At 27.6% G+C, this 57,671-nt stretch carries 57 protein-coding genes and 3 pseudogenes (1 of these 60 only partly in view); 39 read left to right on the top strand and 21 right to left on the bottom strand.

What is annotated here, in order from left to right:
* Positions 1–124, top strand: partial view of an AI-2E family transporter gene (locus I4V63_RS06700; protein WP_196000597.1) — the 3' portion only. It extends 239 nt beyond the left edge of the window; only the last 124 of its 363 coding nucleotides appear in the window; its start codon lies beyond the left edge, outside the window; its stop codon occupies positions 122–124.
* Between the two features lie 89 nt (positions 125–213).
* Here the strand turns inward: I4V63_RS06700 and I4V63_RS06695 are convergent, their stop codons facing one another.
* Genes I4V63_RS06695 through I4V63_RS06685 form a run of 3 tightly spaced genes read right to left on the bottom strand, consistent with a single transcriptional unit; the run spans position 214 to position 2,373 of the window.
* On the bottom strand, positions 214–345 hold the full coding sequence (locus tag I4V63_RS06695) for a FeoB-associated Cys-rich membrane protein (protein ID WP_207746518.1): 132 nt from the start codon (positions 343–345) through the stop codon (positions 214–216).
* Positions 346–373: 28 nt separating this feature from the next.
* Positions 374–2,131 carry a ferrous iron transport protein B gene (gene feoB / locus I4V63_RS06690; protein ID WP_196000522.1) on the bottom strand — a complete coding sequence of 586 codons (1,758 nt, stop codon included), beginning with the start codon at positions 2,129–2,131 and terminating at the stop codon, positions 374–376.
* Between the two features lie 20 nt (positions 2,132–2,151).
* Positions 2,152–2,373, bottom strand: a complete 222-nt coding sequence (locus I4V63_RS06685) for a ferrous iron transport protein A (RefSeq protein ID WP_196000521.1) — start codon at positions 2,371–2,373, stop codon at positions 2,152–2,154.
* 236 nt (positions 2,374–2,609) lie between these two features.
* On the opposite strand from I4V63_RS06685, the gene I4V63_RS06680 reads away from it, so the two are divergent.
* Positions 2,610–3,443 carry a ribonuclease H-like domain-containing protein gene (locus I4V63_RS06680; RefSeq protein ID WP_196000520.1) on the top strand — a complete coding sequence of 278 codons (834 nt, stop codon included), beginning with the start codon at positions 2,610–2,612 and terminating at the stop codon, positions 3,441–3,443.
* Between the two features lie 97 nt (positions 3,444–3,540).
* Here I4V63_RS06680 and I4V63_RS06675 read toward each other — a convergent pair whose 3' ends face one another.
* Entirely contained in the window at positions 3,541–4,404 is an 864-nt protein-coding gene (locus I4V63_RS06675) for a ComEC/Rec2 family competence protein (RefSeq protein ID WP_196000519.1), read from the bottom strand.
* Between the two features lie 177 nt (positions 4,405–4,581).
* Between I4V63_RS06675 and I4V63_RS06670 the strand changes: the two genes are divergently transcribed.
* Complete coding sequence (locus I4V63_RS06670; protein ID WP_196000518.1) at positions 4,582–6,324, top strand: phosphoenolpyruvate carboxykinase; 1,743 nt, start codon at positions 4,582–4,584, stop codon at positions 6,322–6,324.
* Between the two features lie 101 nt (positions 6,325–6,425).
* Here I4V63_RS06670 and I4V63_RS06665 read toward each other — a convergent pair whose 3' ends face one another.
* Positions 6,426–6,629, bottom strand: a complete 204-nt coding sequence (locus tag I4V63_RS06665; RefSeq protein WP_196000517.1) for a DUF378 domain-containing protein — start codon at positions 6,627–6,629, stop codon at positions 6,426–6,428.
* A gap of 91 nt (positions 6,630–6,720) precedes the next feature.
* Positions 6,721–7,188: an Lrp/AsnC ligand binding domain-containing protein gene (locus I4V63_RS06660; protein ID WP_196000516.1), complete on the bottom strand. Its 468-nt coding sequence runs from the start codon at positions 7,186–7,188 to the stop codon at positions 6,721–6,723.
* A 205-nt stretch (positions 7,189–7,393) separates the two neighbouring features.
* On the opposite strand from I4V63_RS06660, the gene I4V63_RS06655 reads away from it, so the two are divergent.
* Positions 7,394–7,750 (top strand): hypothetical protein, encoded by a 357-nt coding sequence (locus I4V63_RS06655; RefSeq protein WP_196000515.1) that lies wholly within the window; start codon positions 7,394–7,396, stop codon positions 7,748–7,750.
* A 32-nt stretch (positions 7,751–7,782) separates the two neighbouring features.
* On the opposite strand, the gene I4V63_RS06650 is transcribed toward I4V63_RS06655, so the two are convergent.
* Positions 7,783–8,811 carry a CehA/McbA family metallohydrolase gene (locus I4V63_RS06650; protein ID WP_196000514.1) on the bottom strand — a complete coding sequence of 343 codons (1,029 nt, stop codon included), beginning with the start codon at positions 8,809–8,811 and terminating at the stop codon, positions 7,783–7,785.
* Positions 8,812–8,944: 133 nt separating this feature from the next.
* On the opposite strand from I4V63_RS06650, the gene I4V63_RS06645 reads away from it, so the two are divergent.
* From I4V63_RS06645 to I4V63_RS06630, 4 genes are all read left to right on the top strand, one after another.
* Entirely contained in the window at positions 8,945–9,448 is a 504-nt protein-coding gene (locus tag I4V63_RS06645) for a gamma carbonic anhydrase family protein (RefSeq protein WP_196000513.1), read from the top strand.
* 8 nt (positions 9,449–9,456) lie between these two features.
* Positions 9,457–10,296 (top strand): S1-like domain-containing RNA-binding protein, encoded by an 840-nt coding sequence (locus I4V63_RS06640; protein ID WP_196000512.1) that lies wholly within the window; start codon positions 9,457–9,459, stop codon positions 10,294–10,296.
* Positions 10,297–10,877: 581 nt separating this feature from the next.
* Positions 10,878–12,179, top strand: a complete 1,302-nt coding sequence (locus I4V63_RS06635) for an ectonucleotide pyrophosphatase/phosphodiesterase (RefSeq protein ID WP_196000511.1) — start codon at positions 10,878–10,880, stop codon at positions 12,177–12,179.
* Positions 12,180–12,189: 10 nt separating this feature from the next.
* Positions 12,190–13,470 (top strand): MFS transporter, encoded by a 1,281-nt coding sequence (locus I4V63_RS06630; protein WP_196000510.1) that lies wholly within the window; start codon positions 12,190–12,192, stop codon positions 13,468–13,470.
* 145 nt (positions 13,471–13,615) lie between these two features.
* Here I4V63_RS06630 and I4V63_RS06625 read toward each other — a convergent pair whose 3' ends face one another.
* The 3 genes from I4V63_RS06625 to I4V63_RS06615 all read right to left on the bottom strand — a co-directional run bounded on the left by I4V63_RS06625 (position 13,616) and on the right by I4V63_RS06615 (position 15,743).
* Positions 13,616–14,344, bottom strand: coding sequence for an HAD family hydrolase (locus I4V63_RS06625; protein WP_196000509.1), 729 nt, complete (start codon positions 14,342–14,344; stop codon positions 13,616–13,618).
* A 312-nt stretch (positions 14,345–14,656) separates the two neighbouring features.
* Positions 14,657–15,169: a restriction endonuclease gene (locus I4V63_RS06620; protein WP_196000508.1), complete on the bottom strand. Its 513-nt coding sequence runs from the start codon at positions 15,167–15,169 to the stop codon at positions 14,657–14,659.
* A complete protein-coding gene (locus I4V63_RS06615; protein ID WP_196000507.1) occupies positions 15,147–15,743 on the bottom strand; it encodes a restriction endonuclease in 597 nt (198 codons plus the stop codon). Before I4V63_RS06615 ends, I4V63_RS06620 begins: the two co-directional genes overlap by 23 nt.
* 168 nt (positions 15,744–15,911) lie before the next feature.
* Between I4V63_RS06615 and I4V63_RS06610 the strand changes: the two genes are divergently transcribed.
* From I4V63_RS06610 to I4V63_RS06585, 6 genes are all read left to right on the top strand, one after another.
* Positions 15,912–16,286, top strand: a complete 375-nt coding sequence (locus tag I4V63_RS06610) for a DNA mismatch repair protein MutT (RefSeq protein WP_196000506.1) — start codon at positions 15,912–15,914, stop codon at positions 16,284–16,286.
* A 48-nt stretch (positions 16,287–16,334) separates the two neighbouring features.
* The gene (locus I4V63_RS06605) at positions 16,335–16,559 is read left to right on the top strand and encodes a hypothetical protein (protein ID WP_196000505.1); all 225 of its coding nucleotides are present in this window, start codon (positions 16,335–16,337) and stop codon (positions 16,557–16,559) included.
* A gap of 131 nt (positions 16,560–16,690) precedes the next feature.
* A complete protein-coding gene (locus tag I4V63_RS06600; RefSeq protein WP_196000504.1) occupies positions 16,691–18,400 on the top strand; it encodes an ABC transporter ATP-binding protein in 1,710 nt (569 codons plus the stop codon).
* Between the two features lie 140 nt (positions 18,401–18,540).
* Positions 18,541–18,855 (top strand): thioredoxin, encoded by a 315-nt coding sequence (trxA, locus tag I4V63_RS06595; protein WP_196000503.1) that lies wholly within the window; start codon positions 18,541–18,543, stop codon positions 18,853–18,855.
* 15 nt (positions 18,856–18,870) lie between these two features.
* A complete protein-coding gene (locus I4V63_RS06590; RefSeq protein WP_196000502.1) occupies positions 18,871–19,734 on the top strand; it encodes an NAD(P)/FAD-dependent oxidoreductase in 864 nt (287 codons plus the stop codon).
* A gap of 125 nt (positions 19,735–19,859) precedes the next feature.
* Positions 19,860–20,510, top strand: coding sequence for a deoxynucleoside kinase (locus I4V63_RS06585; RefSeq protein WP_196000501.1), 651 nt, complete (start codon positions 19,860–19,862; stop codon positions 20,508–20,510).
* Between the two features lie 45 nt (positions 20,511–20,555).
* Here the strand turns inward: I4V63_RS06585 and I4V63_RS06580 are convergent, their stop codons facing one another.
* Positions 20,556–22,463, bottom strand: a complete 1,908-nt coding sequence (locus I4V63_RS06580; RefSeq protein WP_196000500.1) for an NAD(+) synthase — start codon at positions 22,461–22,463, stop codon at positions 20,556–20,558.
* Between the two features lie 327 nt (positions 22,464–22,790).
* On the opposite strand from I4V63_RS06580, the gene I4V63_RS06575 reads away from it, so the two are divergent.
* Both I4V63_RS06575 and I4V63_RS06570 read left to right on the top strand, forming a co-directional pair.
* Positions 22,791–23,219, top strand: coding sequence for an NfeD family protein (locus tag I4V63_RS06575; RefSeq protein ID WP_196000499.1), 429 nt, complete (start codon positions 22,791–22,793; stop codon positions 23,217–23,219).
* Between the two features lies 1 nt (position 23,220).
* The gene (locus I4V63_RS06570) at positions 23,221–24,162 is read left to right on the top strand and encodes an SPFH domain-containing protein (protein WP_196000498.1); all 942 of its coding nucleotides are present in this window, start codon (positions 23,221–23,223) and stop codon (positions 24,160–24,162) included.
* Between the two features lie 130 nt (positions 24,163–24,292).
* Here the strand turns inward: I4V63_RS06570 and I4V63_RS06565 are convergent, their stop codons facing one another.
* Both I4V63_RS06565 and I4V63_RS06560 read right to left on the bottom strand, forming a co-directional pair.
* Complete coding sequence (locus I4V63_RS06565; protein ID WP_196000497.1) at positions 24,293–26,470, bottom strand: UvrD-helicase domain-containing protein; 2,178 nt, start codon at positions 26,468–26,470, stop codon at positions 24,293–24,295.
* A gap of 284 nt (positions 26,471–26,754) precedes the next feature.
* Positions 26,755–27,396: an undecaprenyl diphosphate synthase family protein gene (locus tag I4V63_RS06560; protein WP_196000496.1), complete on the bottom strand. Its 642-nt coding sequence runs from the start codon at positions 27,394–27,396 to the stop codon at positions 26,755–26,757.
* Positions 27,397–27,696: 300 nt separating this feature from the next.
* Here I4V63_RS06560 and I4V63_RS06555 point away from each other — a divergent pair, with 300 nt between their 5' ends.
* From I4V63_RS06555 to I4V63_RS06500, 12 genes and pseudogenes are all read left to right on the top strand, one after another.
* A complete protein-coding gene (locus I4V63_RS06555; RefSeq protein ID WP_196000495.1) occupies positions 27,697–31,443 on the top strand; it encodes a phosphoribosylformylglycinamidine synthase in 3,747 nt (1,248 codons plus the stop codon).
* 131 nt (positions 31,444–31,574) lie between these two features.
* Positions 31,575–32,054 (top strand): 5-(carboxyamino)imidazole ribonucleotide mutase, encoded by a 480-nt coding sequence (gene purE / locus I4V63_RS06550; RefSeq protein ID WP_196000494.1) that lies wholly within the window; start codon positions 31,575–31,577, stop codon positions 32,052–32,054.
* The gene (gene purC / locus I4V63_RS06545) at positions 32,054–32,758 is read left to right on the top strand and encodes a phosphoribosylaminoimidazolesuccinocarboxamide synthase (RefSeq protein ID WP_196000493.1); all 705 of its coding nucleotides are present in this window, start codon (positions 32,054–32,056) and stop codon (positions 32,756–32,758) included. Before purE ends, purC begins: the two co-directional genes overlap by 1 nt.
* 157 nt (positions 32,759–32,915) lie before the next feature.
* Positions 32,916–34,331, top strand: coding sequence for an amidophosphoribosyltransferase (purF, locus tag I4V63_RS06540; protein WP_196000492.1), 1,416 nt, complete (start codon positions 32,916–32,918; stop codon positions 34,329–34,331).
* A gap of 9 nt (positions 34,332–34,340) precedes the next feature.
* Complete coding sequence (purM, locus tag I4V63_RS06535) at positions 34,341–35,342, top strand: phosphoribosylformylglycinamidine cyclo-ligase (protein ID WP_196000491.1); 1,002 nt, start codon at positions 34,341–34,343, stop codon at positions 35,340–35,342.
* On the top strand, positions 35,330–35,932 hold the full coding sequence (gene purN, locus I4V63_RS06530; protein ID WP_196000490.1) for a phosphoribosylglycinamide formyltransferase: 603 nt from the start codon (positions 35,330–35,332) through the stop codon (positions 35,930–35,932). The genes purM and purN overlap by 13 nt, the downstream gene beginning before the upstream one ends.
* 13 nt (positions 35,933–35,945) lie before the next feature.
* Positions 35,946–37,451, top strand: coding sequence for a bifunctional phosphoribosylaminoimidazolecarboxamide formyltransferase/IMP cyclohydrolase (gene purH, locus I4V63_RS06525; RefSeq protein ID WP_196000489.1), 1,506 nt, complete (start codon positions 35,946–35,948; stop codon positions 37,449–37,451).
* A 357-nt stretch (positions 37,452–37,808) separates the two neighbouring features.
* On the top strand, positions 37,809–39,047 hold the full coding sequence (purD, locus tag I4V63_RS06520; RefSeq protein WP_196000488.1) for a phosphoribosylamine--glycine ligase: 1,239 nt from the start codon (positions 37,809–37,811) through the stop codon (positions 39,045–39,047).
* A gap of 132 nt (positions 39,048–39,179) precedes the next feature.
* A pseudogene (locus I4V63_RS06515) lies at positions 39,180–39,368 on the top strand (GyrI-like domain-containing protein); the annotation flags it as partial.
* 142 nt (positions 39,369–39,510) lie between these two features.
* Complete coding sequence (locus I4V63_RS06510; RefSeq protein ID WP_196000487.1) at positions 39,511–40,413, top strand: YafY family protein; 903 nt, start codon at positions 39,511–39,513, stop codon at positions 40,411–40,413.
* 66 nt (positions 40,414–40,479) lie between these two features.
* Positions 40,480–40,920: a GyrI-like domain-containing protein gene (locus I4V63_RS06505; RefSeq protein WP_196000486.1), complete on the top strand. Its 441-nt coding sequence runs from the start codon at positions 40,480–40,482 to the stop codon at positions 40,918–40,920.
* Between the two features lie 23 nt (positions 40,921–40,943).
* On the top strand, positions 40,944–41,816 hold the full coding sequence (locus I4V63_RS06500; protein ID WP_196000485.1) for a radical SAM protein: 873 nt from the start codon (positions 40,944–40,946) through the stop codon (positions 41,814–41,816).
* A gap of 146 nt (positions 41,817–41,962) precedes the next feature.
* Here I4V63_RS06500 and I4V63_RS06495 read toward each other — a convergent pair whose 3' ends face one another.
* Positions 41,963–42,334: a hypothetical protein gene (locus I4V63_RS06495; protein ID WP_196000484.1), complete on the bottom strand. Its 372-nt coding sequence runs from the start codon at positions 42,332–42,334 to the stop codon at positions 41,963–41,965.
* 240 nt (positions 42,335–42,574) lie between these two features.
* On the opposite strand from I4V63_RS06495, the gene I4V63_RS06490 reads away from it, so the two are divergent.
* Together I4V63_RS06490 and I4V63_RS06485 are read left to right on the top strand one after the other, a co-directional pair.
* Positions 42,575–43,000: a helix-turn-helix domain-containing protein gene (locus I4V63_RS06490; RefSeq protein ID WP_196000483.1), complete on the top strand. Its 426-nt coding sequence runs from the start codon at positions 42,575–42,577 to the stop codon at positions 42,998–43,000.
* 29 nt (positions 43,001–43,029) lie between these two features.
* Entirely contained in the window at positions 43,030–44,205 is a 1,176-nt protein-coding gene (locus I4V63_RS06485) for a macrolide family glycosyltransferase (RefSeq protein ID WP_196000482.1), read from the top strand.
* Between the two features lie 62 nt (positions 44,206–44,267).
* Here the strand turns inward: I4V63_RS06485 and I4V63_RS06480 are convergent, their stop codons facing one another.
* Entirely contained in the window at positions 44,268–44,960 is a 693-nt protein-coding gene (locus tag I4V63_RS06480) for a YoaK family protein (RefSeq protein WP_196000481.1), read from the bottom strand.
* Positions 44,961–45,126: 166 nt separating this feature from the next.
* On the opposite strand from I4V63_RS06480, the gene I4V63_RS06475 reads away from it, so the two are divergent.
* The 3 genes from I4V63_RS06475 (at position 45,127) to I4V63_RS06465 (ending at position 46,187) form a co-directional block, all read left to right on the top strand.
* Positions 45,127–45,390 (top strand): hypothetical protein, encoded by a 264-nt coding sequence (locus tag I4V63_RS06475; RefSeq protein ID WP_196000480.1) that lies wholly within the window; start codon positions 45,127–45,129, stop codon positions 45,388–45,390.
* 64 nt (positions 45,391–45,454) lie between these two features.
* A complete protein-coding gene (locus tag I4V63_RS06470) occupies positions 45,455–45,904 on the top strand; it encodes an NUDIX hydrolase (RefSeq protein WP_196000479.1) in 450 nt (149 codons plus the stop codon).
* A gap of 106 nt (positions 45,905–46,010) precedes the next feature.
* On the top strand, positions 46,011–46,187 hold the full coding sequence (locus I4V63_RS06465; protein WP_196000478.1) for a hypothetical protein: 177 nt from the start codon (positions 46,011–46,013) through the stop codon (positions 46,185–46,187).
* Between the two features lie 71 nt (positions 46,188–46,258).
* On the opposite strand, the gene I4V63_RS06460 is transcribed toward I4V63_RS06465, so the two are convergent.
* Positions 46,259–46,681 (bottom strand): cytidine deaminase, encoded by a 423-nt coding sequence (locus I4V63_RS06460; protein ID WP_196000477.1) that lies wholly within the window; start codon positions 46,679–46,681, stop codon positions 46,259–46,261.
* Positions 46,671–47,363, bottom strand: coding sequence for a Crp/Fnr family transcriptional regulator (locus tag I4V63_RS06455; protein ID WP_196000476.1), 693 nt, complete (start codon positions 47,361–47,363; stop codon positions 46,671–46,673). Before I4V63_RS06455 ends, I4V63_RS06460 begins: the two co-directional genes overlap by 11 nt.
* Positions 47,364–47,659: 296 nt before the next feature.
* On the opposite strand from I4V63_RS06455, the gene I4V63_RS06450 reads away from it, so the two are divergent.
* Positions 47,660–49,153, top strand: coding sequence for an NAD(P)H-hydrate dehydratase (locus I4V63_RS06450; protein WP_196000475.1), 1,494 nt, complete (start codon positions 47,660–47,662; stop codon positions 49,151–49,153).
* Between the two features lie 156 nt (positions 49,154–49,309).
* Here the strand turns inward: I4V63_RS06450 and I4V63_RS06445 are convergent, their stop codons facing one another.
* From I4V63_RS06445 to I4V63_RS06430, 4 genes are all read right to left on the bottom strand, one after another.
* Positions 49,310–49,624: a hypothetical protein gene (locus tag I4V63_RS06445; RefSeq protein ID WP_196000474.1), complete on the bottom strand. Its 315-nt coding sequence runs from the start codon at positions 49,622–49,624 to the stop codon at positions 49,310–49,312.
* A 185-nt stretch (positions 49,625–49,809) separates the two neighbouring features.
* On the bottom strand, positions 49,810–50,322 hold the full coding sequence (locus tag I4V63_RS06440) for a L,D-transpeptidase (protein ID WP_196000473.1): 513 nt from the start codon (positions 50,320–50,322) through the stop codon (positions 49,810–49,812).
* Positions 50,323–50,590: 268 nt separating this feature from the next.
* The gene (locus I4V63_RS06435) at positions 50,591–51,400 is read right to left on the bottom strand and encodes an EcsC family protein (RefSeq protein WP_196000472.1); all 810 of its coding nucleotides are present in this window, start codon (positions 51,398–51,400) and stop codon (positions 50,591–50,593) included.
* Between the two features lie 155 nt (positions 51,401–51,555).
* Complete coding sequence (locus I4V63_RS06430; protein WP_196000471.1) at positions 51,556–53,001, bottom strand: DUF4317 domain-containing protein; 1,446 nt, start codon at positions 52,999–53,001, stop codon at positions 51,556–51,558.
* Between the two features lie 133 nt (positions 53,002–53,134).
* Between I4V63_RS06430 and I4V63_RS06425 the strand changes: the two are divergent.
* From I4V63_RS06425 to I4V63_RS15635, 5 genes and pseudogenes are all read left to right on the top strand, one after another.
* A pseudogene (locus tag I4V63_RS06425) lies at positions 53,135–53,629 on the top strand (iron-containing alcohol dehydrogenase); the annotation flags it as partial.
* Between the two features lie 120 nt (positions 53,630–53,749).
* Positions 53,750–54,883 carry a DUF116 domain-containing protein gene (locus I4V63_RS06420; RefSeq protein WP_196000470.1) on the top strand — a complete coding sequence of 378 codons (1,134 nt, stop codon included), beginning with the start codon at positions 53,750–53,752 and terminating at the stop codon, positions 54,881–54,883.
* 20 nt (positions 54,884–54,903) lie between these two features.
* Complete coding sequence (locus tag I4V63_RS06415) at positions 54,904–56,007, top strand: metallophosphoesterase (protein WP_196000469.1); 1,104 nt, start codon at positions 54,904–54,906, stop codon at positions 56,005–56,007.
* A 3-nt stretch (positions 56,008–56,010) separates the two neighbouring features.
* Positions 56,011–57,351 (top strand): hypothetical protein, encoded by a 1,341-nt coding sequence (locus I4V63_RS06410; RefSeq protein ID WP_196000468.1) that lies wholly within the window; start codon positions 56,011–56,013, stop codon positions 57,349–57,351.
* 19 nt (positions 57,352–57,370) lie between these two features.
* A pseudogene (locus tag I4V63_RS15635) lies at positions 57,371–57,671 on the top strand (peptidase U32); the annotation flags it as partial.

Genomic DNA, 57,671 nt, shown 5'->3' with positions numbered 1-57,671 from the left:
TATATATTCAGTTGTTATAGGGGGAGGATTCTTTGGTCTGTTAGGAATGCTCTTGGCATCGACTACAGCAGCGACAATAAAAATATATTATGGAAAACTTTTGGGGAAAACAAAGAAATTATAGCGGAATTAGTTAACGATAAAAAGGTAAATTTTAAAAAAGAGAAATGTAAAAACACAAAGAAAGAAGAGTAGCGAAATTTATCGCTACTCTTACTTTTTACAATTAGAGCAATTAGATGAACAACTTCCGCAGTTACAATTACCCTTAGATGATTTTTTTATATTTTTAAAAATTATATATCCAGAAGCAATAACTAAAATTGCAGTTATTAATATTTCCAAATAAATTCACCTTCTTTATAGGATTGGTTTAGAAAATTAATGAACCAATATTAAATACTAAGAATGAAACGACCCAAGCTAAAATTAATTGATAAGCTACAGAAAATAATGTCATCTTAGTACCAAATTCTTTTTTCATAGTACCAACAACTGTTATACATGGTGTGTAAAGTAATACGAATACCATAAATGACAAAGCTGAAAGTGCTGTAAAATGAAGTGGAAGAAGCGTTTGAAGATTTCCACCAAATATTACACCCATAGAAGAAACAACTGTCTCTTTAGCAATTAAGCCTGTTAATAGTGATACTGAAGCTTGCCAGTTTCCAAAACCAAGTGGTTTAAATATTGGAGCAATAAATCCTCCAATTGCAGATAATATACTATTATTAACATCTGTCATTCCGGTAAAATTAAAGTTTGATAAGAACCATAAAACTATACTCATTGCAAATATTAATGTACCAGCTTTTATTATAAAGCTTTTACTCTTTTCATAAAGTTGATTAAGTAAATTCTTTGGTGATGGTAATTTATATTCAGGTAATTCAATAAGTAGAGGTTCTTCTTCATTTTTAAATATTGTATGTTTAAAAATAATACCAAGTATAAAGGCTAAAACAATACCTAAGAAGTATAGTGAAGCAACTACTAAGCCAACGTATTTAGGGAAAAATACAGCTGCAAATATACTATAAACAGGTAATCTTGCATTACAGCTCATAAGAGGTATTAATAATGCTGTTAATTTTCTATCCTTTTCACTTTCTAATGTTCTTGCTGTCATAATTGCAGGAACAGAACATCCAAATCCAACAATCATAGGAATAAAAGCCTTTCCTGATAAGCCCATCTTTCTCATAATTTTATCCATTATAAATGCAACTCTTGCCATATATCCACTATCTTCTAACACTGTTATACATGCAAATAAAGATAAAATAATAGGTAAAAGAACTAATATTCCTCCAACCCCACCAATTATACCGTCAATGATAAGTGATTGGAACCAGGGTGAAGTAGTATGAAGCAAGCCTTCGATTATTGGAACTAATGAATCATTTAATAATGAATCAAGTAAATCCGAAAGAGGTTGTCCTATCCAAGCAAATGTAACTTGAAATGTTAATGCCATTATTAAAAAGAATATAGGATAAGCAAGCCATGGGTTTAACATTATATTATCTAATTTTTCTTTAATAGGTTTATTAGAGGTATTAGATATTTTAGTACATTTACTTAATATGTTTTCTATGTAATCATAAGTTTCTTTTTCAGATGAAAAAGAATAGTTAATAGTATCAATTTTATTATAATTAATATTATTTAGAGCTGACTTAATATCATCTATTCCCATTTCTTTTGAAGCTTGAATAGGAACTACAATAACATTTAGCAATTCTCCAAGTTTTTTGTAATCTATATTTATACCTTTCTTTTCTGCTACGTCAATCATGTTAACTGCTAAAACAATAGGCTTTTTAAATTGTTTTAACTGCATAGTTAAGTATAAGTTTCTATCAATGTTAGAAGCATCAATAATGTTTAAAATTAAATCAACCTTTTCGTTTTCTAGAAATTCTTTTGATATTTTTTCTTCGTTAGAATAGGTATCCATAGCATATATACCAGGTAGGTCTACTATAGTAAAATCGCCAAAGAATCCTTCTTTTTTATCAACAGTAACACCAGCCCAGTTTCCAACTCTTTGATTAGAACCAGTTAAACTATTGAATAATGTAGTTTTACCTACATTAGGATTACCAAGTAAGGCTATATTCTTCATTCTGTCATCTCCCTTTATACTTAAGCTGTTAATAATATATTTTTAGCATCCTTTTTACGAATTGCTAAATCAAAGCCTCTCAAATTTACAATTAGTGGATCGCCTAAAGGAGCAACTCTTTTTAATTCAATTTCTGTTCCTTGAATTAATCCTAAAGCAGAAAGTCTTTTAGAAAGCTTATCATTTCCATTAATAGTATGGATTATTGCTTTTTCACCAAGTTTTAAATCACAAATGCACATAAAATTCACCTCAAATTGAAAATCATTCTCACGTTTTTATATATTTATAATAGCAAAAAAGGTATAGTGGGTCAAGCATAGGGGGAATGACAAAAGTAATTTCCAGTAAATTTTGAAAAAAGTATGAAGTTGAAATAGTATTCACTATAGCAATAACATGATATAATAAAGAGATATAAGCAATAGTAAAAAGTTTAATACGGGAGATAAATTTAGCAAGGAAAGAGTGATATTGTGTGATTATTCGAGAAAATATTGTGGATGTAGAAGAATATAGACTTGAAAAAATGTTAGAGAGTAAGGAGGGAACTTGCAAACCGGAAGAAAGTATTTATTTTGATTTAGAGCATTACGTATATAAAAAACCAAAATGTATAGGAGTCTTTGGAGCCTGTGTATACAATAAAGATGATAATAAAATTTATGTAACTCAATATATGATCGAAAATAAGAATGAAGTTGTAGAAATTTTATTACTTGCAAAAAGATATTTTATACGTATGAAAAAACTAGGGAAAAAAACTATAGTTACATTTTCTGGAAATAATGATTTTACTGTAATAAAATACTTATTTAATAAATATAATATTTATTTTGATTTTGAAAAAGAATTTAAGTCAGTTGATATTCAAAAAGAGTACGAAAAAGATATGAATACATCAATTGGATTAAAAAAATTAGAAAAACTATTTGAAATTTATAGAGAAGGCGATGTAATAAGCGGTTCAAATTTAGCTAAAACTTTTCATAAGGTTCTTAAAGATAAAGAATATATTGAAAGAATGCCTAAAGAAAAAATTGAAACTATATTACAGTATAATGAACAAGATGTAGTTAATTTATATAAAATATTTGTTAATTGGAAAAAGTATATAAATGTTCAATGTGAAGAAGAAGAAAATACTAATATAAAATTAGAAGAAAATGATATAGACAATGAGGAAAATGTTGATGAAGAAATAGTTGCTTTAAAAGATGATAATTGTATAGAAAAAGCAATTAAAAAGCAGGATATTGATACAGATATAGAAGAGAAAGAAGAAAGTTCTCAAGAAGAAAATATATTATAGATGAATAATATATTTTTATATTATTGATTTAAGGAAATAATCCTTAAATGATAGATGCTCCTAAGAAATTAGGAGCATCTATCATTTAGAGGAGAAATTACTTTTTTAAGGAGTCAATAGATATAGTATTACCATTTGAAGTAACTATTATTGTACCATTTAAATCTGTTCTGTAAGTTTTAATATTCATTAAGTTAAGATTTAATAAAGTATCCAAACTAGGATGACCATATTTATTATTTTCACCTACAGAAATTATTGCAAAGGATGGATTAACTTCATGTAAAAAGTTATAAGAAGTAGAAGTTTTAGAACCATGATGGCCTATTTTGATAATATCAGATTTTAAGTTTACATTATCAGAGAGAAGTTGATTTTCTGTATAAGCTTCTGAATCTCCTGTGAATAAAAAGGAATTATTATGAAATGTTATTTTAATAACTGGAGAATAATCATTATAATTTTCACTAATCATATTTCCTAAGGGAGAAAAAATTTCTATATTAGTATTTTCACCAAGGTCTATATCACTTTCACCTTTTTTTAAAACATTAATTTTTAAAGATTTATCTACTAATGCATTTACCATATTTTCAAAGCAAATAGAGGTATGAGTTACTTTAGGAGCATAAAATTTATCAGTATTAAATCTTTTTATAATTGTGTCCATATTGCCTATGTGGTCTTCGTGAGGATGTGTTGCAATAATGTAATCAAACTTTTTTATATTTAATTTACTTAAATAATCTAATAAATCATTTCTACTACTAGCGGGACCAGAATCAATCAATAGATTTTTTTCATTAACTTGAATTAATATGCAATCACCTTGACCAACATCTATATAATGAATAAGTATTTCATTATTTGAACATGATTTTGAGGATAGTTGAAAATAATTAAGAGAACAAATAATAAGAACTAGAAATAAATTTAAAATAAGTAATTTGCGCTTTTTCATTAAATTTCTCCAATAAAAAATATATTTGTTATTAATTATTGCCTAAAAAATAGAATTAATAACAGAGTTCATAAATAATTAAAAGTTTGAAGAATGGAATTTATGGTATTATATGTTATAATTGTATAATATATAAAATTGTTGGTAAAAATAAGAAAAATGATTAGGGGGAGAACTATGAAAAAAGAATTTTCAATAAGCAATGATAAGGTATTGATGAATTTCTCAGCTAGATATTGTAATAATTTTGAAAGCTTATTAGAGAGTGAAGGATTTAGAAGAGTTTTAAGTGTATATTTAAAAAAGGCAGAAAAGAAAAGAACATTATCTTACAGATATTTAATAAATTCATTAAATACTACGGATTTACCAAGAATAAGAGAGGATATCACTCAAGTATTTAAGTGGTTAACAATAATGGATGTAAAAGAAATAGTAGAGTTCAATCCAAAATATGAAGGTCTATTGGGGAATAAAGAAGAATTCATTAATGTAATTGAAGATTTTTATTTGTTTTGGAGAAGGTTAGAAAGATATACGATAATACAAAATGATAAAATTAGTCAAGGTCTTGCTGCTATGAATTTTACTGAAGCAAATTCATCTTTTGAAAAGCTAATATTAAAGTTTTACAGAAAAATTGAGCAAAATGTATTAGGAAGATATCCCTTAGTATTTAGACAAATTACAGTCGGTGGAAATTGTAGTATTATGATTAATAAATTATTATGGCCAATACCAAGGGGATATGAGATTTTAGAGGATATAAATTTTATTGATTGTATTTTACTTGAGCCACCATTTATTACTTATCCAAAGAAAAATACTAGAAATGGAATGTTTACAGAAGTACAAGAAAATCCATTAAAGTATACACATATAAATAAGGAACATTGGTTCTGTTGTCCTATTAAAGTAGGAGAATTAATAGCTTATGTTTATTTTCATAGAGATTATATGAATCATGGAATTACATTATGTAATTTATTCGAAATGGTAACTAGAGAAGAGTGTAGAGGTAGAAGACCAGATATTGTATATGTATTTGGCATAAATGATGGGGAAGAATTAAAAACTGTTTTTTATGATGATAATCAAAATAATATTATGTTAGGTTATGTTAATTATTCTGAAGAAATAGATTATTTTGGATATATGAAAAAAATGATTTTGACATTGCATAATTTAATAATGATTAAAAGAGGAAATTTACCTATCCATGGTGCTATGGTTAATATACAAATGAAAAATGGAAATCATGCAAATGTTGTAATCATGGGGGATAGTGGAGCAGGTAAATCGGAAAGTCTAGAAGCATTTAGAACAATGAGTGAAGAATATATAAGTAATATGACTGTTATTTTTGATGATATGGGAACATTTAAGGAAATTAATGGTGATATTTATGGATATGGTACTGAAATAGGAGCATTTGTTAGATTGGATGATTTAGCTCAAGGATATGCATTTAAAGAAATAGATAGAAGTATATTTATGAATCCAGATAAAATTAATGCAAGATTAGTAATGCCAGTTTCACCTTATAGTGAAATAGTGAAAGGATATAAAGTTGATTTATTCTTATACGCTAATAATTTTACCGATGTTTCAGAAGGAGAAAAATCCATAGATTATTTTGACAATGTAGAAGAGGCTATAAAACTATTTAAATCAGGACCAAGAATGGCTAAAGGAACAACAACTGAAGAAGGGCTTGTACAAAGCTATTTTGCAAATCCATTTGGACCAGCACAAAAGCAAGATGAAACTGATATATTGATAGATAAGTATTTTAATACTATGTTTAATGGTAGTGTAAAAGTTGGGCAAATAAAGACTTGCTTAGGTATTAAAGGAAGAGAACAACAAGGGCCAAGGGATGCAGCACTTGACTTATTCGAAATAATTAAAAATTTATAAGGAAATATATTGATTGTCATATGATTTAAAAAAGAACTGGATTATATTAATTTCTGAATATAATCCAGTTCTTTTTTTCTTTATTAAATATAGTAATTAATTCATTTTTTTATAAACCTATCTTTAGCAAAAAATGAAATAGAATATAATCCACAGATTCCTATTATTGAATAAATTATTCTACTAAACATAGTCATATCACCAAAAATAGCTGCTACAAGATCGAATTCGAAGAAACCTAATAATCCCCAATTAACAGCTCCAATTATAACGAGAGAAAGTACTATACTATCTAAAATTTTCAAAAAAACAACTCCTTTAGTTTTAATAACATAGTTATTTTTTCCAAAGAAGCTGTATATATGCATGAGAATATTGTATTAAGTTAAAATATTATTAAATAGAAATATTTCTATCAATAGGTTGATTTAAAGAAATGATAGTATCAGTTCTTTGAATTCCTGAAATTACATTAATCTTATTTAATAATATGTCTTGAAGATCACTTATATTTTTACAAATAACTTTAGCAAATACTGAATAATCTCCTGTTGTTAAATGTAATTCTACAACTTCTTTAATCTTAGACATTTCGTCAAAAACTTCAGAGAATGATGATGTTTTATCTACATAAATACCAACAAAACAACAAACATCATATCCAAGCTTAGGAAGATTTAAAAGAATTTTTGTACCTTTTATTATTCCAAGTTCCTCCATTTTTTTCATACGAACATGAATAGTTCCACCACTTACGTGACATAATCTGGCGATTTCTAAATATGGTGTTCTACAATCTTTTATTAATATATCTAAAATTTGAAGATCTAAGTCATCAAGTTGATAGGCTTGGTTTAAACCCATAATAACACCCCTTTATTAAATTTATAATATCTTTAATATATTTTATCAAATTTTACATAAAAAATGAAGCGTAAAAGTAATATTATTATAAAAAAGAATAATATTATTAATAAATTATAAATATATGGAAATAAAAGCGTCTTGAAAATATGTAAATTTGACAGTAATATATATAGTAGAAAGATAATAGGAAGGAGAACGATTAATGGGGAATTTTTTAGGAACATTATTATATTTTTTAGTTTTATTAGCTATAGTATTTGGTGTAATGTTTTTAGGTAGAAAATATGTATTTTCTAAAGTTAGAATAAATAAATATATACCACTAGGAATTGCAATAGCAGTATTTATTTTACAAATATTTATGCCTGTTATTTTAGGGAAAAATATTGTATGGGTATCATTTTTATTAACAATATTAACAGTTATTTTCTTTTTATGGTTTATGGATATTGTTACAACTGGTGGACCAAAGCAAAAAGAGAAAAAGATAGAAATAAGACCAAAAGCTAAGCCAAATAGAGTTAAGCATTTGAATAATGCACAAAATAATAAGAAATAATAAAAGCGCCATTTAAAGGCGCTTTATTATTTTTAAATATGATTAACATTTAAATGATTAATAAAGATAGGTGAGCTTACAGCAGTTTTATTGTCTTCTTGTAAGACTTTTATTACATACCAAGTTTCTTTTGGAGAATTTTGGTGTTCATAAATATATTTTATACTATTTAAATTTATATCATCTACCTTTTTTATTATAGTACCTCCGTTTGAAAGAATTTGTATTTCTTTAATTTTATATCGAATATCTTCAGTGAAAATAGAAAACTTTATTTTAGGTGAGGATATTGATATGGTTTCTCCCATAAATGTTTCATCAATTGTGAAATTAAGTTTTAAAAATCTTGATTCAGTAGAATATGTTCTATGGCTTCTAAAAGCATCAATTAATGAATTCTTTGATAAATCATTTGCAATATATGCTGTAAGATAATCTGCTTGATCAAAATTAATTCTATGATTATCCTGTCCATTAATAGCACCTAATTTCCAACCGTCATCAAGTAATTGGTAATAGTATTTTTCATGTTTTGTATATTTGCTTGCGGGATTACCATTATATACTTCTATAGATGTTATTATTTTATTAAAGAATTCACTATATCTAAGTTTTCCAACTTCCTTATGTGGATGATTGATTATTATAAAAGCTTGATTGTTATTTAACATCCATAATGTTAATAGTCTTAGGTCTTTTATACTACCTGTAAAATAATTAGAAGGATTTATTATATTAAAATCACCATAAGGAATGGTTTTACATTCAAATCCAACAATAGGAAGAAAATAATCCTCGCTTTTTTTAATTTTATTAGCATAGTAATTCGTAGCATTCCATCTTGTTAAAGTATTATCCTTTACGGAGGTTTTGTTTGATAGAAAATCATTATGGTCAGTTACAAATAGGAAGTCTAATTTACATTTGATTGCAAATTGATATAAATCTAATGGTGTACCCTTCCCAGTTGAATAGCTTGAATGGCAGTGAGGAATGCCATAATAATATTTTAATTTATTTTGATCAAAATTAACTTTGTTTTTATGTTTACTTTTACCCACAAATTCGCCTCAAAAATTATTACTTACTTATATATAGTATTATATACATTAAAATAATGACAATAATTATAAAGGGTGATAAAATAAAGTGAAACTTTATGGTAAATTTCAAAGATAAGGGAGTTTGAATAATATGATTATTGATTTTGAAGGAGTTACTCCTAGAATAAATGAAAATACATACATTTCTGAAAATGTTGATATAATAGGAAAAGTTAATATTGAAGAAAATGTTAATATATGGTTTGGGACTAGGCTTAGAGGTGATATGAATAATATTGTTATTGGTGAAAATACTAATATTCAAGAAAATTCAGTAGTACATGTAGATGTGAACTCACCATGTATTATAGGAAAGAATGTAACAATAGGTCATGGAACAATTATTCATGGATGTAATATAGCTGATAATGTACTTGTAGGAATGGGGTCAATAATATTAAATAATGCTAAAATTGGAAAGAATACTATTATAGGAGCAGGGAGCTTAGTTACTCAAGGAAAAGATTTTCCAGATGGTGTTCTTATCTTAGGAAATCCAGCAAAGGTTATAAGACAATTAACAGAAGCAGAAGTTGAAAGTATCCAACGCTCTGCTGATAATTATGTTAGTTTAAGTAAAAAATATAAAAAATAGGAGGATATATGTTAAGAATAGGTGAATACAATACGTTAATAGTAGATAGAGAAAAGGACTTTGGTTTTTATTTAATTGATAAACAAAGCAAGGAAGATGTTTTACTTCCAAAGTCTTTAGCAGAAGGAATGGGGGTAGAAGTTGGTAAAGAAGTTACTGTATTTATATATAGAGATTCTAAAGATAGACCAATAGCTACTTTTAAAAAGCCTTTAGCAACAGTAGGAGATGTAGCATACTTAAAAGTAGTACATCAAGGGGAATTTGGTGCATTTATTGATTTTGGATTAGATAGAGATATATTTGTACCTTTAAAAGAGCAAAGATATAAATTACATACAGGAAAAAAATATTTATTTTACATATATGTAGATAAAACTGGAAGACTTGCAGCTACAACAGAAGTTGAACCTTATATTGAAGTTGCAGAAGAAGGAACATTTAAAGTTGGAGATGAAGTTACTGCAATGGTATTTTCAAAGACTCCATCAGGAACTTTAAATGTTGCAATTGATGCAAAGTATAGAGGACTAGTTTTACCTAATGAGTATTATGATGAAGTACATCCTGGATATGAAATGAAATTAAGAGTTAAAAGACTTTATGAAGATGGAGTAATTGGATTAACTCCAAGAAAGACTAGATTAAGTGAAAGAGATGAACTTCAAGAAAAGATAGTTGCATATATGAGAAAGAATGGTGGATTTATGGAATTTAATGATAAATCAAATCCAGATGATATAAGGGTAACTTTTGGAACTAGTAAGAATTACTTTAAGATGGCTTTAGGTGGCCTTATGAAGGCTGGAAAGCTTACTCAAGATAAAGAAGGAAGCAGACTTATTTAGTGACAAGTTTCAAGTAATATGTAGTACATTTAGTTTAAGTAATAAAGGTTATAAGCAAATTTGAAATATTTAAGTTTGCGTTCTTAAGGAGAGCACTGTAAATACAGTGCTCTTTTTGATATTGAATATAAGATATTTTTGATACGTAACAATTTGGCAATAAGTAAATTATATTATGTAAAAAATATAAGGTATTATTAAAGTATAAAGTTAATTGAAGTATCTAATGAAATTTATGAGATAACAGAAAAAATAAAAGATAATTTATTTGATCCATTTGTTAAGCATAGTAATGATATTGTTCTGCAGAAGGAATGAATAACAAGCTCTGGTTTAATATTATATATTTTTAATAAACTAGCTGAAGATAATAATTTTAAATTAGAATATGCAATAGAGGAAAATATAATAAGCTTTAAATTAATAATCTCTAAAAGCAATTAATTGTTGTTTTTAGGGATTATTTTTTATATATAAAAAAAGTGAGAATAATACTTGTAAAGGAAAAAATTTACAAATAATTAACTTTATAATAAAATGAATATAACAATAATGAAGTAGATTTATATTAGGAGGGCATAATGGGAAATAGGTATGTAATTGTTATATCTTTTGATGCAGTATCAAAAGAAGATTTAGATTTTTTAAGTAAGCTGCCAAATTTCTCAAAATTAATAAAGGAGGGATCATTAATTAAAAATGTGGAAAGTATATATCCATCTTTAACATATCCAGCGCATGCAACAATAGTAACTGGTAAGTATCCTAAGAATCATGGGGTCATAAATAATACGGTCTTAGATTTTAAAAGTTATAATCCGGATTGGTATTGGTACAGAAAATATATCAAGGGTGATACAATTTTTGATTTAGCAGAACAAAATGGGATGAGGACTTGTTCTATTTTATGGCCTGTAACTGGAAGAAGTAAAATTACTTATAATATGCCAGAGATATGCTGTACTAAAAAATATGATAATCAAGCAATAAAGTCAGCTTTAGCAGGAAGTATATTTTATCAGTTAGATATGAATAAAAGGTTTGGATACTTAAGAAGAGGAATAGACCAACCGTATTTAGATAATTTTGCAATGGAAGTTGCAAAGAAAACAATTAGAGAATTAAAACCTAATTTATTATTACTTCATTTAGTAGATGTTGATAGTCAAAAACATAAGTATGGTGTTAAAAGTCAACAAACCATTGAAGCATTGAGACGACATGATGATAGGTTAGGAGAAATAGTTGAAGTATTAAAAGTTACTGGAATATATAATGATTCAACAATAATTGCTCTAGGAGATCATAGTCAAATAGATGTTAGCAGTGTAATTAGATTAAATTCAATATTAGTGGAAAATAATCTTATAGAAGTAAAAAAGAATAAAGTTAAAAGTTATAAGGCTATAGCAAAAAGTTGTGATGGTAGTAGTTATATTTATTTAAATAATAAAAATGATAAAGATACTATAAATAAATTAAAAGAAATATTAAATGATTTAAAAAATCAAAAAGATAGTCCTATAGAAGAAATTTATAGTAATGACTCAATAAGTAATTTGGGAGGAGATAGAAATGCTATTTTTATGGTTGAAGCTAGAGAGGGTTATTATTTTATAGATGATTTATTTGGTGAAATTATTGAAGAATTAAGTGAGGACAAGTCTTTTAAGATAAAACATAAAATAATGGCATCACATGGATATTTACCTACTAAGGATAATTATAAAACATTTTTTATTGCTTCAGGTAAAGGAATAAAAAGTGGAGTAGTATTAGAAAATGGAAAGTTGATAAATCATGGACCAACAATTGCTAAAATTTTGGGCATTGATTTAAAAGATGCAGATGGTATGGCAGAAGAAAAAATATTAGATATTTAGGGGGAAGAGAATGAGTAAAGTAAACAAAGAGGAAAAAAGCTGGATTTTATATGACTGGGCAAACTCGGCATATTCTATGACAATTACATCTACAATATTACCAATTTATTTTAAATTAGTAGCAGAACAAGGTGGAATGAGTTCTGCAACATCTACAGCATTATGGGGTTATACTATATCAATAGGAACCTTTATTGTAGCAATGATTGCACCAATATTGGGTAATATAGCTGATTATAAAGGAAATAAAAAGAAATTATTTAATTTGTTTTTTATCATTGGATTAATATCAACAGTATTTTTAGTTTTTGTACCAGAAAATAACCCAATTGCTTTATTAGTTGTTTATACATTAAGTACGGTAGGATTTTGTGGTGCAAATGTATTTTATGATGCTTTTTTAGTTGATGTTACAACTGAAGATAGGATGGATTATGTATCATCTATGGGATATGGTATGGGGTATATAGGAAGCACTATTCCTTTTATAATTTGTATAGTTGTAGTTTTGTTATCTCAAAGTGGTTTAATTAATATAAGTCTAACATTTGCGTGTAAAATTACATTTTTAATAACAGCAATATGGTGGTGTGTTTTTACAATACCACTAGTTAAGAATGTTAATCAAAAATATTATGTGGAAAAACAAAATCATATTATAAAAAATTCATTTAAAGATTTAGGAAGTACTTTAAAGAAGATAAAAAAAGATAAAGCAGTATTGTTATTTTTAATTGCATACTTTTTCTATATAGATGGTGTTCATACTATAATTAGTATGGCAACATCATATGGTACAGATTTAGGGATATCGATGATTTCCTTGCTAATAATACTATTACTAACACAATTTGTGGCATTTCCATTTACAATTATTTATGGGAAGTTATCAGAAAGATTTGGTGGTAAAAAGCTAATAATGGCAGGAATAATAACTTACGCTCTTATTTGCTGCTATGGATATTTTATTAAAACTGTAGTTGATTTTTGGATATTAGCAATGCTTGTTGGATCAGCTCAAGGAGGCATACAAGCTATATCAAGGTCATATTTTGCAAAGCTTGTACCAAAAGAGAAATCAGCAGAGTATTTTGGGTTTTATAGTATATTTGGTAAGTTTGCAGCTGTATTAGGACCATTCTTAGTAGCAATAGTTACACAAATAACAGGAAAAACAAATAATGGAATAATAAGCTTAATAGTTTTATTTATTATAGGTGGTATTGTAATGATGAAGGTACCAGATATTAAGGAAAGCAATAAATTAATAACTACAAATGAAAGTGTGTAAAACTAAATATTGTTCAGCATTATAGGATGAAAAATAAATAGATTATCTCCAGTAATATTATAATTCCAAGAGATAATCTATTTGTTTTCTCTTTATAGCTAGAATTACTTATCGAAAACAAATTTAATTTATTGTAAGTTAATATTTATTTGTTTGCATTGCCAAGAATAAGTTTGGATATTTTGGATATGTCCATATTCATGATGGAATAGGTGCTTGTAATAGGCCCGTCAATTTCTGGTGAAAGATTAGAATGTAGGTAAAGTGAATTTAGTCCTGCATTAGTTGCACCCTCAATATCGCAAATGTAATCATTTCCGATCATGATACTATCTTTAATGTCTAAATTATGCTTTTTAATTAATGCATTATAAAAATTTATATCGGGTTTGCAAATTTCATAATCTGCAGAAAATAAAATGTCATCAAAATATTTTTCAATTCCTAGCATTTTCATTTCTGCCAAAGTAAAAATTCTTTGTGCATTAGAAAGCAAATAGATATTTTTACCCTTCGATTTTAGTAGTTCTAATAACTCGATTACACCATCATATAATTTAATATATTTTATAGATAAAGTTCTAAATAAATGAGCAGTATCAGCAACAAGATCATTAGAAGGATTAATTCCCTTAAGTTTATATAAGTTACTGAAAATAGTATCAAGGGGTGTATCTGGATAATTAGTATTAGTATAGCTTTGTAGTTTAGTTTGTATCATATTGCTATATGATGTTTGTAATTCTTCAGCTGTATATAAAGCGCCTTTGAATGAATAGAATAATGAAAGCTTGTACCAAAATTCTTTGCTAGATTCATCTGTATTAATATCTACTAGTGTTCCATATAAATCGAAAATATAATTTGAATACATGTTAAATAATCTCCTTAATAAAAAAATATTAATATATTTATTATAACATTATGTTATTAAGTATTAATATTGTATTTTTTTACAAAAAAATAATTTGTAAATTAAATTAATGTGAAATTTTATGAAGAATATAAGTAAGAAAAGCATATGGAGATTAAAAGTGAATTATAATTGAAAAGTATAGATTATATTAGTAATTTCATTGATAGGTGTAGTTATAACATTTATAAGAAAAAAATAAAATGAAGAGGGATGTTCATTAAAAATGACACATCCCTTATATAATTAAAAGGAAAATGAGATAGCTAAAAATTAATTAGGATTAAGAATATATTCAGTATAAGGAATATCTAAATCTTTAGAACTTATAATGCTAATATTATATGGTTTTTCTATTTGATTTAAAATAGATTTAGCTTCATCAGATACAGTTACTGTCGTTATTATTATTCCATTATTTATATTATCACCAATCATTGCACCTAACAGTTTCTCAATTTGAAAGGCAGTAATAGAATTAGAAAGTGAATATCTTTTACATTCAACATAAAATTTTTCACTATCTTTTTCGCAAATTATATCTTTTCCACCATCAGGGCCTAAAGGAAGAACAACTATATTATTAAAGCCTTTATTTGATAAATATTCACTGCACCAAATTTCAAATTCATGAGGGGTAAGCCTATGAACTAAGTTATACAGTAAGTCACTTCTTTTAAATTCTTTATAAGCTTTATAATAAATAGTAATATTTTTAATTAGCTTACCTATTAAAGGTGAAAATAGAATTATTATAAAATAACTATATATTGTATTTAACTTCATTCATTAAACCCTCCTTAATAATATAATATTTATGATTTCTTATTGATTTTGTTAGTTCATATCCATCAATAAGTTTAATTTCTAATCCTTTGTTTTGATCATTAAGATTATTAACAAATTCTATAGCAGGGACTGAAAAAGTACTATTAGTAATAATAATTCCTTTTTTGCAATCATTAAGAACCATTCGAGCTAAAAAGCTTTGCACATCAGGTCTTCCAGTTAATTCCCAGTTATCTTCATCTTTTGGGGTTTCTCCTATTAAATCATTTTGAATGCAACTAATAAAGATATTAGTATTATTTAGAGAACATTTAAAATTACTATTATCATTACTATCAGGTAGAGCTACTATTTCTTTACAACCTAATATATCAAGATATATATTTATGATTTTAAGAAAAGTATCATAGTTGTTTTTTTGTATATCTTTTATTGATAATAGTCCGAGCTCAATTTGTCTTTTAATTGCTTTATTATTTAAGTTAATTGTAGCTTTTTCTATATAAGATATTAAGAATTTTAAAGCAAAAAAAGATAATACAATAAGTGGTAAATATCTAAAATATCCCAAAAAAATCACCTCTTCTTAAGTATTAACAATTTTTGGCGAGATATTCACATGAAAATAAATTTATTAATATCAAAAAATTGTATTATTTTAAAGAATAGGGTATAATTATTAATATTAATTAATATATAAAATTGAAAAGTGTAGAAAAAAGTTCTGATGGAGGTACATATGGGGAAAGTAGTAAGATGCTCAATTGTTATTTATGATGATTTTGGTAATGTGTTAGTTGCCGAAAGAGGAAAGAAGAATGAAAGAACATGGGGGATATTCGGTAAAGAACTTAAAGGTAAAGAAACAGATGAAAAGTGTATTAATAAAGCAGTAGATAAGGATTTAAAATGTACAATTTTCGATTTAAAGCCATTTAAAGATTATACACTTGAAAATAATAATATATTAAGGGTGTTTACAGGAACAGTTAGAGAATATATTACTTGTCATAAAACTATAAGCAGTACAAAGTGGATATCTAAAAATAAATTAAATGATTATAATTTCAATGAAGAAGAAATGAAGATATTACAAGATTTCTTTATGGATTAATTTAATATAAAACAAAATATGAGCAATAATAAAAAAAGAGGGAAATAAATGCTTTACAGAATAATAATAAAAAAAGAAACAGATAAATATTTCGTAGGTAAATCTTATGATAATAAAAGGTATAAAATATTAAAAAATGAAAATATCAAAAGCCTAAAAGTAGGGTTAGATTATCATTTATATGCCAAGAAAGAAGAAAAAATGTTTGCTACAGTATTAATTCCTATTTCAGATGATGAGGCTGGAGTTATTGATGTTCATGGAGAAAAATAACATATAATTTATATTAAAGGACAAGAGGATATTTATCTTGTCCTTATTTTATGTTATAAAAAGTAAATAATAAAACACACTTATATAAGGTGTAAAATAAATTTAAAATTTGATAGGAGGACACTGAAATAATGATAAAAAAATTTATTTCATATTATAAGCCGTATAAAAAATTATTCATATTGGATTTAATAGTAGCAACTATCGCAACGATATGTAGCTTGGTATATCCAATGATGACAAGAGTATTGATAAATGAAACTATACCTAATAAAGAAGTTAAAGTAATAGGTATATTTGCAATAGTTTTAATGTTACTGTATTTAATAAAGGCAGGGTGTTGTTATTTCATGCAGTATTTTGGACACCTTGTAGGTGTAGGAATGCAAGCAGATATGAGAAGAGATATGTTTAATCATCTTGAAGAATTACCTAATTATTATTTTGACAATAATAGAACCGGAGATTTAATGAGTAGAATGATTAATGACCTTATGGAGATATCAGAATTAGCACATCATGGGCCAGAAGACTTGTTTATTTCCGTAGTAATGTTTTTAGGTTCATTTATAATTTTATCAACGATTAATATACCACTTACAATATTAGTTTTTGCATTTGTTCCATTTATAGTTATATTTACATTAAAGAAAAGGAAAAAGATGAATGATTGCTTTATGGAAACTAGAGTTCATACATCTAATATAAATTCAACTTTAGAAAACTCTATAGCTGGAATTAGAATTTCAAAAGCTTTTGTAGCACATGAATATGAAAAAGAAAAGTTCAATAAAGGTAATGACAAATTTAGAGAGGTTAGAAGAAAAGCATATAAGGTAATGGCAGAGTACTTTGCAGGAGTTAATTTTGGAGTAGATATATTAGACTATGTTGTACTAATTGCAGGTGGTATTTTTACATATTATGGAGTGATAAACTTAGGGGATTTTCTAGCATATATGCTTTATGTAAAATTATTTACTGATCCAATTAAGAAGTTAATTAATTTTGTTGAACAGTATCAAAATGGTATGACTGGATTTAAGAGATTCATGGAAATAATGGATGTTGAAAAAGAAAAGGAAAATCCAAATGCAGTTGAAATTAATAATGTAGGAGGTAATATAAAATTTGAAAATGTAAGTTTTAGTTATGAAAATGAAAGTGTACTAAACGATATTAATTTATCTATAGAAAGTGGAAAAATGATTGCATTAGTTGGTCCATCAGGTAGTGGGAAGACTACTTTTTGTAGCTTAATACCAAGATTTTATGATGTAGATAAAGGAAATATAAAAATTGACGGTAAAAGTATATATGATATTAAACTTAATTCCTTAAGAAAAAATATTGGAATAGTACAACAAGATGTGTTTTTATATACAGGAACAATAAAAGAAAATATTAGATATGGTAATCAAAATGCAACTGATGAGGAAGTAATTGAAGCTGCTAAAAAAGCTAATATACATGAGTTCATCATGGAACTAAAGGATGGATATAATACATATATTGGAGAAAGGGGAGTTAAATTATCTGGAGGACAAAAGCAAAGAATATCTATTGCAAGAGTATTTTTGAAGAATCCACCAATATTAATACTAGATGAAGCAACATCGGCTTTAGATAATGTAACAGAGTATTTAATTCAAAAATCTTTAGAAGAGTTATGTAAAAATAGGACAACTATTGTTGTAGCTCATAGATTATCGACAATTAAAAATGCTGATGAGATAATAGTATTAACAGATAAGGGGATTGAAGAAAGAGGAAGTCATGATGAACTTATAGAAAAGGGCGGTATTTATGAAAATTTAAATAGATACTCAATGGTTAAATAGAGATTTATTTTATAGAATTATAATAAAAAAGTAGGGTAAACTATCATTAAGGATAAAATTATTGACTAATAATAATTATCGCTGTAAAATAAAACAAATAATATTAATATCCCCCTAAGGGGGGAGTAGGAGGAAATATAATGGTTAAGCATTTAAAAGAAAATGAATTTAATACAGAAGTAGTTGATTTTGATGGAGTTAGTATAGTAGATTTCTGGGCTGAATGGTGTGGTCCTTGTAAAATGATAGGACCTATCTTTGAAGAAGTAGCAGGAGAGTTAACAAATGCTAAATTTACAAAGGTTAATGTTGATGAATGTCCAAACTTAGCTGGTAAGTACAGAGTTGCAAGCATACCAACAATAATGGTATTTAAAAATGGAGCACCTGTTGATACTTTAGTTGGATTTATGCCAAAGAATCAATTAAAAGAAGCTGTTAAAAAGCATATTTAGAGGGAAGAGGTTACTATGGAGAGATATGATATAGCCATAGTAGGTAGTGGTCCAGCAGGATTATCTGCAGCTCTTAATGCCAAAATAAGAAATAAAAAGTTTATTATTTTTGGGAATAAGGAATTAAGTCATAAATTAAGCAAAGCTCCTAAGATTAATAATTACTTAGGTTTTTATGGAGTAAATGGAGCTGATGTTAAGGATAAATTTCTTGAGCATATAGATAAGATGGGGATTGAAATTACAGAGGAAAGGGTTAATAATATATATGCCATGGGCGATTACTTTGCTTTAATGGTTAATGAGAAAATGTATGAGGCTACAACTGTAATTTTAGCTACTGGTATGGAATATACTAAACCAATAAAAGGTGAAGAGGAATTAATAGGCAAAGGTGTAGGTTATTGTGCTACATGCGATGCACCTCTTTATAAAGGAAAAACTGTAACAATAATAGGATATAATAAAGAAGCAGAAGAAGAAACTAATTATGTTAGTGAACTTGCTGGAAAAGTTTATTATATACCAATGTATAAAGGTGAAACTAGTTTAAATGAAAATATAGAAGTAGTTACTAAAAAACCATTAGAAATAGTTGGAGAAGCAAAAGTTTCTGCAGTTAAATTGGATGATGGTGAATTAGAAACTGATGGAGTATTTATATTAAAGGATAGTATATCACCTGGTCAGTTAGTACCAGGACTAGAAATAGTAGATGGACATATTTGTGTTGATAGAGAAATGAAATGCAATATTCCAGGATGTTTTGCAGCAGGAGATTGTGTTGGAAAACCATATCAATATATTAAATCTGCTGGAGAAGGTAATATAGCAGCATTAAGTGCAGTTAAATATATTGATACTTTAAAAATTAAGTAAATCTAAGAAGGCATATTAATACTTTGTATTTGTATGCCTTTTTATTCTGTCAAGTCTTGAATTGAAAGTAAATACAAGTTATCATTAATTAGCACTAAGGATGAATAATAAAGGATAGGTGAAGTATGTTGTTAGTAGTCGGTGGAATGATAGGTTTAGGCAAAAGTTCAGTAGCAAAAATTCTAGGAGAGCATTTTCAATCAGATGTTTTTTATGAATCTGTTGATGATAATCCACTTTTGCCATTATTTTATAGTGAGTCTGAAGAAGAGATACAAAGAAAAAGATATCCTTTCTTATTACAATTATATTTCTTAAATACTAGATTTAAAAGTATAAAGGAAGCGTTAGTTAATGATAATAATGTATTAGATAGATCAATATATGAAGATTGGTATTTTGCTAAGAAGAATATGGAGCTTGGAAGAATATCAGAATTAGAAATGGAGATATATGAAAATTTATTAAATAATATGATGGAAGAACTACAATCACTTCCAAAGAAGGCACCAGATATAATGATTTATCTAAAGGGGTCATTTGAAACAGTTATGAATAGAATTAACTTAAGAGGAAGAGATTTTGAAGTTGATGATAGTTTAAAAGAATATTATCATTTCTTATGGAAGGATTATGACAATTGGGTAAATAATCATTATAAAGCATCTGAAGTATTAATAATTGATATGAATGTTATGGATGTTGTAAATTGTGAAGATGATAAGCTTAAGTTAATACAAATGGTAGAAGAAAAATTAAAAGAAGTAAGAAAATAAGTAAGCAAGGAAATTTATATTTAAGTATAAATTTCCTTGTTTTTTTTATTTTATAAAGGAATTAAATGAAGCATCAGATGGCATTCTCCAGTCACCACGAGGACTTAAAGAAATTGAACCAACTTTAGGGCCATCAGGTAATGCACTTCTCTTAAATTGTTGAGTAAAGAATCTATAAATAAATTTATCAAGCCATTTATTAATTTCTTCTTCAGAGTAATCATCCTTAAATGCTGCTTTAGCAAGAAGTTCAATTCTTTCTTTTGAAGATCCATGTTTAATAAAGTGATATAAGAAGAAGTCATGAAGCTCATATGGACCAACGATATCTTCAGTTTTTTGAACGATATCTCCTTTTTCACCTTTTGGTAAAAGTTCAGGACTAACAGGAGTATCTAAAATATCTAATAAAGTATGAGAAACTTCTTCAGTAGATTCTTTTTCTGCTACATACTTAACTAAATATCTAACAAGAGTCTTTGGAATAGAAGGATTAACAGCATACATACTCATATGATCACCATTATAAGTACACCATCCAAGGGCTAACTCAGAAAGATCACCAGTTCCTATTAATAATCCACCTTCCTTATTTGCTAAATCCATTAATATTTGAGTTCTTTCTCTTGCTTGAACATTTTCATAAGTTACATCATGTATATCTTTATCATGACCAATATCTTTAAAGTGTTGAAGAGCAGCTTCAACAATATTTATTTCTCTTAAATCTGTACCTAATTCTCTACAAAGAGTTAATGCATTATTATATGTTCTATCAGTAGTACCAAATCCAGGCATAGTGATAGTTACAATATTTTTATTATCAATTCCTAGTAATTTAAATGTTTTAACTATAACTAATAAAGCTAAAGTTGAATCAAGTCCACCAGAGATTCCTATTACTGCTTTTTTTAGATTAGTGTGTTCTAAACGCTTTGCAAGGGCTGATGATTGAATGTTAAATATTTCTTTACATCTTTCTTCTCTCTCATGTTCATTAGATGGAACAAATGGATGTTTATCTACATATCTATCAAAATCTTTAATTTCTGTATTTTTAAAATTGAAGTTAATATTTTTAGCTTTAAAAGGTACAATTTTAGATGCATCTCTATAGCTTAAATTTTTTAACCTTTCAGCATTCAATTTAAATACATCAATACAAGAAGTTATAACTTCATTTTCTCTTTGGAATCTATTATTTTCTTTTAATATAGAACCATTTTCACTTATTATTAGATGACCACTAAATAATAAGTCGGTTGTAGATTCATGCACACCAGCTGAAGAGTAAATATAAGATGACATACATCTAGCACTTTGATTAGAAATTAATGAAAGTCTATACTCTTTTTTACTTACCAATTCATTTGAGGCTGAAAGATTACCTATAATATTAGCGCCTAAAAGTGAAAGATAAGAACTAGGAGGTATTGTTACCCAAAGGTCTTCACAAATTTCTATACCAAACTTATAATCTCCAGCAGTAAATAACAAGTTTGTACCTAGTGGTATATTATTCTGGAAAGGTAGATCTACAGTTTCATCAATTAACATTGCAGCAGATGTAAACCATCTTTTTTCATAAAATTCGCTATAGTTTGGAATATATGATTTAGGAACTATTCCAAGAATCTTTCCTTCAAAAATAATGAATGCTGCATTGTAAAGGACATTGTTATGAAGAAGCGGACATCCAACAGCGATTAACATATCCTTGTTAATACTATTTTCACAAACTAACTTAATTCCTTCTATAGATTTATTTATTAATGTAGAAGTTAAAAATAAATCAGCACAAGTATAAGAAGTAATAGATAGTTCAGGGAAAACTAAAAATTTAACATCTTTATTATAAGCATCATTAATACATGAGCATATATTTTCAACATTAAAAATAACATCTGCAACTTTAGTTTTAGGACATGCAGATCCTACTTTTATAAAATTCATAATATCATCTCCAATACTTTATATAATTTTAGTATTGTATTAGTAGTCTAATAAAATACATATAAATAAATAATAAAAGGAAAACCTTAGAAAATCAAATTATTTAAGAGATAGTTAAATTTAAACGTTTTAAGGGATAATAAATAACTCATAAAGCGATAAAAAATAACTTGCAAAAAGATTTATAATATATTACAATGAGTTTGTAGTTAAGACTTAACTATTTGGAAGAATTAATACAAAAGAAGAATAATATAGTATATAATTAAAATATTATTAAAATATTATTAATGATTTAATAATAGAATAAAGAAAGGGGGAGAAATTATGGTTGAGGTAATTATTTGGATTCTTGTTGCAGTATTTTTAATTGCTATTGATGTTATTACGAGTAGTTTCATATTTATGTGGTTTTCCTTAGGAGCTTTAGTTGCAATAATACTTTCATTATTAGAAGTTGCTGTTGTGTGGCAAGTTATAGCGTTTTTAGTTGTTGGAGTTGTGACTGTTTCAATTGGTTATCCTTGGGCAAAAAAGAAATTCAAGGCTGATGTTAATCATGTACCAACGATGGAACAAACCTATATAGGTAGAACAATGATTGCAGAAGAAGATATGGGGGAGACATCAAAGATAAAAGTAAGTGGTATTTATTGGACTGCTTATAATAAAGGGAAAATAATAAGAAAAGGTCAAGAATATACAATTACAGGACTTGAAGGTAATAAGTTAATTGTAAGTTTGAAGGAGGAATAATATGTCAGGATTAATATTTTTAGTAGCATTACTAGTAATCATTTTCTTAGTGCTATTATCATCAATTAAAGTTGTAAACACAGGTTATTTATATGTAGTAGAAAGATTAGGACAATTCCATAAAATTTTAGAACCAGGGTGGCATTTTGTAATTCCAGGTGTAGACTTTGTAAGAAAAAAAGTATCAACTAAGCAACAAATTTTAGATGTACCACCACAATCAGTTATCACTAAAGATAATGTTAAAATTTCAGTTGATAACGTTATTTTCTATAAGATGCTTAATGCAAAAGATGCAGTATATAATATTGAAGATTATAAATCAGGTATAGTTTATTCAGCTACAACAAACATAAGAAATATACTAGGTAATATGACATTGGATGAAGTTCTTGCAGGAAGAGACAGTATAAACCAACAATTACTTGGTATTATTGATGAAGTTACTGATGCTTATGGTATAAAAGTACTATCAGTTGAAATTAAGAACATAATTCCACCAGCTGAAATACAACAAGCTATGGAAAAGCAAATGAAAGCTGAAAGAGATAAGAGAGCTACTATATTAGTAGCTGAAGGTCAAAGACAATCTCAAATAGAAAAAGCTGAAGGTGAAAAGAGAGCTAAGATTCTTGAAGCTGAAGCAGAAAAAGAAGCTAATATTAGAAGAGCTGAAGGTTTAAAAGAATCTCAACTTTTAGAAGCTGAAGGTAAGGCTAAGGCTATAGAACAAATAGCTATAGCAGAAGCAGAAGCTATTAGAAAAGTAAACGAAGCTATTATTGAATCAGGAACTAATGAAACAGTTATAGCACTTAAACAAGTTGAAGCACTTAAAGAGATGTCTAAAAATCCAGCTAATAAGCTTATCTTACCAAATGAAACTTTATCATCACTTGGTAGCATAGCAGCTATTGGAGAAATGCTTAAAAAAGATAATTAATATTAAAAAAAGCATCGTATCAATTGATACGATGCTTTTATGTTATATATAATTAAAGATGCTTAAGAAAGGTTTTAAAATAAATATTTAAGGGTAACTCATTTATATGAGAGATCACTTTAAATATGAATTAATTATCAGTTAAAGTGTAAAGACTATTATCTTGAGGTAATATATTTTCTAATGAAGTATTAGCATATATGTGCAATTCATGCAATGCTCTTGTACATGCTGTATAGAATAAATGCTTATCTTCAATTGATAGATAACTTTCACCATCAGCTAAAATAACCCCATCAAACTCTAATCCTTTTGCAATATATGAAGATATTACATTAATACCAATCTTGAATTCGCATTTATCACTAATTATTAAATTTATATCATCATCTAGTTCTTTTAAAGAAGAATAAAGTTTTTCACTATTTTCTTTGTTTTTACAAATAATAGCTATAGATTTATAACCTTTATCTTTCATTTCATTTATCTTAGTAGAAATTCTTTCTTCTAAGTTATTATCAATAATATGAATAGTTGGATTATCACCAATTCTATCAACAGCTTCTATAGGTTCGTGGGTTTCTAAAATATCCTTAGTAAAATTAGTTATATTACCTGTTGAACGATAGCTTTTAGTTAGAACTACTGTTTTAACATCATTAAACACATCAGTTATACTATTTCTACTTTTTACATTAGAATGTTTATCAATTCTTTGATTTAAATCACCCATAATTGTTAGTGAAGCATTTGGGAAAGATCTTTTAACTATTTCGTAGAATAATGGACTATAGTCTTGAGCTTCATCTACTAAAACATGTTTCATATTTCCATAACTTCTGAAACCTTCTAATGAAGATCTTATATAAATTATAGGAGTAATATCTTCAAACTTTACTTCGTTATTATTTAAATAATTTAAAGTTAAATTTTTTGTATTCTTTAAATCAATATTTGTATAATTTTCAATGTTGCTCCAAAGAGATTTGTAAATAGCAACACTATCAAGTGTTTTAATCATAGCATCAACTTGTAAATCAACTTGTGCTTTACAAAAATCATAGAATGTTTTTTTATCTTCAACATAATCAAAATGAGAATTATCTTTTGAAGATAAATATTTATTTTCTACTTGAGAAAATAAACTTTGTTTAACAACATCAATTCTATTTAAGAAAGGAATATCCTTAAATCTCTCAAATATAGTTTTTTCTACTGACTTTTTGCTTACTATTTGTACGCCTTCAATTGTAATTGGAGTCACATTAGTAATAAGTCTTGGAATATCTAATATGAATTTATTTAAAGTATCCATAAAGTCTAACGTATTTTTATATTCCATAGATTTAGTTCTTAATTTGAATGTATCTAAATCAGTATGGTTAGAGTAAATATAATCTAAATGGTCATTTTTACTTTCGTATAAATAATTTGATGGTAAGAATCTCTTTGAAAAAATTTCAAATGTAGTTTGACGTATATTACTTTCGCCAAGTTCAGGTAATACATCTGAAATATATTCTGCAAAAACTTCATTTGGACTGAAGATTAAAATATTATCAGCGCTAAGATTTTTTCTATGTTTGTATAATAGGTAAGCAGATCTATGTAATGCTATAGATGTTTTACCAGAACCAGCAGCACCTTGAATGAATAATATTTTACTATCATCACTTCTTATAATGTCATTTTGTTCCTTTTGAATAGAAGCAACTATATTTTTCATTTTATCAGTAGCATTTCCACTTAGCATTGATGTTAAAGCCTCATCACATAAGCTTTCGTTTGAGTTATGCATAAAGACTATTTGACCATTTTTAATATTATATTGTCTAGTAAATTCTATATGGCCTTCTATTCTTCTAACTGGAGCATCGTAGTATGCAGGACCAGCTTCGAAGTCATAAAACATATTAGCAACAGGAGAACGCCAGTCGAATACAAAAATATCAAAATTATCTTCATCTTCTACAGTAGATAATCCTATATAAAAGCTTTCAGTATCTTCACCATTTTCTTTAAAATCAATTCTAGCAAAATAAGGATTAGCTAGTTGTTTTTCTAATGTTCTAATTCTTGATACTTTCTTAGCATGTAATTGTTCATTTAATGCAACCTGTCCACAGTTTTCATTTATTTCAATTTCATCTAATTCATTTCTATTATCCCATAAAAACTTTCTATGCTTTATTATTTCTTTATCTTGTTCTTCACTTGAAACACCATAACTATTAAGTAAATCAGTAATTTTTCCTATTGTTTTATTTAAGTATTTATTTTCATCTTGTAGTTCTTTTCCGATAATCATTTAATCTCTCCTTAAAATAATGGTCATTAAATTTTAATAGTTTCTAATAGTGTATGTCAAGTGATGAATTTAAATTAATACTTGAATAAAATGAAGTTTTAAGGGAAAAATATTAGTGACCTTTTAGGTTACGTAGGATTGTGTCGCAAGAAATATCTTGTGGCACTTTTTTATTCTTATTTTTTGTAATTACTTGATAAAAAGTTAAAGTAAGAATTCATCGTTTAAATTATTATTTGTTATATTATTTATAGTTCTATTAAATCACATCTTTGAATTAAGGCTTAACCTCCTAATGTAATGTCTTGAGTTGAATACCACTCTAGTGCATCGTATATATGCTGAACTTTAAAATCAGGCCAATAATCATCAACTACATAAAAGTCAGAATAAACTGATTGTATAGGTAAAAAGCCACTTAATCTTCTTCGTCCGCCCCACCTAATAATAAGATCAATTCTAGAAATATCTTTTGAATGTAATACTAAATCTAAATTATTTCTTTTAGTATGTGTCTGTCTAGATAAGTTTAAATCCCATTCCCAACCATAATTAACTAAAAAATTTACTTTAACTCCACCTTTTCCAAAAGTCCTTCTTGTTGTAAAAGGTAATAATTCAGGGGGGAAGCAAGGAGATTCTGTATTCCCAATAACCAATAATTCTGCATTTTCGTGAGAGAGTAACTTTACAGCATCTATGCAAGCCTTTATAAATGCATCTTTTTGAACAGTAGGTCTTTTGGTATTATCAGTAGTAAATCCATAGTAAGTTATTTCTTTTATACCTAAGTTTTCACATAACTTAAATAGTAAAAGTCCAGGATTAATGCCTATGTTATACCCCTTTTCTTTTGAAAGACCATTATTTTCAGCCCAACGTCTATTACCATCAGGAATAACACCAATGTGTTTAGGAAGTCTCATAAAATCACTCCTTAAATTATATTTATAGTCTAATTTATCCTATATAGTATTTCTAATTTTAATAATGTTAATACAGTAAAAGTTTATTTTGAGATATAAAATTGATAAATAGTCAATAAAACGAATTTAAAATATTAAAAGTTAATTAAAGTTCGGATATATGACGAAAAATATGTTAAATAATATTTCACAATGTTGACAAATATAAATCGAATTGGTAATATTTAATTAACACGAAGAATATAAATAAAAAATGTAATAATGTTCGTGTTTTGAAATTTATGTATGTGGAGGTATAGAATGTTAGGGTTTAAATGCATTTTTGTAGAAAAAAAAGATGGTTTTAATGTTGAAGCTAAAAGCCTTATGGAAGATTTTAAAAGTAATTTAAGAATAGAGAATCTTCAAGCTGTAAGAGTGGTAAATAAGTATATATTAGGTGAAATGAAAGAGGAATACTACAAAAAGTCTTTATATACAATATTTGCTGAAAAGACAGTGGATAATTTATATGAAGGAAATCTTCCTATAAACGATGATGAAATAGCATTTGCTGTAGAATTTTTACCAGGACAATATGATCAAAGAGCCGATTCAGCATCAGAATGTATTGGATTATTAGGATCTGAAGAAAGAGTTGAAGTAAAATCAGCTAAAGTTATAGTTTTAAAAGGTAACTTAACTAAAGAAGATATAGAAAAAATTAAGACTTACTATATAAATCCTGTAGATTCTAGAGAGGTAGCAATAGATAATATTGAGCTTTCTTCAAAATTAGCAGAACCTAACGATGTAGAAATACTTCATGATTTTGTTAGCAAAGATAGAAAAGCAATAGAAGACTTCCACAAAGAATTAGGACTAGCAATGAGTGTTGAAGACTTATTGATGATAAGGGATTACTTTAAAGAGGAAGAAAGAATTCCAACTATTACTGAAATAAAAGTAATTGATACTTATTGGTCAGATCACTGTAGACATACAACATTTAGTACTGCAATTGAAGATGTAACTTTTGAAATTGGTGAATTAAATAATGCAGTGCAAAAATCATATGAAGCATATTTAAAATCAAGGGATTTTGTTTATGGAGAAACTGATAGAGACGAAACATTAATGGATATAGCAGTTATTACTATGAAGGAAATGAGAAAAAGAGGAATGCTTGATGACCTAGATATCTCAGAAGAAATAAATGCTTGTTCAATAAAAGTTAACATAGAAACAGATAAGGGTAATGAAGAGTACCTAGTGATGTTTAAAAATGAAACACATAATCACCCCACTGAAATTGAACCTTTTGGTGGAGCAGCAACTTGTTTAGGAGGTGCCATAAGGGACCCACTATCAGGTAGAACATATGTATATCAAGCAATGAGAGTTACTGGTGCAGCAGATCCAACATTACCAGTAGAGAATACTATAAAAGGTAAATTACCACAAAGAACAATTACTTTAGGAGCGGCTCATGGCTATAGCTCATATGGTAACCAAATTGGTTTAGCAACTGGACAAGTTTCAGAAGTATATCATCCAAACTATGTTGCTAAAAGAATGGAAGTTGGTGCAGTTATAGCAGCAGCACCAAAAGAAAATGTAATAAGAGAAGAACCACAAGCTGGTGATATAGTAATTCTTCTTGGAGGAAGAACTGGAAGAGATGGTGTTGGGGGAGCGACAGGTTCATCAAAGGAACATACTGAAGACTCAATAAATGAATGTGGAGCAGAAGTTCAAAAAGGTAATGCACCAACAGAAAGAAAAATTCAAAGATTATTTAGAAATGCTGAAATAGCTCAAATGATTAAAAGATGTAATGATTTTGGAGCTGGGGGAGTTTCAGTAGCAATTGGAGAATTAACTAGAGGGTTAGATATCAATTTAGATAGAGTACCTAAAAAATATGAAGGTTTAGATGGAACTGAAATTGCAATTTCTGAATCACAAGAAAGAATGGCTGTAGTAGTTAATAAGGAAAATGTAGATAGATTTATAGAGTTAGCTAAAGTAGAAAACTTAGAAGCGGTTGTTGTTGCAGAAGTTACAGATACTGAAAGATTAAGAATGTATTGGAGAGGTAAAGAAATAGTTAACTTAAAGAGAAGCTTCTTAGATACAAATGGAGCAAGACAAGTAACTAATGTAGAAGTTAAGTTACCAGGAGAATATCCTTTAACAGTTGGAGATGTAAATGTTAAAGAAGAGTGGTTAAATAACTTAACAAAATTAAATGTTGCTTCACAAAAAGGATTAGTTGAAAGATTTGACTCTACTATTGGTGGAGGAACAGTTCTTATGCCATATGGTGGTAGGGATGCAAATACAGAACAAGAAGCAATGGTTGCTAAGATTCCAGTATTAAATGGGGTAAGTGAAGAGGCTACAATAATGAGTTATGGATTAAATCCAGATTTAGGAGTATGGAGTCCATATCATATGGCATACTACTCAATAATAGAAGCAGTTACAAAGCTTGCAGCTGTAGGTGGGGATTACAGAAAGGCAAGATTGACCCTTCAAGAGTATTTTGAAAAATTAGGAAAGAGTCCAGAAAGATGGGGTAAACCATTTGCAGCACTACTTGGTGCATACCAAGCACAAATAGATTTAGGAATACCTGCAATTGGTGGTAAAGACTCAATGTCTGGAAGTTTTGGAGACATAGATGTACCTCCAACATTAGTAGCTTTTGCTGTTGGAGTAGAAAAGGCAAAGAATATAATTAGTGCAGAACTTAAAGAAGTTGGTTCAAAATTAGTATTCTTAATGGCAGAAAGAAATGAAGATTACACATTAAAGGTAGAAGGATATAAAAAGAATTTAGAGAAGTTACATGAGCTTATTTTAGAAGGTAAAGTAATATCAGCTTCAAGCGTTAAGTTTGGTGGAGTGTCTGAAACACTTTCAAAGATGGCTTTCGGAAATAAAATTGGGGTTAAATTCTTTAATCTAACTAAGGAAGAATTATTCGGATTAAACTATGGAAGTTTAGTTTTAGAAGTAAAGTCTGATGTAAATGTAGATGAAGAGTTTAAAGGATGCGCTTACAAGGCAATAGGATGCACAATTAAAGATGAATTAATAGTTTCACAACAATATGATTTAAATTTAAAATTAAATATTTTAGAAGAAACTTATGAAAAGAAATTATCAAAGGTATTTAAGATTAAAACTACTGATAAAAATGAGTCAGTTAAGGAGGTCTTATACAATGAATCAAATCTTAAATCACCTATTATAAAGGTTGCTAAACCAAAGGTAATAATTCCAGTATTCCCAGGAACAAACTGCGAATATGATTGTGAAAGAGCATTTAGAAATGCTGGAGCAAAAACAGAAACTTTAGTATTTAGAAATTACTCTAAAGAAGCTTTTGCAGAGTCAATTGAAAACTTAGAAAAGCAAATTAGAGAAAGTCAAATAATAATGTTACCTGGTGGATTCTCAGCTGGAGACGAACCAGATGGCTCAGGTAAATTCATATCAACAGTATTTAGAAACGAAAGAATTAAAGATGCAGTTATGGATTTATTAAAGAATAGAGATGGATTAATGTTAGGTATTTGTAACGGCTTCCAAGCATTAATTAAGTTAGGATTAGTACCTTATGGTGAAATAGTTGATATTGAAGAAGATATGGCAACATTAACTTATAACGAAATTAATAGGCATATGAGTTCAATAATTAAGACTAAGATTGTTTCTAAGAAATCACCATGGTTTAGTGGAGTAGAATTAGGAGATATTCATAACGTTGCAATTTCTCATGGAGAGGGTAGATTTGTTGCTCCAGAAAAATTATTAAAACAATTAGTTGAAAATGGACAAGTAGCAACTCAATATGTTGATAATAAAGGAAATATAGCATTAGATATGCCATTTAATCCAAATGGGTCAATCTTAGGAATAGAAGGTATAACAAGTCCAGATGGTAGGGTTTTAGGGAAAATGGGACACTCTGAAAGAATTGGAGAAAACCTATATAAAAACGTACCAGGAAACTTTGATCAAAAGATTTTCGAATCGGGAGTTAAGTATTTTAAATAAAATTTAAAATAGTTAATAGTTAAGAGTTAATAGTTAAGGAATAAAGTCAGCGTAACTGATTTTAGAAACTCCTTAGGGAGTTTCTACCTAAACTATTAACTAAAACTAACTAAAAAAAGGTGGTTTAAAAAATGAAGGTAGCAATATTTTTCGGATCTAAATCTGATACGGAAATAATGAGAGGAGCAGCTAACTGCTTAAAGGAATTTGGAGTTGAGTATAAAGCATTTGTTTTATCAGCTCACAGAGTTCCGGAAAAGTTAGAGGAAACTTTAAGAGAATGTGAAGCACAAGGATGTGAAGTTGTAATAGCAGGTGCAGGACTTGCAGCACACTTGCCTGGAGTAATAGCTTCTCAAACAACAATGCCAGTTATAGGGGTTCCTTGTAAAGGCGCTATTGAAGGGTTAGATGCATTATTTTCAATAGTACAAATGCCAAAAGCTATTCCAGTTGCAACAGTTGGAATAAATAATGCTTATAATGCTGGAATGCTTGCAGTACAAATGTTAGCAGTGGGAAATAAAGAATTAAAAGCTAAATTAGTTGAATATAGAAAAGAAATGAAAGAAAAATTTATAGCTGAAAATGGTGAAGGAGTGGATTTATAATGGAAAAATTAGAAATGATGTACGAAGGTAAGGCAAAGAAAATATATGCTACAGATAAGGCTGATGAAGTAATAGTATTTTACAAAGATGATGCAACAGCTTTTAACGGAGAAAAGAAGGGTCAGATCGAAGATAAGGGTGTTTTAAACAATGCAATTACTTCAATGTTATTTGAAATGTTAAACAACAAAGGAGTTCCAACTCACTTTATTGAAAAGTTAAATGATAGAGAACAATTATGTAAAAAGGTTGAAATAGTACCACTAGAAGTGATTGTAAGAAATGTTGCAGCTGGTTCAATGGCTAAGAGATTAGGATTAGAAGAAGGAACAGAACTTAAAACAACAGTATTTGAATTATCATATAAAGATGATTCACTAGGAGATCCATTAATAAATGATTATCATGCAGTTGGTATAGGAGCAACAACTTTTGAAGAATTAGAAAAGATTTATTCTTTAACAGCAAAAATAAATGATATTTTAAAGGATATGTTCTTAAAATCTAACATAAGATTAATAGATTTCAAATTAGAGTTTGGTAGATATAACGGAGATATAGTTTTAGCAGATGAGATTTCGCCAGATACTTGCAGATTCTGGGATGCAACTACTGGAGAAAAATTAGATAAAGACAGATTCAGAAGAGATCTTGGAAATGTTAAAGATGCATATGTTGAAATCTTAAAGAGAATACAAGAATAGCTTAGATAGTTTCAATTTACAAGTGGTAAGTGGTGAGTTGAGGAATAAAGTTGATTCAAATCAGCTTTAGGAAAAATAAATTTTAAGAAACTGCGATAGCAGTTTCTACCTAAAACTATCAACTACTAACTATTAACTAATTAACGGGGGTAGGAGTATGAATCTAAAGTTGGACAATATTATAATGGATCCAAGTAATGATAAATTTAAAGATGAATGTGGAGTATTTGGTATTTATTCTAATAATCCATTAGATGTTGCTTCAGTAACATATTACGGTCTATATGCACTTCAACATAGAGGACAAGAAAGTGCTGGTATAGCTGTTGCAAATGGTGAAGATATAAATATTAAAAAAGGAATGGGGCTTATAACAGAAGCATTTTCTCAAGATGATATAGATAGTTTAAAGGGATTTGCTGCTATTGGACATGTTAGATATTCAACAAGTGGTGATACTAGAATAGAAAATGCACAGCCATTATTAAGCCAAACAAAGTTAGGACCAATAGCTATGGCTCATAATGGAACTTTAGTTAATGCAGATGTTATTAGAGAGTTATTAGAAGATGGAGGACATATATTCCATACATCAATTGACTCAGAAGTAATTGCTAATTTAATTGCAAGAGGCGCTAAAAAAGGTGTTGAAAGAGCTGTATTAGATGCTATTCAAGCTGTTAGAGGATCATTTGCAATGGTTATATTAACTGAAAATAAGCTTATTGGTGTAAGAGATCCACATGGAATAAGACCTCTTAGTTTAGGAAAAATTGAAGAAGGCTATGTATTAACTTCAGAAAGCTGTGCTTTAGATGCAATTGGTGCAGAGTTAGTTAGAGATATTGAGCCAGGTGAAATTGTGGTAATTGATGAAAATGGAATAAATTCATATAGATATTCTGAAAATACTCAATGTCAAACTTGTGCTTTTGAGTATATATATTTTGCTAGACCAGATTCTATAATCGATGGATTAGATGTTCATGAATCAAGGGTTAGAGCTGGAGAACAATTATATAAAGAATTCCCAATAGATGCAGATGTAGTTATTGCAGTACCAGATTCAGGTATACCAGCAGCAATAGGGTATGCTAAAGCATCAGGAGTTCCTTATGATACTGGATTTGTAAAAAATAGATATGTAGGAAGAACATTTATTACACCATCTCAAGAAGTTAGAGAAAGAGCTGTAGCAGTTAAGTTAAATCCTTTAAAGGTAAATATTAAAGATAAGAGAGTTATTCTTATAGATGATTCTATAGTAAGGGGAACAACTTCAAAGCATTTAGTAGAATCATTAAGAAGAGCAGGAGCTAAAGAAGTTCACTTCTTAGTAGCATCTCCAGTTGTTCAATATCCATGTTACTTTGGAATTGATACTCCTTATAGAAAAGACCTTATAGGAGCTAATCATTCTATAGAAGAAATGAGAGAAATAATCGGTTGTGATTCTTTAGGATATTTATCAATGGATGGTATGTACAAGTGCTTTAATGCAAATCAAGGGTATTGTGTAGGATGTTTCAATGGAATATATCCAGTTGCGACACCAATAGAAACTGAAAGGTAGGTAATTTAAATGATAACTTATAAAGAGGCTGGAGTTAATATAGAAGAAGGTTATAAGTCAGTAAAGCTTATAAAAGAATATGCACAAAGAACAATGAGTGAATATGTTTTAAATGGTCTTGGAAGTTTTGCTGGAATGGTTGAATTACCAGAAGGTTATAAGAAGCCAGTTTTAGTTTCTGGTACAGACGGTGTTGGAACTAAGCTTGAATTAGCATTCAAAACTAAGAAATATGATACAGTTGGAATTGACTGTGTAGCTATGTGTGTAAATGATATTTTATGTCATGGAGCAAAGCCATTATTCTTCTTAGATTACATTGCTTGTGGAAAGCTTGAAGCAGAAGTAGCCGCTGACTTAGTTAAAGGCGTTTCTGATGGATGTGTTATGTCAGATTGTGCTTTAGTTGGTGGAGAAACTGCTGAAATGCCAGGTTTCTATAAAGAAGGAGAATATGATATTGCAGGATTTGCAGTAGGTATTGTAGATAAAGATAAAATAATAAATGGAAAAAATATTAAACCAGGAGACAAGCTAATTGGTATTGCTTCTTCAGGAGTACATTCAAATGGCTTCTCTTTAGTTAGAAAATTATATACAGATTTAAATGAAGAATTTAATGGAGAAGAAGTTTGGAAAACATTAATTACTCCAACTAAGATATATGTTAAACCAATATTAAACTTAATAGAAAAGTTTGAGATTAAAGGTATGTCTCACATAACAGGTGGAGGATTTATTGAAAATGTTCCAAGAATGTTTAATGGTTCTGAACTAACTGCAGAAATAAGAAAAGATAGTTATCCATTACCTGCAATATTCGAAGATATGATTAATAAAGGTGTAAGCAGAGATCATATGTATAATACATTTAATATGGGCATTGGTTTTGTATTATGTGTTGATGAAAAAGATGTTGATGCTGTTATTAAAGAACTTATTGAATTAGGTGAAAAGGCTTATGAAATTGGGATTGTAACAGCTGGAGGTGAAGGAGTTTGCTTAAAGTAGCAGTACTTGTATCTGGTGGAGGGTCAAACCTCCAATCAATTTTAGATTATGAACAAGATTCTTTTAAAGTTGAAATGGTTATTGGAAGTAAAGATGGTATTTATGGTTTAGAAAGAGCTAAAAATGCAGGAGTTCCAAGTTATGTTGTTTCAAGAAAAGAATATGGAAATGAAGTTTCAAATAAAATATTAGAATTAACTAAAGGTAAAGTTGATTTAATAGTACTAGCTGGTTACCTTTCAATATTAGATGGGGAAATATTAAAAGTATTTAAGGATAGAATAGTGAACATTCATCCTTCATTAATTCCAAGTTTTTGTGGGGATAAAATGTATGGAATGCATGTACATAATGCGGTAAGAGCTTCTGGGGTAAGAGTTACTGGATGTACAGTTCACTTTGTAAATGAAGAAGTAGATGGTGGGGCAATCATACTTCAAGAAGCAGTTCCTGTATACTTTGAGGATACGGCTGATGATATACAAAAAAGAGTATTAGTAGAAGAGCATAAATTATTACCTAGAGCTATTGAGTTAATTAGCAACGGTAAGATAGAAATTATAGACGGTAGAGTAAATATTTTAAAATAGGGAGGATTTTTACATGATTAAAAGAGCATTAATTAGTGTATTTGATAAAACTGGTATCTTAGATTTTTCTAAGTTTTTAGCGGAAAATGGAGTTGAGGTTATTTCAACTGGAGGTACTTATAAGCACTTAAAAGATAATGGATTAGCAGTAACAGAAGTTAATGAAGTTACTAATTTCCCAGAAATGCTAGATGGAAGAGTTAAGACTCTTCATCCAATCATTCATGCAGGAATACTTGCTATAAGAGATAATGAAGAACATATGAATACAATTAAAGAAAGAAATATTGAAACTATAGATATGGTTATAGTTAATTTATATCCTTTCTTTGAAAAGGTAAGAGAAGATTTAAGCTTTGAAGAAAAGGTTGAATTCATTGATATCGGTGGGCCAACAATGCTTAGAGCAGCAGCTAAGAACTTCCAAGATGTTGTTGTTATTTCAGAAGCTTCTGATTATGAAGCTGTAATGGCTGAAATTAAGGAAAATGGAGATGTTAGCTATAAGTTAAGAAAGAAATTAGCTGGGAAGGTATTTAACTTAATGAGTGCTTACGATGCTGCAATTTCTAACTTTATGCTTGCGGATGAAGAAGAATATCCAGAATACTTGTCTGTTTCATATAAGAAAAAACAAAGCTTAAGATATGGTGAAAATCCACACCAAAGTGCTGCATACTATGTTTCTACTGAATTTGAGGGTGGAATGAATGATTATGAAATATTAAATGGTAAAGAATTATCTTACAATAATATTAAGGATTTAGATATAGCATGGAAGGTTGCAAATGAATTTGATGAAGCTGCATGCTGTGCTCTTAAACATAATACTCCATGTGGTGTTGCAATAGGTGAGACTCCATACGAAGCTTACACTAAAGCATACGATGTTGATCCAACTTCAATATTTGGTGGTATAGTTGCATTTAATAGAAAGTTAGACAAGGCTACAGCAGAAGAAATGGTTAAGATTTTCTTAGAAGTAATTGCAGCTCCAGGATTTGATGAAGATGCATTAGAAGTATTAAAATCTAAGAAGAACTTAAGAGTTTTAAAATGCAATGTTAAGCCATGTGATGAAAAATTCATGGTAACAGTTGATGGTGGAATATTAGTTCAAGAAGAAGATAGACAATTAGTTGATGAAATAAAAGTTGTTACTGAAAAAGCACCAACTGAAGAAGAAATGAAAGATTTATTATTTGGTATGAAGGTTGTTAAGTATGTTAAATCTAATGCTATAGTAACAGTTAATAATGGTGTTGCTGTAGGAATTGGTGGAGGACAAGTTAATAGAATTTGGCCAACAATGGATGCTTTAAGAAGAGGTGAGGGAGCTACAATTTTAGCTTCAGATGCATTCTTCCCATTTAGAGATATTGTTGATGAATGTTCTAAGTATGGAATTAAAGCAATAATTCAACCAGGTGGTTCTATGAGGGATCAAGAATCAATTGATGCTTGCAATGAACATGGAATTGCAATGGTTATGACAGGAATCAGACACTTTAAACACTAAGAGTGTCAAAAATAAATATATTACTTCCGTGAATTAGTATAACTTCGCTAAGAATTTATATCTATGATTCCAAGGAAATAGCTAAAGTTTCGAATGTTATTGACGTTCTTCTAAACTTCTTAACGCTATTTCCTCTACATCATAGATTAAATTCTAAAGCTTGTTATAATATTCACTACAGTAATATATTTATTTTTTGTTTTATTTGTGTTTAAAGATATTCGTAAAAAACAACTAAAAGGTAATCTATTTTTTTATAATTAATGTTTAAATAAATAAAAAACAAATAGTTAATGTTTTACTACATTGTTTTTTTATTAATTGAAATTTATCGAGAAAATAAGTGAGGTATTTTGTATGAAAGTTTTATTAGTTGGTTCTGGTGGGAGAGAACATGCTATTGCTTGGAAATTAGCTAAGAGTGAAAAGGTTAGTAAGATATTTGTAGCACCTGGTAATGGTGGAACTGCAACTACAAATAAATGTGAAAATATTAATATTACTGATATAGATGAATTAGTAGTGTTTGCAAAAGAAAATAGTATAGGTTTAACTTTTGTTGGACCAGAAGATCCATTAACAAAAGGTATAACAGATAAATTTAAAGCAGCAGGATTAAGATGCTTTGGACCAGATGCAGCAGGTGCTCAATTAGAAGGAAGTAAATCTTTCTCTAAAGATTTCATGAAAAAATATGGAGTTAAAACTGCTGAATATGGTAACTTTACAAGCTGTGCTGAAGCTAAGTCTTACTTAGAAAAATGTGAATATCCAATAGTTATTAAAGCAGATGGATTAGCAGCAGGTAAAGGTGTTGTAATTGCAGAAACTAAAGAAGAAGCTATGAAAACAATTGATGATTTCATGATTTCAGACATATTTAAGGGTGCAGGTCAAAAGGTTGTTATTGAAGAATTCCTTGATGGGGTAGAAGCGTCAATACTTTCAATTACTGATGGTAACACTTTAATACCTTTCATTTCAGGAAAAGACCATAAGCAAATATTTGATGGAGATAAGGGACCAAATACTGGGGGAATGGGAGTTTTAGCACCAAATCCATTTGTTACAGAAGATGTAATGAAGGACTTTCAAGAAAATATAGTAGCTAATACTTTAAGAGGAATTCAAGAAGAAGGATTTGATTTTAAGGGAATTATTTTCTTCGGATTAATGATAACTAAAAAGGGGACTTATCTTTTAGAGTATAATGTAAGAATGGGTGATCCTGAAACTCAATCTGTATTAACTTTAATGGAAAGTGATTTAGTTGATTTAGTTGAAGCTGCTTTAGATAGCAGATTAGATGAAGTAGAAGTTAAGTGGTATGATGGAGCTTGCGTTAATGTTGTTTTAGCTTCTAGGGGATATCCAGGAACTTTTGAAAAGGGATTTGAAATCACTATCGATGAAAGCATTAAGGATAAGGTGTTCTTAGCTGGAGCTCAATTGGTTGATGGAGTTTTAAGAACTAGTGGGGGAAGAGTTTTATCTGTTGTTGGAAGAGGTAGAACTGTTCAGGAGGCTAGGGAAGAAGCTTATGGATTGACTGAGAAAGTTGACTTTGAAGGAAAGTATTTTAGAAGAGATATATAGTATATTATTAATTAATGAGGGGCTTCAGAAATTGAAGTTCCTTTTTATTTTCAAAAAGGATTTGCAATGTTAAGTGGTTACTCTTTAAGTGAGTACATTAGGAGAAGAAAACTCGCACTTGCCGGCAGTTATGGAGAAATGCCATCATCAATTCAAGAAGTTAACAAAAAAATATTTTCAGAGTGGTTACCAAACTGTATAGACTATGAGATTGCTGGAGGGTATAATATAGAAATATATAGTGATCCAAGTGAGTATGAAAAAGGGAATTTTGATGAAAACTACTATTCTGAAGTTTGGATTCCAGTAAAGAAAAAGTAGTTTAAAGAATAATAAATTACAGTGATATAAAAGTAATAAGCCGTATGTGAAAGCATATGGCTTTATTTAAATTAATAAAAGTTAAGTTTGTTTTAATATAGAATTATAAAATGTAATACAATGGATGAGAGGAAAAAGAATTATGCAGGTAAATAGGTTATTTGAAATTATATATATTCTCTTAGAAAAGAAGATAGTAACAGCAAAGGAATTAGCAGAAAGATTTGAAGTATCACAAAGAACTATTTATAGAGATATTGAAACTCTTTCTACAGCAGGAATTCCAGTTTATATGAGTAAAGGAAAAGGTGGAGGTATATCCATATTACCAGAGTTTATATTAAATAAGGCTGTATTAACGGAAGAAGAAAAGTCAGAAATATTATCATCAATAAGGGCAGTTAATGCTGTAAGTCTTAATGATAAGGAGCGGGAAAAGGTTCTTAGGAAGTTAAATAATATATTAGGTGAAAATGACACAGATTGGATAGAGGTTGATTTTTCAAACTGGGGTAATGCAGAAAGAGAAAAGGAAACTTTTAATAACCTTAAATCTGCAATATTGAGTAAAAGAATAGTTAAATTTGATTATATGAGTGGGAAAGGGGAAAATATTAATAGAGAAGTATACCCATTAAAATTATACTTTAAGGGTCAAAGCTGGTATATGTATGGCTATTGTAAAATAAGAGAAAATTATAGATTTTTTAAATTAAGAAGGATAAAAGATTTATGCATTTCTAAAGAAACTTTCAATCTTAAAGCGCCTGAAACTATAATGGGAGAAGATAATATTTATGAAGGTGAATTTGTAACTTTAAAGATGAGGATTTCTTCTAAAATGGCATATAGGGTATATGATGAATTTGAAAATTTTAAGCAGTTAGAGGATGGAAGCTTTATTGCAGAAATTAAATATCCAAAAGGTGAATGGATTTTTAGTTATATATCTTCATTTGGAGAAGAATGTGAAGTTTTAGAGCCAGAGGAAATAAGAAAAGAAGTAAAAGATAAAATTAAAAAAATGCTTTTAAATTATTCTTAATATGACATATTGTTGTCATATTAATCTCAGTATAATAAGCTTATCAAATATATGGAGGTTATGAATATGAATTATAAAATTGTAAATTTAGAAGAAAAAATAGTAGTAGGAGTTAGTGATGTTACAAGTAATGACGATCCTAAGATGGGGCAAGTTATTGGAGAGCTTTGGGAAAAGTTATATCAAGGTGGAGTTAATGAATTAATAAGGAATAAAGTAAATGAATATGCAATAGGACTTTATTCTGATTACGAAAATAATAAATATTGTGTTACGGTAGGCAATGAGGTATCTAGGGTTGAAAATGAAAGCTTTACAATAAAGAAGATTCCAGCAGGAAAATATGCTAAGTTTTCTATAGAAGGGCATATGCAAAAGGCTGTTGCAGAGGCTTGGAGTAAGATTTGGCAAATGGATTTAGATAGAAGTTATAAAGCTGATTTTGAAGAATATTTAAATGCAGATTATGATAATGCTAAAATTGATATTTATATTTCATTAAAGTAATTAAGGAAGGAAGTTACAGGTATATGCATGAGGTAATAGCAAAAGGAATACTATCCGGTAATAATGGAATGAATATTTATAGGGGATGTACTCATGGATGTATATATTGTGATGCACGAAGTCTTTGTTATGGAATGAATCATATTTTTGAAAATATAGAAGTTAAAATTAATGGACCACAGTTATTAGAGGAGATACTTAAGAAAAAAAGAAAAAAGTGTATTATTGGAACAGGTGCAATGAGTGATCCATATATTCAATTAGAAGAAAAGCTTCAAAATACAAGAAAGTGTTTGGAGATAATTGAAAAGCATGGATTTGGATTAGCAATACAAACTAAATCTAACAGAATATTAAGAGATTTGGACTTGTTAAAAAGTATAAATAATAAAGCAAAGTGTGTTGTACAAATGACATTAACAACCTATGATGAAGATTTATGCAAAATAATTGAACCTAATGTTTCTACTACTAAAGAACGTTTTGAAGTGTTAAAGATAATGAGGGATAATGGTATTCCTACAGTTGTTTGGTTAACGCCTATTTTACCTTATATAAATGACACTGAAGAGAATATAAGAGGAATATTAAATTACTGTATAGAGGCTAAAGTTAAAGGAATTATAGTATTTGGCATTGGATTAACATTAAGAGATGGAAATAGAGAGTATTATTATAAAAACTTAGATAGGCATTTTAAGGGGTTAAAAGAAAAATATATAAGTAAATATGGTAATAGTTATGAAGTAGTAAGTGAAAATCATGAAAGATTAATGAAGATTATTAAAGAAACTTGTAAGAAAAATAATATTATTTGTGGAGTAGAAGAGGTTTTTAAATATATGAAAACTTTTGAAGAAAAAAATAGTGAAGTTCAAGTAAGTTTTGATATATAGTTTTAGTTGCAATGGCAAAAGTGTTGTAGATTTTTTTAGCTGACTCATTTATAATTATTATTAATTCAAAGGTAATAAAATATTTTAATATAGAAATAGATAAAGCTATTAGGAATAAATGCCCTAATAGCTTTTTATTTGGTTGCTTAATTTGCAAAATCAGTAAGGTTACCAATATCAAAGTTACCATTACCAGAAAGACCGTTAATTAGCCCAGCAATGTTAGAGTTGGAATTAGAAAGCATATTAGAACTAAAGTTGTTATTATTAAAACTAGTGTTGTTAGATCTCCTATCATTACACCAACCAGTATTAAATCCACTACAGCGATATATATTATTATAGTCTCCGAAAAAGCTGCCTGGACCAAAGCCACCGCCACCAAATATTAATAAAATTGCTAGTATATAAAAACATGAGCCACCAAATCCAGATATACCATTGCCATATCCTCCACAAGGGTTACAGCAGTTGTTATTACAACAATATGATTCGGTATTACAATAATGTCTTGACATGTATCTCATCTCCTATCATTAGATTGTATAATATATAATATTTAGAAAGTAAGAGTTTGTTTAAAGTATATAAAATTATTTTTTATATAGAACATAGTAGTAGAAACACGTAGAGATTATGAAAAAATAAAATTATTAATTAATAAGTAAATGTATATAAATATATATATGAATGTTAAGGTTAGTTGATAGAAAGTAATTAGTAATTTTAATAAGATAAATATAGGAGGTATGAAAAGTATGATTAGTAGGAATTTGAAGAGTCTAAGAAAAAAGAATCAGTATACGCAAGAGGAAATAGCTGAGAAGATTAATGTTTCTAGGCAATCGGTAGCAAAATGGGAAAATGGAGAATCTAATCCAGATATAGAGAGTTGCATAAAGCTTGCAAATTTATATAACGTTAAATTAGATGATTTAGTTAATCACTCAGAAGAAGAAACAGGAATTGGAGTACCACCTAAAGGAAAGTTCTTCTTTGGATCTGTTGTAGTTGGAGAAAGAGGTCAAATTGTAATTCCAAAGGAAGCAAGAATTGTTTTTAATATAAATGCAGGTGATAAATTATTGATACTAGGAGATGAGGAAAGAGGCCTTGGAATTGTTCATCAAAGTGATTTAATAAATTTCGTGGAAAATATGGGATTAGCCATGAAGGATGAATAAGTTAAACCATATAAAGGGTGGTGAAAGATATGAGTAAAATAGTTTTTTTCTGTATGCCTGCACATGGACATACTAATCCAACAATAGAAGTGGTTAGAGAGTTAGTAGTTAGAGGAAATGAAGTAGTATATTATTCATTTAAAGAGTTTAAAGAAAAAATTGAATCTGCAGGTGCAAAATGTATTTGTTGTGATGAATATTTACCGGAACTTAGACCAGAAGATGAGAAGAAAGTAGGAAAGGATTTTCCGGCTTTAATAGAAATGATTGTAGACACCACTTTAGCTTTAGATAAAAAGGTTTGTAGTGAGCTTGATGCATTTAAACCAGATTGTATTGTATCAGATTCGTTAAGTTTTTGGGGGAAATTATTTGCACAAAAATTAAATATTCCATATATATGCTCTACAACAACATTTGCTTTTAATGAGCATACAGCAAGGATGATGAAACAAGGTTTAAATGAAATAATGCGTATGATTTTTGGAATGGGAAGGATTAATAAAAAAATAGAGCTTTTAAGAAATCAAGGATATGATGTAAAGAATTTTATTTCTATTGTTAACAATGATAATGATACAAATACTATTGTATATACATCAAAAGAATTTCAACCTATGGTAGAGACTTTTTCTAATAAGTATTATTTTGTAGGGCCATCTGTAGCTAATACTATGGTTGAGATTAAAGAAAGAAATAGGAAGAGAATATATATTTCGCTTGGAACAGTTAATAATAAAAATGTTAAATTTTATAAAAATTGTATAAAGGCATTTAAAGATACTAGTTTTGATGTAATCATGTCTATAGGGAATAGTACTAATATTAAAAATTTAGGAAATATACCTAGTAACTTTAAGGTTGAAAATTCTGTTGAACAAATTAAAGTACTTCAAGAAATAGATGTATTTATTACTCATTGTGGTATGAATAGTATTAATGAGAGTTTATATTATGGAGTTCCTATGGTGCTGTTTCCACAACATTCAGAACAAAAAATGGTAGCAGAGAGAGTTGAGAAGTTGGGCGCAGGAGTTATGTTAAAAAAAGATAAGCCAGAATATATCAAATCTGCAGTTATTAAAGTTATTAATAACAATGAATATAAAGAAAAGGCAAAGAATATATCAAAAAGTTTTCATAATGCAGGTGGAGCAAAGAGAGCAGCTGATGAAATATTAAAAATTATAGATGAAAGCAAATAAACTAAGTTGTAGTTTTAGACAGTATGTAAAAAATATATATAATAACATACTGTCTTTTTACTTTAAGCTATTTTATTTTCATAAGAATATATCCAAAACGATTGTAAAAATAATATAAAACTACAAACCCAAACGGCCTTAACACTTAAAGCAAGAGATATTAAAGTTCCAGGAATAGCACCAAGTGCAAAAGAAAAAGTAAGAACTATAAAAGTAATTAATTTTTTTAAAGATTCTTTATTTTCTATATCTAACGCATCAAATAAAAATAGCCCAACGCTTCTAATATTTCCAGTACATATTGTTGTATTAAATGGAACACCAAGACATGTTCTAAATAAGCATAATTGATATCCCATAAAAAAAGAAACAAGATTAGTAACTATAATATCAGGGAAAGAAGTAGGAAGCAATCCTATTAGAAATAGTGAAATTGCTTCTAATATAAGGGCAAATTTTCTCCAGTCTCCATTAAAGTTAAAGTTTACAAGTATGGTTTCAATTAATTTACTAAATGCAGCACCTAATATACAAGTTAAAATTGGAATAAAATAATGTAGCGCCTCTAGCCATTCCCCAAGTGCAATATTAATTCCTAATTTAGACATATTAGCAGTATGCATATTAGCTAATGTATTATTTCTTGTAATGTAAGTGTAGCCATTCATATATCCTCCAACAAAGGTTATTATCATTATAAATAATGGCCTTTCAAAGGGAGGTGTTTTTTGTATTTTATGATTATTGTTTTTCATATGAACTCACCTTTAATATATAAATATTGATGTCAAAGACGTATATAGTATGCCCTAAATTAGGAAAATATCTTTAGTATTTAGATAAAGGATATGATTATTTTTATTAGTGAAAATAGTATATAATAAGATGTAAAACTAATGTATATAGAAGTGAGGACAAAGGATGGCTAAGAAGAAAAATAAAAACAATACAAGAAAGACAATAGTAAAAAAAGAAAATAATATTAAAGAAAAAAGTTCTTTTAAGATATTTATGAGTAAGAAATATGTAAGAATTACGTTGCATATTATTACAGCAATAGTTTGGATATTATTTTTAGTAGATTTTTCAAATTTTGAAAGGTTAGGGGGATTTCCTAATGCAATACTATCAATTTTGGCATTAGTAACATTACTTTTAGAGTGGGAAGTTATAAATGATAAATAAGATATATTAAAGTTATAATTATAATATATGTTTTTAGATCAATGAAAATAGTGAGGTTATGAATATGGATTATGTTAAATACATACGAGAAAAAGTAGGTCATGATTCAATAAATTTAACAGGGGTAAATGTATTAATAATAAATAAATATAATCAAATATTATTACAAAAAAGAGGAACGTTTCCTTATAAGTGGGGGTTAATAGGTGGAATTACAGAGCTAGGAGAATCTCTTGAGACTACTGCAGTTAGAGAAGCAAAGGAAGAAACTGGTTTAAACATAAAGGAATTAAAACTTTTAGGAACAACTTCAGGAGAAGAGTGTTTCATTGAGTTTCCACATGGAGATAAGGCCTTTTTTATAACAATAGGATATGTATGTAAAAGTTATAGTGGGAAATTAAATATAGATAATTTTGAAACTAAGGACTTAAGATTTTTTAGTTACGATGAGTTGCCAGAAAATATACCTAGAAGTCATAAAGTATTTATAGAACAATATTATAGTTTATAAAATAAATAGTTATTAGGAGTAAGTTAAATATAATTCCTAATAGCTTTTTTATTTATTAAAATAACAATTTAGTATATAATGTATTAAAAGGGATAATTAGGGGGTAATGAGTGATTATAATAAAATAAGTATTTACATAATAATAGCTTCTATAATTACAGTTGGAAATACTATAAATATGGTATTTTATTCAGATGTTATAGGAGTGTGTATAGTACTTTTAGCATTAGGTTTAAGATGCTGGATTATAATATTAGTTAGAAAAATGAGCAAGTTATTTTAAGAAGATTAATTGAGTATTTTAAAGTTATATATAAATAAAGCTATTGATAGAGACATCAATAGCTTTTTACTTTAATCTAAGTTTTTACCTGTAAAGGCTAATGGTAAGAGTTCATCTAATGTATACTCTAAATATTCTTCAGTGCTTTTAGCAATTATTATTTTAAAGTTTTTTAAGTCACAAAACTCAGCCATAACCTGTCTGCAAACAGCGCAAGGTGCACAAAAATCACCATCTCCTGGTTTAATTCCAGCTTTATTTCCTACAATAGCAATAGCAGTGAATTCCTTTTGGCCTTCTGAAATTGCTTTGAAGAAAGCTGTTCTTTCAGCACAATTTGTAGGTGTAAATGCAGCATTTTCTATATTACAACCTTGATAAATTTCACCATTACCACAAAGTAAAGCAGCACCTACATTAAAATTAGAATATGGTGTATAACAAAATTTTTGAGCATCAAATGCCTTTTCTATTAATAATTTTTTATCTATCATAGTTACCTCCTGATTTCTTATTAAAAATACCTACTAAATTATTATTAGGATTAGGGGAGAAAATTATATCAACAAGATTATTTATATCATTTACCTTAATGAATCCTTTGTTATATTCAACAATATTTTCATCTACTAACTCTTTAATAATTCGATTAACACTTCTAATGTTTGAACCAACACCTTCTACTAGTATATCCTTATGGACAGTATTTAAATTATGATCATCTAAAAATTTCCATAAAAAGAATAGAACTCTATCCTTTAAATTATAAGCTACATTTGCTTTACTATTAATAGAGGTATGATACATTTTTTCAGAAAGCTTTATATGTACATATAAAGAAAAATTACTATCGTATTTAATCCATTCTAAAAAAGATTCTTTAGAAATTTTAATAGCTTCACAAGGTTCAATTGCCTCTACATAATTTAGGATAGGTTTATCAGCAAATATTTCTAGTTCACCAAATAGTTCATTTTCGCAATAAGTTCTTTCTAGATATTTAACTCCAGTAGGAGTTAAAGAATAAACTTTGACTTTACCTTTTTTTATTATATATACCGAATCAGCAACTTCATTTTGTGTAAGGATTTTATCAAAAGTATTAAACTTCATATTTGTAAATTTATTTTTTATATAACTAGGACAAGTATCTAAAAAATAAGGTAAGTTCTTCATTTTAATTCTCCTTATTAAGTAAGTTAAATAAAGCAAATTAATTATATCATATTAATTAATTTAAAGAAGTTATAAGAAAAAAATCAAGGACAAATGTCCAAGAGTATTGAAATGAACTTGGTGTAATTGACAATATTATTAAAAGATTAAGTATAGTTAAAGATAAATAATAGTTGAAAATAAGAATACTTTTTATGTGAAATATAAGAAAGTTGATATACTGAAGAAAATATTAAGAATTAGTTAAACAGTGTTATAATTAAAATAAATTAAGTATTATAAAAGGTGATGAGATTTTGAAAATAGGAAATTCTGAATTAATAAGAAGTATAGATAATTATTGTATAAATGATTTAGGCATTCCTTCGATTGTTCTTATGGAGAATGCAGCATTGAAGGTTATTAAAAATATAGATTTTGAAAAGTTTAAATCATTTACTATAGTTTGTGGAACAGGAAATAATGGGGGTGATGGCCTTGCTGTCGCTCGCCAACTTTTTAGTATGAATATGAAAATAGATGTTTTTATAGTAGGAAATCATTCTATGAGTAAAGATTGTTCTGCAAATTATGATATTTTAAAAAATATGGGAATTGATATAAATAATATTAATAATATTAAAGATATGATAAATCTAAGGGAAGCCATATCAAAAAATGATATGGTTATTGATGCGATTTTTGGAGTTGGTTTAACTAGAAAAATAGAAGGAATATATGAGGAAGTTATTAAGGGTATAAATAAGAGTAATTCATATGTAATGGCTATAGATATACCATCAGGAATGAAATGTGATAGCTTTGGAGTTTTAGGTACTTCTATTGAAGCAAATAAAACTGTTTCTTTTGAAGTTTATAAAAAAGGTTTTTTAGATTATGAAAGTGAAAGGTATACAGGAACTATAATAGTTGAAAAAATAGGTATACCAGAATATGTAGTTAATAAATTTCACCATAAGGAGTATTTAACAGAAATAGGTGATATAAAAAACATTATAAAAAAGAGAAATAAGTGTGCACATAAAGGTGATTTTGGAAGAGTTACTATTATGGCAGGATCTGAAAATTTTACAGGAGCAGCATATATTTCAACAGAGGCAGCGGTAAGAAGTGGAGCAGGACTTGTTACTCTTTGTACAAAGAAATCTATATTAGATATTTTAAAAAGTAAATTAGTAGAAGCTATGTCAATGTCATATGAAGATAGTGCATTTGAAAATGTTATATCAAATAGTGATAGTATAGCAATAGGACCAGGAATGGGGAACAATGAATTAACACTGAAGTATGTAAAAAAGATTCTATCTAAGAATGGCTGTCCTGCAGTACTTGATGCGGATGGATTGAATGTACTTAAAAATAATTTAGATTTATTAAAAGGTAGTAAGAGAAAGATTATAATGACACCTCATATTGGAGAAATGTCTAAGCTTACTGGTATTGATGTTAAAAATTTAGTAGAGAATAGAATTGATATTGCCGTTAATTTTGCTAAGGAATATAATGTAATACTATTACTAAAGGGATATAATACTATAATTACTGATGGGAATAAAGTTTATATAAATTCAACAGGAAATAGTAAGATGGCTTCAGGTGGAATGGGAGATGCTCTTACTGGAATTATTGCTTCTTTTATAGGGCAAGGATATGAGCCTCTTGAGGCTACAATAATATCAGCATATATTCATGGATATTGTGGTGATATTCTTTCAAAAGATATGTTTTGTGTTAATGCTTCACATGTTATCGAAAAGCTTCCTTATATAATTGAAATGTTTGTGAAATAAATTGTTTTTAATAGAATAAGTGCAGTTGATATGAAGAAGGAAAAACTAGAAGGTAAAGAATTAAAAATATTCTCATATCCAACAGTCTAAGATATAAATTATCAAAATTAAAATAGAATAAATCCCAATCTTATAAGATTGGGATTTACTAATTTTTTAGCCTTCAACATTGGCAATCCATTCTTTAACTTGAGGAGTTAAAGAAGCCATGTTTTTAGATTCAACTTTAGAAACAAATAATAAATCTTTGCTACCAACTTTAGATGAAAGTCTTTCTAAAATTTCATCTGCATTCAATGAAGTATGTACAAGGTAGCTAGTAGGCATAAAGTGAGCCCATCTACCTAAAGTTTCGATTTCACAAACTAAATCGTAATCAGGATCTCCTCCACAGTTACAATCTTCCCCATGTTCATGATGATGGTGATGAGAGTTGCTTTGCATATGGTAAGTTATAAAATAAACTGACATATAAAGGTCTCCTTAAATATTATTAATATACTTAATAGTATAGAGTTATTGAAATGTAAAGTCAATTGAAATAAAAAATCAATAATTATTACAAATCAAAATATCTATCTAAGTTTTATTATTAATCAAAAATGCAATAGATATGAATTAAAGTTTTGATTATTTTAATTGATAAAAAAGAATATTTAAGTTATATAAACCGTAGTACCATATGGAATATTATCATAAATCCATTTAGCGTTTATTTTGGCAAGTCTAATACATCCATTACTAATTTTAAAGCCAAGGCGACCATCTCTAATTGTATTATCTAAGTTATATATAATTGAGTGGAAGAGATAATTTCCTTTAAATTGTGTATAATAATAACAAACATATCCATGATTTTCTCCAAATGAATACCCTTTAGCACCTACTTTGAATGTACCTAAAGGCGTAGGGGTAGAAGGCTTACCAATAGAACAAATATAATTTTTTACTAGAATCCAGTTATTTTTAGAGCCAGAAAATATATTAACCTGAAAATTTTTAGTATCAACCCAAATAAGATACTTAGTAGTGCTAGATAAGTTACTATTATTTACAAATTGAGTAGAGTTATCATTATAATTTGATGGAAGCCTATAATTATGAGTTAATATATACTTTGAAAAAATTATTTTATTATATAAGTTTTTAAGGGTATTAAAAAATATCATAAAATCTCTCTCTTTTAATTACTAAATATTGTAGTTTATGAATGTATGCCTTAGAATGTTCTAATAAAGAGGAGAGTTTTTGTTTAATATTACTTTAATTATTATTCTAATTTGTATTTTGTATATAGAAAGATTAGTATGAAAGAATATAATAATATTAAAATAAATTATAGTATTAATGATTAGTATAAAATAGCTAAGCAAATAAAAAATAGCAGTATTAGATGATAAATAATCTGATACTGCTATTTTTTATTTGCTATTATTTCTAGAAAGATAATTTTCTTAGATATCTTTTTTTATACTTTAGTTTAGCTATTGAAGTAATATCTTGTAGGGTTAGGAAGTTAGTAACTCCACCTACTACGCCTACAATGGGAAGACCTTGAATGAATTTAGAGGTTAACATATATACCGAAATTTTATTAGAGGTTTCAATTAGCATATCTTCTATATTATAATCAGGGTTTTTATTGTTATCTATTTCACTTGCTATTAGATCTATCTTATCAAAATAATGACTTCTTTCTTTACCAGAAGTAACAGTAGCACAAATTATATTTAAAATAAATGCTTTTTCATTTTCAGTTGAATAATCAAATCCATAGCTTAAACTAATTTCATATATTGACTTCAATATAACTCCAATATAAATAGGTATATCAGGTAATCCTATTCCTAGCAAACCTAGAGCAGATCCCTCTACAATAGTTAAAGATTTATTGAAAATTGTTTTTTTATTTGTAGATTTATCTATTTTCTTTAAATTTTTTCTTGTTGGATATTTATTAACAGCATAAGTATTAATATCATATTCCATATTAATATTTTCTTTATTATAAGTTTTTTCTATAACAGTAGTACCCTTATCAAAGACTACCTTAAATCCCTTTTGAAAAGCTAACTCCAAAGTTGATTGTAATTTATCAGGAACCATATCTTCTATTTTATCTTTAATTGGAGAAATTTTATTTTTTATATAATTATCATTAGGTTCTTTTAGTAATTTTACTTCCTTTTTAGTGATTATTTCTAGTTGTTTTTGAATTAAATTATTTCTATTCGAATCCTTTTTCATACTAACATCCTTAAAAATATATTTATTTATTAAAGTATAGCATAAGTTACTAAAAATTATTAATACTTTGATTTATGTTAGTGAGAAAATGAAATTATAGCAATTAAGAATAAAAAAAAATCCACAATTAGGTTTATGGATTTTTTTATGACTATTTATAAGTTTTTTTCAATTCCATTAACATTAGCTTGCTCATTATCATCGATAGGAATAACGATATATTTTTTACCATCAATTATTTTTGTTTCTATTTGTTCTACTTTTTCAGGATTTACTTTAACTACTATATCAGCATTTAAAGAAGAATCAATATTATTTTCAAAAACATTATCACTATTTATTGAGTTTATTTCATCTTTAATTTCAGAAGTATCATTAGAATCATTAGTAGATTTAAGGTTTGGTATTTCTTCTAAATTATTTTCATTAGAACTTTCTTCAGTTGTTTTATAATTAATTGATTCAATAGCTACTTCAGATTCAGGGCCTGATTGAATTACATTGCTTTCAAGGTTGCTTGAAGCAGTTTGAGTAACTCTTTCAAGTTTATTTTCAAGAATTTTGACTTGCTTTTCTAGCATTTCTTCTTTTTTCTTTTGAGCTTTAGCTGCAAGAACTTTATTATCTATTAGTATATCAGCTACAGGAGGTGTAGTACCAAAATTTTCTGAATATGACTTTTCAATTTTAGTTGTAATTTCATCAGGTACACCACTTAATGCCAGTATTTCTTGAACTACATCGTTAGTTAATACTATAGGCTCATCAGTATCTTCATAAATACTATTATGTTCTTCAATTTTATTGTTTAAGCTTTCTTGGATTTCCATAAAGAAATGATCAGCCTTTTTTTCATCAGGACCAAGAGCGTCTCTAACAATATCATTAAAAGCTTCTTTTTGTTCTGTATTAGTTTGTTTTGAAGGACAGCCTAGAACATTTTCCATTAACTCAGGATGTGTATCTTTTGCATTTTTAGTATAATACATCACAGAGTTAACATCTGAACTACGATTTATAAAAGCAGGGAATACGAAACCATTACTTGGTGCTTCTACAACCCAATCTCTTGTACGTGATTTAATTGAATTTTCTTCTTCAAAGTATCTTAGTCCAGCTTTAGATAATTCAACAGGACATATTGCACATAAAATATATTCATATACTTCTTCAGATTCATCCAGTTTTGCATTATCTTTAGTTTTTGTAATTACATCATAAGCATCATGGAATAGAAGAATTAAGAAGTTACCCGTATAATCATAGCTTTCTATAATTGAATTATAAAACTCATCAAGTAAAGCATCATCTTTTAATCCACTGTTTTTTAGTCTCATAAAAGAAAGTTGTTTTTCGTTTATATGTTCTTCATTAAGTTCAAAGTTAAGCTCTAAAATATTATTTCCAATAGTTCCAGAGAGAATTTTTTTAGCAATTTCTAAAAATTTAAAATAATCATCTTCTTCTAAATTTAAAAATGTTTCTCTAAATTTCAAAAGTACATTTTTTTCACCATTAACATAGCATCCGCACATTTTTGTAAAAGTACAGTGATCTTTTTTAAAACGCTTTTTTAATTCTAATATATCTTTTTTTCTCATATATATTCCTTTCGTTACATTACTTCTTATTAAAAACATAGCAAAGAATATGTTACCAATATAAGTATAATATTCATTGGAAGTCTCTGCAAGTAGTTAAAAATTAGATTAAGTTGCTACAGGAAGTTATAGATTAAAGCCACAGGTTTCTATTTTAGATCCAGAATATTTATATACATTACCAGCAATTCAAACAGCTGCAGGAACAGCAGATATTATGTTATATATTTTTGAAAGTTATTTAAAAAAGACAAATGGAGCTTTCGTTCAAGATAAATTTTCAGAAGCACTATTAGAAATTTGTATTAAGTATTGTCCAATTGCTTTAAAAGATCTTAAAAATTATGAGGCAAGAGCAAATTTAATGTGGGCTAGTTCAATGGCTTCAAATGGTCTTTGTGGATCAGGAAAACTAGAAGCATGGACTTGTCATCCAATAGGGCATGAATTAAGTGTATTTTATAATATTACGTATGGTGTAGGACTTGCAATTTTAACTCCTAGATGGATGAGATATATATTAAGCGATGAAACTGTAGATAAATTTGTTGATTATGCAGTAAATTTGCAATATGCATATATTCCATTAAATGAAGACGATGTTAATAAAATTATAAATTTCCATTAATTGCTTTATTGTTGTTTTAAATAGGATTAAAATTAATATAACTAAAAAATATAATATCTTATGAAAGAAAATGATTATTTTTTTATTATGAGGTAAAAATTGAGTAATGGGGGAAGTAATATGGATATTTTAGCTTATAATTTAAAAGGAAAAGGTATAAACTCTAATGCATATTATGAAAAACTCAAAGTAGTAAGCAAAAGAATAAAAAATTTATTATTTGATTATGGAAAAATTCAATTAGAAGAATTTATGATATATGTTGTAAAAAATAATATTGAGGATTTAAGAACAAAAGATGAATATGCTATAGAGTTTTTAATGATAGGGGCTATGTTAAAGGACTATAGAAAATATATTAAAAAAATAAATAAGGGAACTTTACGTTTATTCAAAGTACTTAATAAATTAAGAGAGGGTAAAAGTTTAAATAGAAATGTAGATAAAATAAGGGGATATTTAATAAGTAATATTTTAATGAAAGAAGTCAGCGAAAATTATGATTATGATATTAATATCCTTATAAATTGGATGGAAGCTAGTGGAGATTTTAAAGAAGAAGTTTATCGAATGAAAGTATGGGGAGATTTTCTTAAAGTTAAGGATGAAGAATATAAGAAAAAGTTTTTTAAGCAGTCTTTAAGCATTGCTGAAAGTATGTGTAATATTTGTGATGGAACAATTGGATTATATATAAAGCAACTTGATATTTTTTTAAAAAAAGCAAAACATAAATATAAAAATAGAGAAGATTTAATTTATTGCACTAAGGGGAAGGTACAGTATTATTTCAATATGGTATCTGCACAAATAATGAATGAAGTATATAGTGAGCAGTTTTTACAATGTAAAGATAAGAAAATATTTGCTCCAGGATGTATGAGACAGGTTCAAAGTAAATGTAAAGCAGCTGAATGTGAATATGGATTAAAATGCAAAAAGTGTAGTATAAATTGTAATATTAATAACTTAAATAATTTGATGGAAAATAGATATATAGACGTATGTATAATACCTCATGAAACAATAATAAATAAAATAGATGTAAAAGAGAAAAATAAAATAGGAATTATAGGAATAGCATGCATACCTAACTTGATGTCTGGAGGGTGGAAGGCATTACGATTAGGTTTTATTCCACAATGTGTTTTATTAGATTATTCTGGGTGTGGTAAGCATTGGCTTGATAAAGAAAAGATTACAGAAATTAATGAGATTTATCTTGAAAAAGAAATATTAGGTAAGAAGCATTAGATAGAAAGAAGGAGTAAAAGATGTTTTTCTATATTGTACTACCATTAATATTTATGATTCCTTTGGGAATATATATGTATTTTTTTATAAGTAGAATTTTAAGTTTGCTTATGAAGGGCAAAAAAATTAAGCAACAAAAAATTATAAGTTTAATTTTAACATTAATTATAATGATACCAGCATTAAAGGTCTGGGGAACATGGGCAGTTGTAGTATTTCATATTGTTATAATTGCATGGGTAGTTGAATTAGTTTATTTTATTATAAAAAAATTTACTAATAATAGTTTCATCAAAGTAATTTATAGAAGTGGAATTATACCGTTATCATTAACAGCCATTTTAATTGTATATGGATATATAAATGTTCATAATATAATTGAAAAAGATTATACTGTGTATACAAATAAAAATATTAGGAGTGAAGGCTATAGAGTGGATTTTATATCAGACCTTCATTTTGGTACCACTATGGATAATGAGACTTTGCAAAAATACTGTGATAATATATCAAAAACTAATGCAGATGTAGTAATATTAGGTGGAGATATTGTAGATGAAAGTACGACTTTAAAACAAATGCAAGATGCATTTAAAATATTATCAACTATTAAAAGTAATTATGGTGTATATTACGTATATGGAAATCATGATAAATCTACATATACAGTAGATCCTAATTATACTGAAGAAGAGTTAGAGGAAGCAATAATAAATTCAGGAATAAAAATACTTGCAGATGATATATATGAAATAAATGATGAACTATGTATAATAGGAAGAAAAGATAGATCTTATATAGATGAAACTAGAAAATCATCACAAGAGCTATCAAGAGAAGTTAGTGATGATTATTATAAAATAATAGTTGATCATGAACCATGTGAATTAGAAGAAAATAGTGAAAGTGGATATGATTTAATGCTTTCTGGACATACACATTATGGTCAAATATGGCCACTAGGACGATTAATGGAGTTGTTTAACATTAATGAAATGGAATATGGATATGAAAAAAAAGATGATATGGATATAATAGTATCTTGTGGAATAGCAGGTTGGGGATATCCATTAAGAACAGAAAAACATTGTGAATATGTAGTAATTGATATTGTGAGGAAATAAATTTTGGAAAGAGAAGAAGTAGAATTATTACCATCAGGGTTAATAACCTGTTTATTGAATAATAAAGAAGTAAGAATAATGAAAATATCTCCTGAAAAGTTAACTATAAGATTGGCACAAGAGGTAAAGGAAATAAAGCAATTAAAAGTTGTATTTTATATATTTGATGAAAATAGGTATGAGGAAATAATTATAGAAAAATACAATTTGATAAATAATGAAAAGCATGAGTTTTATATAACTTATGTTTTTTCTATTAAAGATGAAATTTATTTACAAAATGTTAGAAATGCTTTTAATAATTATAATAGATATATTAGATTGAAGGCATATAGTGATGATAATGATTTTTCTAATGAGATGGTAGGATATCCTTCAGAAAAAGATTATGATTTCTATGAAGATTATATAAGTCAAAAGCAAGAGTGGATGGCGAATTTAAATTATGATAGCTTTAATTATAGGGTTTTAAATTCAGTAGAATTAGCCATTAATGTAGATAATTATGATCTATATAATAAATATTTAAATGAAGACATAGAAACATTTAAGAGGAATTATTTAAAAGATAATTTTATAGAAAAGAATAAGCTTATGTATAAAAAAATATCAAGAATTTATGTTGGAAATGAGTTTTGTCATAATTTATTTCCAAGCAAAAGAATGCTTATAGATATAATAAAAAAGGCAAATAATGAAGGCTTAGAAGTAACAATTTGCTTTACATATGTTAGAGAGTGTTATATTGATAAAACAAAAGCTATAATAAATGAAATATATAATTGGTGTAATGAAAATAATAAAAAAATAGAAATAGTAATAAATGATTGGGGAATGTTAAAGGTAGTAGAAAACAAACAAGATTATTTGACTTTATGTTTAGGTGTTTTGTTAAATAAAAGAAAAAAGGATCCTAGATATATTTATAAGAATGGATATGATGAAAACGAGGCATTAATAGGTGATAATAGTGTTAATAGCAAGATATTTAGTGAATTTTTAAAAGATAATAATATAAATAGATTTGAGTATGAAAGCTGTGGATACAAACTTAATATAGCAAAAGGAAATCATACTTTACATATGCCTTTTTATGTTACTAACACATCACAATATTGTACATTATATGCAAAATGTACAACTATGAATAGAGGAAGGCAAAAGCTTGTAATGGGATGTCCAATGTACTGTAAGGATTATATATTTTCATATCCAAAGCACTTAAAAATGGTTGGAAAATATAATTCATTATTTTCATTTGACGATACTTTATTACAGGATTCAAAAAAATTAGAACAATATATAAATGAAGGAATAGATAGAATTTTATTAAACTTCATTTAAAGTAAAAGAGGAAAATAACATGAAGATAGTAGCTGGAATGGGAAGTATTGATGATTATATTAGATTAGTTAAAGCAGGAGCAGATGAAGTGTTTTGTGGATATGTACCTTATGAATGGAATAAAAAATATGGCAGTTTATTTCCACTAAATAGGAGGGAGGTACTTTATTATAATATTCAAATAAATTCACTAGAAGATATGAAGATATTAAAAAGTATGGTAGATGTTTATAAGATTCCAGTAAGTATTACGTTTAATTATTTATATTACTTAGAAGAGCAATACGAAATAATAGCAAATATAATGCAAGATTTAATAG

It is taken from the genome of Clostridium sp. 1001271B_151109_B4 (assembly GCF_015670405.1).
In the GTDB taxonomy this organism is placed as follows: Bacteria; Bacillota; Clostridia; order Clostridiales; family Clostridiaceae; genus Clostridium.
This window is presented reverse-complemented; position numbering and strand designations above follow the sequence as displayed.

Coding starts and splice junctions, on each gene's coding strand:
- feoB (WP_196000522.1), bottom strand. CDS start 2,131: ATGAAGAATATAGCCTTACTTGGTAATCCTAATGTAGGTAAAACTACA.
- I4V63_RS06685 (WP_196000521.1), bottom strand. CDS start 2,373: ATGTGCATTTGTGATTTAAAACTTGGTGAAAAAGCAATAATCCATACT.
- I4V63_RS06675 (WP_196000519.1), bottom strand. CDS start 4,404: ATGAAAAAGCGCAAATTACTTATTTTAAATTTATTTCTAGTTCTTATT.
- I4V63_RS06670 (WP_196000518.1), top strand. CDS start 4,582: ATGAAAAAAGAATTTTCAATAAGCAATGATAAGGTATTGATGAATTTC.
- I4V63_RS06660 (WP_196000516.1), bottom strand. CDS start 7,188: ATGGGTTTAAACCAAGCCTATCAACTTGATGACTTAGATCTTCAAATT.
- I4V63_RS06655 (WP_196000515.1), top strand. CDS start 7,394: ATGGGGAATTTTTTAGGAACATTATTATATTTTTTAGTTTTATTAGCT.
- I4V63_RS06645 (WP_196000513.1), top strand. CDS start 8,945: ATGATTATTGATTTTGAAGGAGTTACTCCTAGAATAAATGAAAATACA.
- I4V63_RS06640 (WP_196000512.1), top strand. CDS start 9,457: ATGTTAAGAATAGGTGAATACAATACGTTAATAGTAGATAGAGAAAAG.
- I4V63_RS06635 (WP_196000511.1), top strand. CDS start 10,878: ATGGGAAATAGGTATGTAATTGTTATATCTTTTGATGCAGTATCAAAA.
- I4V63_RS06630 (WP_196000510.1), top strand. CDS start 12,190: ATGAGTAAAGTAAACAAAGAGGAAAAAAGCTGGATTTTATATGACTGG.
- I4V63_RS06625 (WP_196000509.1), bottom strand. CDS start 14,344: ATGTATTCAAATTATATTTTCGATTTATATGGAACACTAGTAGATATT.
- I4V63_RS06620 (WP_196000508.1), bottom strand. CDS start 15,169: ATGAAGTTAAATACAATATATAGTTATTTTATAATAATTCTATTTTCA.
- I4V63_RS06610 (WP_196000506.1), top strand. CDS start 15,912: ATGGGGAAAGTAGTAAGATGCTCAATTGTTATTTATGATGATTTTGGT.
- I4V63_RS06605 (WP_196000505.1), top strand. CDS start 16,335: ATGCTTTACAGAATAATAATAAAAAAAGAAACAGATAAATATTTCGTA.
- I4V63_RS06600 (WP_196000504.1), top strand. CDS start 16,691: ATGATAAAAAAATTTATTTCATATTATAAGCCGTATAAAAAATTATTC.
- trxA (WP_196000503.1), top strand. CDS start 18,541: ATGGTTAAGCATTTAAAAGAAAATGAATTTAATACAGAAGTAGTTGAT.
- I4V63_RS06590 (WP_196000502.1), top strand. CDS start 18,871: ATGGAGAGATATGATATAGCCATAGTAGGTAGTGGTCCAGCAGGATTA.
- I4V63_RS06585 (WP_196000501.1), top strand. CDS start 19,860: ATGTTGTTAGTAGTCGGTGGAATGATAGGTTTAGGCAAAAGTTCAGTA.
- I4V63_RS06580 (WP_196000500.1), bottom strand. CDS start 22,463: ATGAATTTTATAAAAGTAGGATCTGCATGTCCTAAAACTAAAGTTGCA.
- I4V63_RS06575 (WP_196000499.1), top strand. CDS start 22,791: ATGGTTGAGGTAATTATTTGGATTCTTGTTGCAGTATTTTTAATTGCT.
- I4V63_RS06570 (WP_196000498.1), top strand. CDS start 23,221: ATGTCAGGATTAATATTTTTAGTAGCATTACTAGTAATCATTTTCTTA.
- I4V63_RS06565 (WP_196000497.1), bottom strand. CDS start 26,470: ATGATTATCGGAAAAGAACTACAAGATGAAAATAAATACTTAAATAAA.
- I4V63_RS06560 (WP_196000496.1), bottom strand. CDS start 27,396: ATGAGACTTCCTAAACACATTGGTGTTATTCCTGATGGTAATAGACGT.
- I4V63_RS06555 (WP_196000495.1), top strand. CDS start 27,697: ATGTTAGGGTTTAAATGCATTTTTGTAGAAAAAAAAGATGGTTTTAAT.
- purE (WP_196000494.1), top strand. CDS start 31,575: ATGAAGGTAGCAATATTTTTCGGATCTAAATCTGATACGGAAATAATG.
- purC (WP_196000493.1), top strand. CDS start 32,054: ATGGAAAAATTAGAAATGATGTACGAAGGTAAGGCAAAGAAAATATAT.
- purF (WP_196000492.1), top strand. CDS start 32,916: ATGAATCTAAAGTTGGACAATATTATAATGGATCCAAGTAATGATAAA.
- purM (WP_196000491.1), top strand. CDS start 34,341: ATGATAACTTATAAAGAGGCTGGAGTTAATATAGAAGAAGGTTATAAG.
- purH (WP_196000489.1), top strand. CDS start 35,946: ATGATTAAAAGAGCATTAATTAGTGTATTTGATAAAACTGGTATCTTA.
- purD (WP_196000488.1), top strand. CDS start 37,809: ATGAAAGTTTTATTAGTTGGTTCTGGTGGGAGAGAACATGCTATTGCT.
- I4V63_RS06510 (WP_196000487.1), top strand. CDS start 39,511: ATGCAGGTAAATAGGTTATTTGAAATTATATATATTCTCTTAGAAAAG.
- I4V63_RS06505 (WP_196000486.1), top strand. CDS start 40,480: ATGAATTATAAAATTGTAAATTTAGAAGAAAAAATAGTAGTAGGAGTT.
- I4V63_RS06500 (WP_196000485.1), top strand. CDS start 40,944: ATGCATGAGGTAATAGCAAAAGGAATACTATCCGGTAATAATGGAATG.
- I4V63_RS06495 (WP_196000484.1), bottom strand. CDS start 42,334: ATGTCAAGACATTATTGTAATACCGAATCATATTGTTGTAATAACAAC.
- I4V63_RS06490 (WP_196000483.1), top strand. CDS start 42,575: ATGATTAGTAGGAATTTGAAGAGTCTAAGAAAAAAGAATCAGTATACG.
- I4V63_RS06485 (WP_196000482.1), top strand. CDS start 43,030: ATGAGTAAAATAGTTTTTTTCTGTATGCCTGCACATGGACATACTAAT.
- I4V63_RS06480 (WP_196000481.1), bottom strand. CDS start 44,960: ATGAAAAACAATAATCATAAAATACAAAAAACACCTCCCTTTGAAAGG.
- I4V63_RS06475 (WP_196000480.1), top strand. CDS start 45,127: ATGGCTAAGAAGAAAAATAAAAACAATACAAGAAAGACAATAGTAAAA.
- I4V63_RS06470 (WP_196000479.1), top strand. CDS start 45,455: ATGGATTATGTTAAATACATACGAGAAAAAGTAGGTCATGATTCAATA.
- I4V63_RS06465 (WP_196000478.1), top strand. CDS start 46,011: ATGAGTGATTATAATAAAATAAGTATTTACATAATAATAGCTTCTATA.
- I4V63_RS06460 (WP_196000477.1), bottom strand. CDS start 46,681: ATGATAGATAAAAAATTATTAATAGAAAAGGCATTTGATGCTCAAAAA.
- I4V63_RS06455 (WP_196000476.1), bottom strand. CDS start 47,363: ATGAAGAACTTACCTTATTTTTTAGATACTTGTCCTAGTTATATAAAA.
- I4V63_RS06445 (WP_196000474.1), bottom strand. CDS start 49,624: ATGTCAGTTTATTTTATAACTTACCATATGCAAAGCAACTCTCATCAC.
- I4V63_RS06440 (WP_196000473.1), bottom strand. CDS start 50,322: ATGATATTTTTTAATACCCTTAAAAACTTATATAATAAAATAATTTTT.
- I4V63_RS06435 (WP_196000472.1), bottom strand. CDS start 51,400: ATGAAAAAGGATTCGAATAGAAATAATTTAATTCAAAAACAACTAGAA.
- I4V63_RS06430 (WP_196000471.1), bottom strand. CDS start 53,001: ATGAGAAAAAAAGATATATTAGAATTAAAAAAGCGTTTTAAAAAAGAT.
- I4V63_RS06420 (WP_196000470.1), top strand. CDS start 53,750: ATGGATATTTTAGCTTATAATTTAAAAGGAAAAGGTATAAACTCTAAT.
- I4V63_RS06415 (WP_196000469.1), top strand. CDS start 54,904: ATGTTTTTCTATATTGTACTACCATTAATATTTATGATTCCTTTGGGA.